Origin of the sequence: Embleya sp. NBC_00888, from assembly GCF_045207655.1 — a bacterium.
In the GTDB taxonomy this organism is placed as follows: Bacteria; Actinomycetota; Actinomycetes; order Streptomycetales; family Streptomycetaceae; genus Embleya.
Genome location: NZ_CP108784.1, coordinates 7875052 through 7932722 on the forward strand (window position 1 = coordinate 7875052; position 57671 = coordinate 7932722).

Below are 57671 nucleotides of genomic sequence, written 5' to 3' on the forward strand. Positions count from 1 at the left end.
GAACTTCGGGACCGGCGCGCTCTGGGTCACCCAAGGCACCGCGAGGACCAACAACCCCAACGGAATCCACATCACCGACTGCAAGTTCGAGACGTCCGCGATGAAGGGCGGGCCGCACCTCAAGGTCGACGCATCCTGCCGACACGTATTCGCCGGCAACATCTACGCGTACGCGGGCAACTTCGCCACCGGATACGGCACTCCCCAAAACATCATCGACTGGGCTCCGTCCGCGAGCGCGCTGGAGAACACCCTCATCGCGTGCGGCACGACGGCGACCGTCAACTCCGGTGTGATCCTGTACTCGGCCAAGGGCCAGACCGGCGTCCTGCGCAACGTCAACGGCATGTACGGCATCAAGCCCGTCGGCACACACATCTACTACGAGCAGAGCTCCACCGGCGACTTCCGCGTCGAGAACTCGTACGGCAACACCGGCGGACAGGCAAGCGGCGCCATCCCCACCCGCAACCAGCCGAACCCGCCGCTGCGCCTGGTCGCGGGCCCGGTCACCGACGCGTCGTTCCAATACCCGCCGCTCGACGGCACGATGGCCGTCGACACCACCGACACGCGCCTGTACGTACGCGTCGGTGGCGCCTGGCTGTGGACCGCATTGCGGGCGTGAGCCCGGCGGTTCGCCCCGGCTCGGGGCGGGGGGCGACGGTTTCGCAGACGGGCAACCGCACCCATGGCGATCGGGCGCCGCCTGCGTCGCGCGCAGACCCCGCCCCGCGACCGCCCGTCGCTGCGCCGGGTTCGGGCTCGATGCCGAACTCGTCGGGCTGCTGCACCTGGCCGGGCGTCGGCGGTGCCCTCACGGCCGCTCGCCGGTGCCGCTGTGCCCAGGCGCCGATGTCCTGGCAGCCGATGACGTGTCCGGGTGTCGGCTCCTCGAGGGTTCCGCCGCGTTCGAGGTGCAGCCGTACCTCGTCGGCGGCCCTCGCGGAGTGGTCGTCCGGTGGGCCTGTCATTTCCTGTGAGCGTGGTCCCTGCAACCGTGTCGACCAGCTCAGATGATACGGAACTCAGTACCGTATTTGATGGCACCTGAGTACCTCATGGGAGTCTCACGAGCCACTGCTGTCCCGCTTGAGCGCGGTCTCCACCTTCTGGACGACCTGCCACAACGGCGTACCGGTGCGAGCGATCAGGACGACAGCGTCCTCCGGTTCGTGGAAGGTGCGGCGGACCATGTCCAGGGCCGGGTCGACGGACGCGGCGGCGTCGCCGGTGGCACCGGCGCGGAGCCAGGTGCGCAGACCGTAGTTGTGGGCGGCGACGACGGCCGCGGCGACGGTGTAGGCACGGACGCCACCGTCGGGGAGATGGGAGAACCTGCGTTCGAGGTAGGCGGCCAGCGTGCGTTCGTACTGCCAGACGACCGAGATCTCGTACGTCTTGAGCGCCGGCACGCGCCGGGTGAGGGCGTAGCGGCGGGCCGAGAACGCGGGGTTCTCGGCGTACATGCGCATGACGACGCGGGCGGCGCCGCAGGCCGTGGTGACCGGATCCTGGTCGGAGTGGGCGGCCTGGAGGTAGGCGACCATCTCGGCCAAGGCGTGTTCGTGGTCGGGGAAGACCACGTCCTCCTTGGTCGGGAAGTACCGAAAGAAGGACCGGCGCCCGACTCCCGCGAGCCGCACGATGTCGTCGATCGTGGTGTTCTCGTATCCGCGCTCCGTGAACAGCTCGAACGCCGCCGATACGAGCAGGTCACGCATGGGGGGCTTGTCGTCCGTACCCGGTTCCTCCGTCTTGTTCATCACCCTATTACACCGCAGTCTTTGGCTTCTGGCACTCAGTGTGCATAATCTCGGGTACTTAGTACCCTTCTAGAGGAGTGCCGTATGTCATCGGACTTCGATCTGTTCCGTCTCTCGGAGGAGCACGACATGCTCCGGGACGCGGTGCGTTCGTTGGCGGAGGCGAAGATCGCCCCGTGGGCGGCCGAGGTCGACGAGCTGAGTCGGTTCCCGGTCGAGGCCCGTGAGGTGCTGGAGGCCAACGACCTGCACGCCGTGCACGTCCCGGAGGCCTACGAGGGCTCGGGTGCGGACGCGCTGTCCACGGTGATCGTCATCGAGGAAGTCGCCCGAGTGTGCGCCTCGTCCTCCCTGATCCCCGCGGTCAACAAACTCGGTTCCCTGCCGGTGCAGCTGTCGGGGTCCGAAGAACTCAAGGCCAAGTATCTGGGGGCACTGGCGCGCGGCGAGGGCATGTTCTCGTACTGCCTGACCGAACCCGAAGCAGGCTCCGACGCGGCGGGGATGAAGACCCGCGCGGTGCGCGACGGCGACGCCTATGTCTTGAACGGTGTGAAGCGGTGGATCACCAACGCGGGGATCTCGCAGTACTACACCGTCATGGCCGTCACCGATCCCGGGCAGCGCTCGCGCGGCATCTCGGCGTTCGTGGTCGACAAGGACGACGAGGGGGTCTCGTTCGGGGCGCCGGAGAAGAAGCTGGGTATCAAGGGCTCCCCGACGCGTGAGGTGTACTTCGACAACGTCCGTATCCCCGCGGAGCGGATGATCGGCGAGCCGGGCACGGGGTTCGCTACCGCGATGAGGACCCTGGACCACACGCGCATCACCATCGCAGCCCAGGCGCTCGGCATCGCGCAGGGCGCCCTGGACTACGCCAAGGGCTACGTGAGAGAACGCAAGCAGTTCGGCAAGGCCATCGCCGAGTTCCAGGGCATCCAGTTCATGCTCGCCGACATGGCCATGAAACTCGAAGCCGCACGCCAACTCACCTACGCCGCCGCCGCCAGATCCGAACGAGACGACAACGACCTGAGGTTCTTCGGCGCCGCCGCCAAGTGCTACGCCTCCGACGCCGCCATGGAGATCACCACCGATGCCGTCCAACTCCTCGGCGGCTATGGCTACACCCGCGACTATCCCCTGGAACGCATGATGCGCGACGCCAAGATCACCCAGATCTACGAAGGCACCAACCAGGTCCAGCGCATCGTCATGGCCCGCAACCTTCCGTAGGGGCGAAGTCCCGACCCGTGCACTCCCGATTTCCGAACTTGTGATACCTGAGCGGAAGGAACCCACCCAGATGAGCATGAGCACCCGCACGGACCGCAGCAAGGCGCAAGACAGGGAAGGGACGACGGAGCGCGTCGGCGTCGTCGGGTGCGGGCTCATGGGCTCGGGCATCGCCGAGATCTGCGCCCGGGCCGGCCTGGACACGGTGGTGCAGGAGATCGACGAGGCCGCGGTCGCCGCCGGCCGCGGCCGTATCGAGACCTCTCTCGAACGGGCTGTTGCCCGCGGGAAGATCGGCCCGGACGAACGGGCGGCCGCGCTCGGCCGGATCCGTTTCACCACCGCGCTGGAGGACTTCGCCGACCGCGATCTGGTGATCGAGGCGGCCACCGAGGACGAGGCGGTGAAGCTGGAGATCTTCGCCACCCTCGACAAGTTCGTGACGAGCCCGCACGCCGTCCTGGCGTCCAACACCTCCGCGATCCCGATCATGAAGCTGGGCGCGGCCACCAGCCGCCCCGGCCAGGTGATGGGCGTGCACTTCTTCAACCCCGTGCCCGTTCTGGACCTGGTGGAATTGGTCCCGACCCTGGTCACCAGTGACGACACCTGGAACCGGGTGCGCTACTTCGTCCGCGACACGCTCGGTCGGCACGCGATCGTGTCCCAGGACCGCGCGGGCTTCGTCGTCAACGCGCTGCTCATCCCGTACATCCTGTCCGCGATCCGGATGTACGAGTCGGGGTTCGCGGAGGCCGACGACATCGACGCGGGACTGGTGCGCGGCTGCGCCCACCCCATGGGGCCGCTGGCGCTCGCCGACCACATCGGCCTGGACACGACGCTGGCCATCGCCGAGTCGCTGTACCAGGAGTTCAAGGAACCGCACTTCATCCCGCCGCCCCTGCTCTCCCGCATGGTCCAGGCCCGCCACCTGGGCCGTAAGTCCGGCCGCGGCTTCTACCACTACCGCAGCACCGAGACCGGGACGGCAGCCTGACCTGTTCGCGACCCGGCGGGCCGTCGTTCGGCCAGGCGGACGATGGCCCACCGGCCGGTGCGGACCAGGCGGGCGGCGGTTTTGAAGAGGCGGATGCGGAGCTTCCCGATCTCCCGTCGCCTCGCTTCGCCGGTCGGGGTGAGCATCCGCGTCCACGCGACCAACTCATCGGCAAGGGCGACGAGTTCGCACCACACCCGGTTCGGTGCGAGGCGGCGCGGGCCCGTTCACGCGCCGCGGCGCGGGCCGCCCGGATCGCGTCCACGGTCTTCGGCCACACCGCGGCAAGGGCCGTGACCAGACCCGATACCGTCGGGTCGGACGGTGCCGTGCCGTTGTCCGGCTGCGGGCGTCGCTCTCGTCCTCGGGTTCGCGAGCGGGCCGCAAGGGCCCGGGCTCCCCGGGCATCCGGTCCGGTATAGACCGTTTGCAACCATTTAAGAAATGGTTCATACTGGACCAAGGATCTGAACCGTATATATCGATCCTCTGGTTCCCGATCGACCTGGTGCGTGGATCGTAATGGCACAGGACCTCGGGGCGTCGGCGGGATCGCACTCGGGACCTGTCGGAAGCCGATCGAATGGCATACCGAAAACCTGAAAACGGTCCCGAATCCTACGCAGCGTTCCGTAGGGGTCACGGTCTGGAGGTTCCTCCCATGAACACTCGTCTTGCCGCCCGTCCGGCACCCGCTCCGCGCGACGGGCGTCGTGTCGTGATCCCGCTCGCTGCGGGCTTGAGTTCCGTGCCGTATGCCCGTCGGCGCGCCGTGGAGGTGGCGCGGAATTGGGGCATGACCGACGACGATGTCGAGGCCGTTCGCATCGTGGTTTCCGAGCTCGTCGGGAACGCGGTCCGGCACGCGTGCGAGTGCGGCGGCCGCGGTCGAGGTGAACGGTCCGGTGGGAGCTCGCCGGCCATCCGTGTCTCCATGTGGACCGTCGACGGGCTTTTGATCGTGCAGGTCGGCGACGACAGCCCGAAGCCGCCCGTCGTGGGCCTCGGAGCACAGGACGATGAGCACGGGCGGGGGCTCTTCCTGGTCGCCGCGGAGGCCGAACAAGTCGGCTACCACCGCACCCCGGGGGGCGGCAAGGTCGTGTGGGCGGCGCGCGCGGTGTGTATGGGTGCGGTCGCGGCGAGCTGCTCGTGACGGGCGTGTCCCGGGCCCTCGGCGCTGTCGCGGCGAGGGCCCGGGACACGCCCGTCAACGTCCTGTGAACCGCGGCTGCGTCTTGTTCAGGAACGCGTCCACCGCTTCTCGGTGGTCCGCGGACTTGCCGACACGGAGCTGAAGGGCGCTCTCCTTACCGAGCGCCCTCGCAATCGGTAGCGTGGCCGAGCACGCCAGCGCCTCCTTGATCGCGGCGAACGCCACGGTCGGCCCCGCGGCCAGGCGTCGTGCGAGGTCGTTTGCCGCCGTTGCGATGTCTTCGGCCGGCACCATCCGGTTGGCAAGTCCCAGCTCCAACGCCCGCGACGCCGAAATCGTCTCGGGCAGCATCAACAACTCGGTCGCCCGAGCGTGCCCCACAAGCCTGGGCAGGGTCCATGACGCTCCCGAGTCGGCGGCGAGCCCGATGCCGGCGAACGCCAGGTTCAACGTCGCGGTCTCGGCGAGGATGCGGAAGTCGCAAGCGAACGCGAGTGCCGCGCCGGCGCCTGCCGCCACACCGTTGACGGCCGCGATCACCGGCTTGCGCATCGTGGTCAGGGCCATGACCAGGGGGTTGTAGTGCTCGGCGACGGTGGCGAAGGCCGCTTGGGCGCTGCGTGCCAGCTGTTCGCGGTGTTGCCGGAGGTCTTGGCCCACACAGAAGGCACGCCCCGCGCCGGTCAGCACCACCGCCCGCACGTCCGCATCGCCGGCAGCCCGGGTCAGGGCATTGCGCAATGCCACCTTCGTCGCGTTGTCCAAGGCGTTGAGGGCGGCTGGTCGATCAATGGTCACCGTGGCTATGGCGTCCACGCACTCGTATCGGACGAACTCGGTCATGGCCGTACTCCTGGGTCGCGATGGCGCTTGGCGAGCCAACTCGGTCGTTTCGAAGGGCGCGGCGCTGCCGCGCGGGGTGGATGGTCAGGTCGCCTGGATCCGCAGCCCGCCTTCGTCCTGGGCGTCGCGCAACTGGGTGCGGATGGTCATGCGGGTCCGGTCCGCACGGAACAGGTCGTGGGACAACTCGAAGACGCGACCTTGGTGATCCGCCGCCACACGGACGACGGAGATCAGTGGCGCGCCGGGCTCGACCTCCAGCACCCGGGCTTCGTCCGCGGTGGCGGCGACGACCTCGATTTCCTCGGTGACGTCGGCGGGTGTGGTGCCGTAGTGCTCGGCGATGAGCTCGTACACGGATCCGCCGAGGGCGCATTCGAGGAGGCCGGGGAAGTGTTCGGCGACGAGTTGTGCGTGCTCGAGGCTGATCGGCCGGCCATCGGCGAGTCGAAGTCGCACCAGGTCGAACACGAGGTCGCCGGACGACAGGCGGAGTCGACGGGCGGTGTCCTTGTCCGCGGCGCGCATCGCGGTGGACAGGACGTTGGTGCCGGCTTCGAACCCTTGCCGGCGCAGGTAGGCCGGTACGCCGACGGCCGCGGAAAGGTCGCGCTCGGCTTTGCCGTGGCTGACGAACGTGCCGCCGCCGCGTCCGGGCACACGGCGCACGACGCCGCTTTGCTGAAGGGCGTCGAGTGCGTGCCGCAGGGTGGATCGGCTGACGCCGTACTGCTGGGCGAGGTCGCGTTCGCCGCCGAGTTTGTCTCCGGGTCGGAGCCGGCCGCTGCGGATCTGCTCGAGGATGAGGCGGCGTACGTCCTCGGCGGTGCCGGACGTCGGGGCTGGGGCTTCGTCATGTTCGATGGACACAACTATGGTTTACACCATTTCTGGATTCGGTTGCCTCCGGTACCCCCAACGGCTGCGCGGTCGCCGGCGGAACCGGAGGCGGAGCGTCAGGCCGCCCGCTCCGTGGATTCCTCGAGCACCACGCGGCCGATCAGCGCGAACCGATGGGGCGCCCGGACCTTCGTGTAGAGCGCGAGGACGACACCGAACACGGCGACGCCGAGCACCAGGTAGGGGATCATCCGAAAGATCGTGGTCTGTGACGCGGCGCCGCCCGCCGTGTCGAGGTTTTGGAAGAGCAGGATCACCACGTAGATCATCGCGATGCCGCCCAACAACGGCGCCGCGAACGTGCGGAGCGGGTGGGCGGTCTCGGGGTGCTTGCGCCGCACGTGGAAGTAGCCGATGACGGCCGCGGAGCTGAGGATCTGGACGATGAGGATGGCCATCGTGCCCAGGACGGACAGGACGACGAAGAGGTCGAGGTAGGGGTCTTTGCCGGCCAGCGCGAAGCTCAGGACCAGCGTCGTGGCGATCCCGCACTGGACGTTGCTGGCGACGTGGGGCGAGCCGTGTTTCGGGTGTGTGGCGCCGAGGGTGCGTCGGGTGCCGGGTACGACGTCTTCTCGGCCGATGGCGTAGAGGTATCTGGAAGCGCAGTTGTGGAACGCCATGCCGCAGGCGAACGAGCCGGTGACGAGCAGGATTTGGAAGAGGGTGACGGCCCAGTCGCCGAGCAGGACGCGCGTCGGTCCGAAGAGCAGTTCGGCGGGGGTGTCGCCGCCGGCTATGCGCACCGACTGGTCGAGTCCGTTGGCGGCTACGACCATCCAGGAGACGAAGACGTAGAAGAGACCGACGCCGACGACCACCAGCATGGTGGCGATGGGGACGATGCGCTTGGGGTCACGGGACTCCTCGCCGTACATCGCGGTCGATTCGAAGCCGACCCATGACCAGAAGGCCATGAACAGGCCGAGGCCGACGCTTGCGCCGGCGACTCCCGAGGCGGCGTCGAAGGCGTTCAGGGGGTTGATCGCCTGCGGCGCGAAGCCGTCCGGGCCGCCTCCGTCCACGAGTATCGCCACGGCGAGCGCGGTGAGGATGAGTACCTCCGAGACCAGGGCGAGGCCGAGGACTTTGCTGGTCAGGTTGATGTCGAAGTGCGACAGCACGGCGTTGAGCGCGAGCATCAGCAACGCGTAGAGGAGCCAGGGCAGGGAAACGCCGAAGAGGTCGGCCACGGTCTGCTTCGCGAAGTAGGCGAACAGGCCGGTCAGCGACGCCTCGAACACGATGTAGGCGACCGTGGCGAGCAGTCCGGCGCACATGCCCGCGACTTGGCCCAGTCCGTGCGAGACGAAGCCGTAGAACGCGCCTGCCGCGGTGATGTGCCGCGCCATGGCCACGTAGCCCACGGCGAAGACGGTGAGCACGACGGTGGCCACGAGGTAGCCGGCGGGAGCGCCGGTGCCGTTGCCGAAGCCCACGGCCACCGGCACGTTGCCGACCATCGCGCTGATGGGTGCCGCGGTGGCCACGGCCATGAACACCACGGCCACGAGACCGATCGAGTTGGGCCGCAGCCGCTGCACGTGTTCCTGCGGGTCAGGCTCGGGCGTGGGAGACGTCGTTCTCGAACCAATATCGGTCATTGCATCGACCTTTCAGAGGCTACGGTCGGCATTGTGGTCGCCTGTGACGGAGGCTTCTCGGCAAATGTCGCGTTTTGCGAAGATTCATCAGGGGGATATCGGCGATGGTGTCATCGCTGCACGAGGCCAGGCAAGACCTTCGCGGCATACGGTTGAGTTGTTGGGAGTGTTGACAACCGTTAAGCCAATCGGTACACATACGGTATGAACCGAAACGACGGCCTGGACGTGGTCCGCCGGTCGAGGAAGGAGTGATGATGCGTGACTACGGCTTCGTCTCCTACGCCTCGAGAGACGACTTCTTCGATCGCTCCCGTGCCGCATGGAACCCCGGCAAGACGCAGTTCTGGCTGGACCAGGGCGTCGACCTCGTCATCGACCGCCGGGACGGGTATCACCTCTGGGACGCCGACGGCCGAAGGTTGATCGACGCCCACCTCAACGGCGGCACCTACAGCCTCGGCCACCGACACCCCGAACTGGTCGCGGCCATGAACGAGGCGATGACCCACTACGACGTGGGCAACCACCACTTCGCGTCGGTCGCCCGCACCGCACTGGCGGAACGCCTGCTCGCCACCTGCGACGGCAGCATGGGCAAGGTCATCTTCGCCGCCGGCGGCGGTGAGGCGATAGACATCGCGCTCAAGACCGCCCGGCACGCCACCAAGCGCCGCAAGATCGTGTCCATCCGGAACGCGTTCCACGGCCACACCGGACTCGCCGTCAACGCCGGCAATCCGCGGTTCTCACGGTTGTTCCTGGTCGACGAGCCGTCCCAATTCCCCCAGGTCGACTTCAACGACCTGTCCGCGATGGAGTCGGCACTGCGGGGCGGCGACGTCGCCGCGGTCCTCTTGGAGACGGTGCCGGCGACCTACGGCTTCGTGATGCCCGAACCCGGATACCTCGCCGGGGTCAAGGACCTGTGCGAACGGTACGGGACCGTCTACATCGCCGACGAAGTGCAGACCGGCCTCATGCGCACGGGCGAGATGTGGGGCATCTACAAGGCCGGAGTCGTGCCGGACATCCTGGTCACGAGCAAGGGCACCGCGGGAGGCCTCTACCCCCTGGGCGCGGTCATCGTCGCCGACAAGGTCGCGGGCTGGCTGGACGAGGACGGCTTCGGCCACATCTCGACCTTCGGCGGGGCCGAACTCGGCTGCATCGTCGCCATGAAGGTCCTGGAGATCTGCGGGCGCCCCCAGACCAAGGCGACCGTCGCCTCGATCGCGGCCCGGCTCAGCCGCGGCCTGGCCGACATCCGGTCCGATCACCCGGACTTCTTCGTCGGCATCCGGCAGAACGGCTTGGTGATCGGCCTGGAATTCGACCACCCCGTGGGTGCCCAACTCGTCATGCGGGCGCTGTACGAGAACGGCGTCTGGGCCATCTTCTCCACACTCGACACCCGTGTCCTCCAGTTCAAGCCGGGATTGCTCATGTCTCCTGAACTCGTCGATGACCTGCTCGAACGTCTCCACACGGCCGTCGGCCAAGCCCGCAACGCCGCACGTGTGACGTCCGGGCGGGCCGCGTGAGCGCCCAGCGGGCCCAGGCCCGCACGACCGATTGGGGCCCCGATCCGGCGGCACACGCGCGAACCCTGCTGGAACGCGCGCGTTGGGCAGCCGACGAGTTCGCCTCGTTCGACCGCGCCCAGGTCGACCGCATCGTTCGAGCCGCCGCGCAAGCCGGGCACGACAACGCCGCCCGCTACGCGGAGTGGGCGGTGCGGGAAACCGGGTTCGGCGTGGTCGCGGACAAGACCACCAAGAACCAGGCGTGCTCGCTGGGTCTCCTGGCCCGTTACGGAGACGAGGACCATGTCAGCGCCCGCTACGACGCGGACGCCAAGATCCTGGAAATCCCCCGTCCCGCCGGCGTCGTCGTCGCACTGACACCGTCGACCAACCCGGTCTCGACCGTCTACTTCAAGGTCATGCTCGCCCTGATGACACGGAACGCCATCGTCATCAGCCCGCACCCCGCGGCCAAGGCCGCCAGCGCGGACGCCGCCCGCACGCTCCATGCGGCGGCCGTGGCGGCCGGGGCACCCGCCGACGTCGTCCAGGTCGTCGACGAACCGACCATCCCTGTGGTGGATGCCCTCATCACCGACCCCGGTTGCAGTGTCGTGCTGGCGACCGGGGGAACCCCCATGGTGCGCGCCGCCTACGGCTCCGGGAACCCCGCCCTCGGCGTCGGGCCCGGCAATGTGCCCGTGCTCGTCGACGCCACGGCGGACCTCGTCGCGGCCGCCGAACGCATCGTGGCCAGCAAGGCGTTCGACAACTCCGTGCTGTGCACCAACGAATCGGTGCTGCTGGCCGAAGACTCCATAGCAGCGGACCTGTTGCGCGCACTCGACAAGGCCGGCGCGCATGTGTGCGACCCGGTCGAGCGCGACCGCCTCAGGGCCTGGCTCTACCCCGAGGGCCGCCTCCGCACCGCCGCCATCGGCCGGGACGCCGCCTGGATCGCCGAGCAGGCCGGATTCCGCATCCGCCCGGGCAAGCGTGTGCTCGTCGCGCCGTTCGAGCGCCCCTTCGAAGAACCCCTCACACAGGAAAAGCTCTGCCCCGTCCTGGGATTCCACCCGGTGTCCGACGCGGCCCACGGCATCCGGCTGGCCCGGCTGCTGCTGCGCTGGGGCGGACGCGGACACTCCGCCGCCATCCACAGCGGCGATCGCGCCGCCATCATGGCCTTCGGAGCGAGCGTGGAAGCCATGCGCATCAGCGTCAACGTCGGTGCCAGCCTGGGCAGCTCGGGATTCGAGACCAACCTCGCACCCACGATGACCATCGGCACCGGGTTCGTGGGCCGCAGCTCGCTCGGCGAGAACCTCGAACCCCGCCACCTCGTGCAGTACACCCGCGTGGCGTACAACCGTGATGCCGGCGTCGCGTTCGACGACTTCGCAGGCCTCCAGCCGTGGACCGCCCGGCCCACGTCGCCCGCGGCCCGCCCGGCCCCCCACGACACGGCCCGGCCGGCCGGTGCATCCCAGACTCCCGACGGCCGGGCGGGCCGTCAGGAACTCGACCTGCTGCGCGAAGAGATCCGCCGGCTCGTCCGCGCCGAGCTGCAAAGCGTGCTGGGAGCACACCATGGCTGAACTGCGCTCGTTCATCTTCATCGATCAACTCCAGCCACAGACCATGTGCTACCTCGGCACATTCGTGCGAGGCAGCCTGCCCCGCACCAACATGTCCGCGCAGATCATCGAAGTGGCGCCAGGTCTGGACATCGAGCCGCTCACCGACGTGGCGCTGAAATACGCCGATGTTCAGGCCGGCATCCTGGTCGTCGAGCGGCAGTTCGGCTACCTCGAAATCCACTCACGGTCCACGGACGCGGTGCGCTCGGCCGCCGACGCCATCCTGGACGCACTGGGCGCGGATCCCTCCGCCGTGCCCACGCCGACCATCCTGGCCGACAAGACGATCACGAGTATCGATCCCAGGCACGCGTTCCTGATCAACCGGAACAAGTCCGGCTCGATGGTCCTGCCGGGCGAGTCACTCTTCACCCTCGAGGTCACCCCGGCGTCATACGCGATCCTCGCCACCAACCAAGCCGAGAAAGCCGCCGACATCAAAGTCGTCGACTACCGCATGATGGGCGCCACCGGGCGCGTCTACCTCAGCGGCACCGAATCCGACGTCCGCATGGCCGCGGAGGCCGCGCGCGAAGCCGTGCGAGCCAGGACATGAACAGCACGCCGCTGGCCATCGGCTTGCCGACCGTCGGGACCTCGTGGGACCAACTGCGCGGCCTCGTCGCCGAGGCGGTCCGCGAAGCGGTCGCCGAATTGACCTCCGCCACACCGGATCACGGGAGTTCACCGCCTTCTCCCGCAGCCGCACCGACCACCGTCGAGCCGGACAACCGCCCTGTGGTGCTCCGGGACGACGCGGACCTCGCGCGTTTCGTACGACTGCTGCTCGATCTCACCGCAACACCCGAGGGTCGGGCAGCCCTCGACGACCGCAGGATCCGGTTCCGACTTGACAACGGTGACCCTGCGCGCACCGGCAGTGCCGAGCCTGCACAGGCACAGCGCGTTCATCGGATCGAGCGTGGCGCCGTCGGCGAGGCCGTGGTCACCGCGGCGGCTGCCGCCGGACAACACATCGTCGCCGGTCCCCGCGCCGTCATCACCCCCTTGGGGCGGGACACGGCCCGCCGACTCGGCATCCGCATCGACCGGGAGGAGGCCTGATGCGCATCGGCACCGTCACCGGATCCGTCTGGTCGACCCGACGCGTCACCGGCGTCCCGTCGGGCGCGTTCCTGACTGTGGTATTCGACGCGTCGCCGGAGGTGATCGTCGCGTTCGACGTCCTGGGAACCGGCGTCGGCGAACGCGTACTCGTGGCCCAAGGCATGAGCGCCGCCCGCCGGTTCCCCGACAACGCCCCGATCGACGCCTTGATCATCGGCTCCGTCGACGAGACCTCCACAACCCACCGCAACTCCTGAACACGAAAGTTGGGACCCTCATGTCCGACGCCATCGGAATGATCGAAACCCGCGGCTACGTCGCGGCGTTCGCCGCCGCAGACGCCATGGTCAAGGCCGCGAACGTGACCATCATCAGTCGCGAGGAGGTCGGCGACGGCCTGGTCGCGGTCGTCATCAACGGCGACGTCGGAGCGGTCAAGGCCGCCGCCGACGCCGGTGCGGACACCGCCGCCCAGGTCGGCGAACTCGTCTCCGTCCACGTCATCCCCCGCCCCCACCCCGAAGTGAACCGACACTTCAATGGTGGCGGAACCACCAACGGCTGAGCGCCATGACAACGACCTCCGACGAGCCGACGGCGGGCGCCGCACGGCGGCGCCCCCGCCCCGCGGCGCAGGACCGCAGCGCGGCGCAGGACCGCCCCGCAGCGCAGTCTGCCGCTCCGCCGACCGAACTCCGCGTATACCTGACCTTGCGCAGCCTTCAGCGGCAGTTCGCCGCGTACTTGGGGACCCCCACTCGAGCCCGCGGCTATCCGCCCCTGGAAGGCGACCACGCCCTGATCATCGAAGTGGCCCCCGGACTCGCCATCGAGCGTGTCATCGACCTGGCGCTCAAGGCGGTGCCCGCCGCGGAACCCGGGCTGCTCTTCGTGGAACGCCAGTTCGGCATACTCGAACTCCACACCAAGAACACCGATGAGCTGGAGCGCGCCGGCGCCGCCATCCAGGCCGGGATCCACCGCAGCCCGGCCGACCAACTCAAGCCCCGCGTGTTGTACACCGACGTGATCGAGGACGTCACCGACCAGCACGCGGTCATCTTGAACCGCACCCGTCAGGCATCCATGATCCTGCCGGGGCAGACGCTGCTGGTGATGGAGATGACCCCCGCGCTGTACGCGGCCCTGGCGGCGAACGAGGCGGAACGCGCGGCGCCGAAGAATACCCTGGTCGACGTACAAATGATCGGCGCCGCCGGACGCGTCTACATCAGCGGCACCCTGGAAGGGGTCACCACCGCACGCCACGCGATCGACGCGGCACTGGCGGCCATCGAGGGACGTGACCACTGAACCGACGGTCCAGTTCCCCGACTCCACCGACCCTCCGGCTGCCCGCGCCCTCAGGAGAAGGCATGTCCCCCGAAAGACCCGGGTTCGACCGCGACGACACACCCGGTGCCGTCCCCGATGAACCGTACGACTCCCTGGCACGCCGCATCCTGCCCGCATACGGCATCGACCGCGACACCCCACTCGAACTGCTGAACCTCTCGGAGAACGCGACCTATCGCGTCCACGTCGGGCAGGGCGCGGCCCCGCACATCCTGCGGGTCCACCGCCCCGACTACCACACGGCCGCCGAGATCCGGTCCGAACTGGCCTGGGTCGCCGCACTCCGCAACGACACCGAGATCGCCACCCCGGAGCCGATTCCGGCTCTGGACGGCCGCCTCGTTGTCAGCGTCGATCCGCTCACCGCGGGGGGAGAGCGGCGCCATGCCGTCCTCTTTCACCTCATCCCCGGTGACGCTCCGGACGAGAACGTGCCCACTCCGCAGTTCGAACGGCTGGGAGAAATCACCGCACGCCTGCACCGGCACGCCGAAACGTGGACGCCCCCCGCCGGGTTCACGCGGATGCGGTGGGACCTGGCCGCGATGCTCGGTACGCATGCGCCCTGGGGTCGGTGGCAGGACGGGCCCGGCGCCACCGGCGAGGTCCGCCGGGTGCTCGCGGACACGGAAGCGATCATCCGACAACGGTTGCGGCGATACGGAACCCGCCCGAGCCGATTCGGGTTGATCCACGCCGACCTCCGGCTGGCCAACCTTCTCGTGCACGGCGACCGGACCGCCGTGATCGATTTCGACGACTGCGGTTCCGGCTGGTTCCTGTACGACCTGGCCGCCGCACTCACCTTCCTCGAAGACACCCCGCAAGTCCCCGACCTCATCGAAGGTTGGCTCACCGGCTACCGGCGGGTCCGCGCACTCACCACCGAAGACGAGAACGAGATCCCCACCTTCATCATGCTACGACGCCTGATGGTCGTCGCCTGGCTGGGCTCGCACCCCGATACCGACCTCGCGCGGGCCAAGGGCGCGGCGTTCACCCGGGCGAGCGCCGAACTGGCGGACGGATACCTCGGTACACAGAACCGATGGTGGCGCGCCCGCCGGACGACAGCCATCGACCTCCCCACCGCGGATTGATCGTGCCCACGGCGCCAATGCCCGGGCTCGACTCTCATCCGGGCGTCACCGCCGCCCTCTCCTCCGCGTCGACTGATCGCAGTCGACGCGGCAGTCGGCCTACGTAGCCGACCGACAGTGTGAAGCACGCACTGTCGCCGGCCGATACGTCAGTCGGGGGAAACAGACGTCACGGACGTCGTGCCATCGCAGAGCAGTGAGCCGGCCGGATCCGGAAGGATCGCGCCGGGAGTCAAAGAGCTGCTTCCGTGCAGCCATCGACGACAAGACCATCCGACCGGCCCCACCCGAAACACCCCAGGAGCATTCATGACACCCCCATCCATGGACGGCCGCCGTGTCGTGGTCACCGGCGGCTCGAAGGGCATCGGCAAAGGAATTGCCGCCGTCTTCGCCCGATCCGGAGCCCACGTGGTCATCACCGGCCGCAACGCCGCCGACCTCCACGCGACCGCGACGGAACTCACCGCTACGTGCGGGAAAGTCACCGGCATCGCGGCGGACATCGGCGACCCGACGGCAATCTCGCGTCTCGCCGACGACGCGGTCGAGGCGCTGGGCGGCGTCGACGTCGTCTGCTGCAATGCGGGCATCTTCCCCAACGCTCGGCTGACCGACCTCACCGCCGAGCGCATCGACGAAGTCTTCGACGTCAACCTGCGTGGCACCATGCTCACCGTGACGGCCTTCCTGCCCGCCTTGCGACGCAGCTCGCACGGTCGCGTCGTGGTCACCTCCTCCATTACCGGACCCGTCACCGGCTACCCCGGCTGGAGCCACTACGCGGCCAGCAAAGCCGGACAAATGGGCTTTGTGCGGGCCGCGGCCCTGGAGTTGGCCCCCCACGGCATCACGATCAACGCTTTGCTCCCCGGTAACGTCCTCACCGAGGGCGTGGTGGACCTCGGTTCCGAGTACATCCGCGACATGGCCCGGTCCATTCCGATGGGCAGGCTCGCGACGAGCGAGGAGATCGGCCACGCGGCGCTGTTCCTGGCCTCCGAACACGCCGGGTTCATCACCGGCCAGGGGCTGGTCGTCGACGGCGGCCAAGTGCTCGCCGAGTCGCTGGAAGCGATCACCACCGCCGGCGTCTGACGAACACGACCAACGCCCCGCCCGACACCGGCCCGCCCCCGGTCGCCGCCCGTGCACGCCCGCCCGGCCCCATGCCGCCCAACCGCGCCACTCGCCTCCGACCGGCCGGACGCGGCACGTCGGGCGGGTTTCGAGCGGGGCATGGCGGCGGTGGCCCGAGACCCGTACGGGCCCGGGACCTCGCCCGCGTGGCCCGGTTACGAGGGCTGCCGCGACACGCACGGCCGTGGGCGAGGTGATGGTGCGCTACGAGATTTCGAAGGGACTCCTGCTGGTCACGTCGTGCGGATGGTTCCGCTCTGACGCGTAAATGGACGCAGGTCAGGGTGAGTGCGGGCAGGTCTGGGTGCCCGGTGCCCGGTGGCCGTGCCGTCGCCGGGCCCGGTGCTGCCGGTCAGGCTGCGTTCTCCCTCGGGTTGAGGGTGACGGTACAGCCGAGTTGGTCGAGTTGGTTGATCGCGCGGCGGATGGCGCGCGTGGCTGGTCGAACGTCGGGTCGAGGTAGTGGTCATGGAGACCGCGTCCGATCGGGGCATCCAGATCTCCCTGCCGCAGACGCCCGCACCCGACCGGGACCTCGTCAGCCAATACACATCGAAGGCGGCGGCCATCGACGCCCGGTCGTGCCGGGCCGGCTCGTGACCACGCGGGCGCACTCTCCGGCCCAACCCCCGCTTCCCTACGAGGCCACGTCAGCACCGACGTTGCCGAAGGCCGCAATGCCCAAGGTCGTGCGGGGTCGGTGCGCGTCCGGAGCATGCGACGCCGCCACGACAACGCCAGGCCCGCCCCTGACGCAGGGCACCCGGCGACTGCGTCTCGAGACGCCGAACACCCGTCGCCGCCGTTTGTTCGGACGATTGCCGTCGTGATCGGGACTGGCTCTCGGGCGCTGATCCGGCCGGAACGTCGGTGATGTGCCCACCACTTGGCAACGTAGCACTGCGAAACGCCGGGCGGGTCGAGGTGGTCTTCGCATGGTGGGGCGCAGCGTGTCGAGCACGCTGCGCGCGTTGTCATCCGGACTGCGGTCAAGCGGTGTCCCGGCCGATCGCCCGCACGATACGGACGATCCCGCGGGGGACATGGACCAGGCCGGTGGCGACCGTGACAGCGCCGCCGGCGATCAGCAACGTCAGGTACCAGTCGTACCCGCGTGTCAACATCCAGCCGGTGAAGAAGAGCACGCCCAGGGTCATCACAACCTGCGGCCAGGTCACAGGATGGGCCTGTGCAGCGGAATTGGTGGGGTTCGTGGTGCTCGGCACGGGCGACAGGGTGGCCACCGTGATCCTCCTGCGAACGATATGGGCCGTTCGGCATGCCGTGGACGGCTGGAAATGTGTGCTCTGGGTCGAGACGTTCGACCCCTTGCCTGTTCCATCCGGAATCGGCCCTCCGGCCAGGGAACAACCCCGGCGGTTCGCGTGGCACGCGTCGTGGGGTGGAGCCACCGTATTCCGGGGCGGCGCACCTTCGACGAGGAGCCGCTGTCCAAGAGCCGGGTGCATTCACACTCGGCCGGCGAGACCCGGCGCATGCAAGTGCGTGGGTCAGTGGATTTGACAGCCGCCCGCGGTCGGTTCGGTGAACTGCCGCACGCAGCGTCGACTTCCGGGCACATGCGACGTTCCGGCTCGACCTCCGGGAAGCGACGGCATCTCATCGGCTTGGTGCCGTCCGGAGGGCCCTCGAGGAACCTCCAGGATTGCGTATTTGTTCACCTTCTCGCGGTAGTTGCGGGTCTGCCGGTGTCGCGTGCTCTGCGGCGTGGGCGACGACCGGTGAACCCATCAATCGTTACCTTGCAGCCCTCGGTCCATTGACCAGCACAGACAGGAGATTGGACAGCAAATCGGACACCTGTGCGGCGGAAATGCGACGTGTTGCGCAGTAGCGTCGCGGTCACGCCTGTTCGTGGCCCGATGAGGAGACAAGTGAACGAGCTGCCGCCGCAGAGGCCGATGTCGCCTTCGCCCAAGGACTGCGAAGATCCATTCGCCTTCGGCGCCGCCCTGAAAAGATTGCGCGCCCGCTCCGGAATCTCCCTGCGCAAGCTGCAACAGGCGTGTGCGGAGGTACACCCGGTGAGCCATTCCACGATCGAGCACTGGGGTAAGGGCGGAGTCGTGTCGGCAGCCAATGAGCCGGCGTTCCTGCTCGTACTGCGAACGCTCGGGGTGACCGAGCAGATCGACCTGGACGCGTGGCTCAAGGCAGCCCGCAATCTGCGGTCGTGGCGTCAGCGGCCGACCATCGCCGAGCCTTACCGCGGCCTGAAGAGCTACAACGCCGCATACGCAGAGGTTTTCCACGGGCGGGCCCCGCTGGTCGAGCGCGTACTGGGCGAACTGGACGAGCTGCGGGCGCAGGGCGGTGCGCTTCTGCTGACCGGTGCCTCCGGGACGGGTAAATCCTCGCTGCTCAACGCGGGCGTCGTCCCTGCCCTGGGCGCTGGTCGGTTGGAAGGCAGCGCCGGCTGGCCGGTACTGAGCGTGAATTCCGAGAGCAGCGAGCCGGACCCCCTGAACGACCTGGGCAATGCCGTGGCCTCCCATGTGAAGGCAGACCCTGCGGAGGTCATCGGCAAGCTGCTCGGCGGACCGGACGCTGTCGAGGCCCTCATGAAGCGGGTCGTCGCAGCGGAGCGTGCCACGTTACCGGCCGCGGAGTCGTCCCCGAACACGGAGACCCGAATAGTGGTGATCGTGGACCAGTTCGAACGCGCCATGGTCAGCGCCGAGGACGGCCCCGGGAGCAACGAGACGTTCGAGACGTTCATCGCGGTACTCCGCGCGATGACGTCGGTTCCCGCGGGCGTCGTGGTCATCTTGAGTGTGCGCCTTGACTTCCTCGATGCCTTGATGCAGCGCGACTCGGTGCGGGCCCTGACGCGAAGGAGGCCGCCCGTCTTCGTCGAGCCGATGGATAAAGCGGACTTGGCTCGAGTTGTCGAACAGCCCGCCCGTGCCTTCAAGGTCGACCCGGAGCCCGGTTTCGTGGAATTGGTGCTGGGGGACATCTCCGCGCGCGGGGGCCGGTTCGCGCATCAGGCGGGCATCCTTCCTCTGCTGTCCCACGCGCTGCAGATGACCTGGCAGCGAGGCGGGGGCAAGAAGATGACCATGGCGAACTATCTCGAATCAGGCGGCGTCGAGGGCGCCTTGCGCTCCACCGCCGAGAAGATATACGCGGACCTGTCCGCCAGTGAGCAGGCCATTGCGCGGCGGATGTTCTTCAGTCTCGTGCACGTACAGCCCTCCGGTACAGCCACCCGCCGACGGATATCGCAGGACGAGCTGTTCGACGAAGTCGACTGCGGCGAGGCGGAACTGGACGCGGTCTTGGACCGGTTCGTCGAGCGGCGACTGCTCATCATCGACGAGGTCACCGTCGAGATCACGCACGAGGCGCTGATGGTCGCCTGGCCCGAGTTGCGCATGTGGCTCGACGCCGACCGGGGTGCCCGCCTGGTGGCACAACAGGTCACGGCCGATGCCCGCGCCTGGGACCAGGCGAAGCGGCCCGGTTCCGACCTCTATTCCGCAACCCGGCTACAGGCCGCGCGGGCCTGGCGTACCAACTACCCGGCGGACACCAACGAATTGTCCCGCGCGTTCATCGACGCATCGGTCAAACGGTCACAGCGCAGAACCCAACAGGTGTGGGCGACACTCATGGTGCTGATCCTCTTGGCAGCGGGGGCAGGCACGCTGTCGGGAATCGTGTTGTACCAGGCAAGAGACCTCAAACAGCAGCGAAGCGACCTCAAACAACAGCGTGACGACGCCCAATCGCGAACCCTGGCAAGCCAGGCGAGCATCCTGCGCGGCAAGGACGTGAGCCTCGCCCGTCAACTGGCGCTGACCGCGTTCCGCATCTCGCCCACCACCGAGGCACGCTCGGCGCTGATCGAGGCGACCGCGCTGCGGCCGGCCGTGCGAATGCTCGCGCCCGGCAACGGCGGCATCATGTACGCCGTGGGGATTCACCCCGGTGGGGTAATTGCCGCCGCGGCCGCAGAGAACACCGTCCGGCTCTGGGACGTCTCCATCCCCGGCCATCCGAAACCACGGGCCGACCTACCCGGCGCCACCTGCGGCAAGATCTACGCGTTGGCGTTCTCCCCCAGCGGGAACCTACTCGTCGTTTCCTGCGGTGACGGCAGCATCCACCTGTGGGACACCCACGACCCGATGGCCCCGACCGCGCTGCCCCCGATGACCGGCCTCGGGGCAAAGGTCTACTCGGTAACCTTCAACGCCGACGGCACCATGATGGCCGCCGCCATCGCGGAAGCGAAGGTGAACGACGTCACCGCGGGAAGCGCTCGCCTGTGGGCCGTCACGGGTACATCGACACGGCCGCTGGGTGAGGCGACACGTGTCAACGACAAGTCGCCCGCGAAGTCCGTGGCCTTCCGCCCGGGCGACCGGCAACTCGCCGTGGGCAGTGACGACGGCACCGTACAGATCTGGGACATCGGTGATCCCAGCCGCCCGACCGCACCGGTCATGGCGGCCGGAGCGACAAAGGCCATCGGCCAACTCGCCTTCAGCCCCGATGGCACGCTGCTCGCCGCCGGCGGTGCCGACAACCTGGTCCACCTCTGGTCGACGACCGACCCCCGCAACCCGACCCCGTCCGGCCCGCCGATCGGGGGCTCATCCACCTACATCAACGCGGTCGCCTTCTCCCCCGACGGCACCACCCTGGCGATCGCCGGCTCCGACAGCAACAACGGCATCCGACTGGTCAACCTCGACAGCCGCCGAGTCACGGCCACGATGCCACACCCCTCACCCGTCACGTCCGTGAAGTTCAGCCCCGACGGCGACAGCGTGATCTCCGGCGCGAACGACGGAGCAGCCCGCATCTGGCCCATAAGCTCCCCAACGCTCGAGGGCATGGACTACACCGTCAGCGCCGCCCGCTTCAGCCCCGACGGCAACACCCTCGCCCTCGGCAGCGCCGACCTGCAACTCCTCGATGTGGCCGACCCCCAGCACCCCCGACCGCGCGGCCCGGCCGTCTCCAACCCGGACGCGTTCTCCGGCACCCTTGCCTTCGCTCCCAACAACCGCCTCCTCGCCGAAGGCCACGGCAAATCCGGCTCCGTACAACTCTGGAACATCAGCGACCCCGCCCGTATGACGGCGCTCGGACAGCCGCTGAAGGCCCACTCCTTGCAGGTCGAGACGCTGGCCTTCAGCCCCGACAGCACCGTGCTGGCCACCGGCAGCCGCGACGGCGCCGTGCACCTGTGGGACGTCCACGCACCCCAGACGCCCGTGGCACTCTCCACGCCCGGCACGTTCGGAGGCGCAGTCAGCGAAGTCGGGTTCGGTCCGGACGGCAGGACCCTGGTCGCCGCCGGCGCCGACAAGACCGTCCGACTCTGGGACATCGGCAACCCGAAGGCCCCGCGCCTGCTCGGCGCGCCACTCGCCCCTGCCAACCACTACGTCTATGCGGCCGTATTCAGCCCGGACGGCACGCTGCTTGCCGTCGGCCTCGCCGACGGCACCGTCCGGCTCTACGACATCACCGACCCGACCCATCCGAAGCCCTTCGGCAACTCGTTGACCGGCCCGGAAGGCTACGTCTTCTCCGTCGCCTTCACCACCGACGGCACCGCCCTGGCCGCGACTGCCGGGGACGGGAGCGTTTGGATGTGGAACCTCCATGGCCACGACGCGCCCACCCTCTACGCGACCCTCCGGATGGGAACCGGGGCCATGTACCCGATCAACTACCAGCCACACAAGCGGCTTCTGGTCGCCGGCGGCGACCAGAAGAAGGGCTGGATCTGGACCACCGACACCGACACCGCCATTGCCCTGGTCTGCGCCACCACCGGTGACTTGCTCACACCCAAGGAATGGGCCAAGTACCTCCCACCCGACCGCGCCTACGACCCGCCATGCCGGTGAACCCGGACGTCCCCGGCTGTCCGATCCCCTGTCCAACCCGGCCATCAAGCCTGGCGGTTGTGGCTGCGGCCCACTCATGGTTGTCATGTCAGGCTCAAACAGCGGCCTCGGCACCACACGGCCTCAAGGGCCGAACCGGAAGGAATTCAGTCGATCATGAAGCGAGGAACACGCCTTCGCCCCGGAGGCCGCAAGACGGCCGCCTGCTTTACGGCGTTGGCAACGACGATCTTCGGTCTGGTGGGACTCACGCCGTCTGCGAGCGCCGCCCCCTACTGCGGCCCGAGCAAGTTCGTCGAAAAGGTCGAAGTCGTTTCGTGGGGCGACAAGCAGTTCCAGGTCGTGCTCACGCCCACACCCCAGGCCCGACTGCACGCCTTTGCAGCACGGAACCCCCGCGATGCCGTGGTCGAGCAGTGGCACGCGATCCAGCGCTGTGTGCCCCACCTGTCCGGAGGGTTAGCCGATACCCTTTGGGATCAGCTGGAATGCCACCAGTTGAACTCGTGGATCCTGCTTCCGCGCGAGGGCAGCAAGTGGGCGACCGGCAACGCCTACGAGCTGGAGAGCTGGCGACCGGTGCTCCCTCGTGCAGTACCGGGGGCCGCTCTCGTGGTCACCGAATGCCTGAACCACATGGGCGTCGACCCGGCGGGACCGTTCGGTACACCCTTCCGCCCCGACGAAGGCCAGGTCGACCTGTACCAAGCGAAGAAGAACTTCGCCTGAGATCAGCCCGAGCCGGCGGATTCCCGAACGTCACGGTGCCCGCGGGTGGCACGTACAGCACCTCGTCACCCCTCGGCCCGGCGGCCCGGCGCCAGTCAGCGCTTGCCACCGGGCCGAGAGGTGAGCGGCATTGCCGAATCAGGTTCATTTCCTCGCACAGGTCGCCACCCGCGTGGGCCCATCGGCTTGGTCGAGCTCGCCCGGTAGAGCGGTCAGTTCCGCGATCCGGCGGTGGGTGGCCTGCGCTTCCGCGGTGATCTGCTGCTCGCGGGTGTCCAGCCGCGCCGGCAGTGCTCCGAGGGTGTGTTCGGCGCCGCTCACGCGTCCCGCCAGGCCGGGGTGGTGCGCCGGCCGGCGCACCACCCCCGCGGTCACCGCCCAATACACCCGCGAGGCCGAACCCCCGGGCAGGTGCACGTAGTTGCCTACCAGGCGGAGATACATCATCAAGATCCCGTAGGCGCGTTCCACTACCCGGTGCTTGGCCTGGGGGACGAAGCCTGTCTCGGTCGGGTTGCGCTCGACGATGTCGACGTCGATGCCCACCGGCGCGCCGTGTTCGACGACGGCCTTCGTGAAGCCCTGGTCGACCAGCGCTTTCGCCACCCGGTCGGTGTCGGCGGCAACCTCGTCGAGCAGGGCAACCCGACGGCGTTCTCGTGCGCGGATGCGGCGACCACCACGACCACGATCACCGGACCGAGCACGTCAACAGCCAGGCCGCGCTTGTGACCGCGCCACTGGGCGAAGTAGTAGTACACCGCTCCGCGCGGGGCAGGTCATGCGGCAGCAGGTCGCACCGCTCGCGGAACGAGCGGCCCAAGAACGCTTCCGTCGACGACGGATGACGGCGGCTGGATGTGGCCGCCGGACGGGAACGGCGTGGGAGGGGGAGGGCCGCCGCGACGCGGACAGGTCGGTGTTTCGGTCGCTTCCTCTCCTCGTCCGGGGTGCGCCCTTGCAATGCTCCCTGCCGCCATGGTCGGTCGGGAAGGCGGCGACCGACTCCCGCAGCGTTGCCCGCAGTGGGTCGTCGTTCGGCTCGAATGCCGCCAGGGGGTGGCCTGGCAGATGGCTTCGCACCGCTCTGCGGGAGTTCTCCACTGTCGATCGCCCGGTCCGACAAAACCGAAGAATAGCCTGAATGGAACAGTTCTACGATAATCTCTGCTTCAGCAGGGGCTCGACCAGCGCATGCCACTTGGGGGAATCGTGCCTGAAGAGCAGCGATTTGCGATCTGCATCGGAATCGAACATTTCTCTCCTGCTTCACCCGACACCGACGGTCTCAGTCGTCTCGCCGACGACTGGGACTCGCAGCCGTGGTCGACACTTCCCCACGCCAGGCAGATGACCGAGGATCTGGCGTCGGTGGTCGAATCCTGCGGGTACACGTGCCGGTCGGTGACCGGCCGCAGCACGACGGCGCAGGAGATAGGGGAGCCGGTTCTCGACTCGATCGCCGGCGGTACCGCTTCCGATCTACGGGTCGTCCACGTCTTCAGCCATGGTTTCCGGGCCGATCGAACCGGAAAGCTGTACGTCGTCGGCAGCGATGGCAGTCATCACGGTCTCTCCGACGTGGAGTCGTGGCTTACCGCCGTTGAGGATTTCGAGAACAGCCCGACGACGTTGTTTCTTCTCGACATCTGTCATTCGGGCACCGCCGCTCGCTACCCCTGGCAGTTGCCGCCTTCGGAAGCTGTAGGCCGTGCCTGGGTGATCGCTGCGTCGGCCCCCCAAGAATCGGCGGTGAGTGGCCGCTTCACACTGGCCGTCACGCAGACGCTCCAAGCATTGCGCGACGGTGAATTGGACGTCCATCGCACCTACAAATATGTTCCCCTGGCCACGATCGCCCAGGAGATAAGTCGCCGTGTCGTCACCAGCTTCGTCGACGTGGAGGGCACTCCACAGACGGTCACCGCCTCGGCCGTCGACCTGACGGCCGACACCGGCTCCCCGCCGTTCTTCGCCAACCCGGACTACGGCCAGTCGGAGTGGGACAGCCTGAAGTTGGGGCTCGATCCCGGACTCGTGGAGTTTCTCGACGACATAGACCCGGACAATCTGTTGGATCCCGCGCACTTCATCGACCGGGCGGCCGGCCGGGGCCCCTTGCACCACCGGATCAGGTCAGGCTGCTTCACGGGAAGACGGTCCCAACTCGCGACGCTCAGCGCCTGGTGCAGCGGCGAGTCCGGCGACGGGAGCATCTGCGTCGTCACCGGGAGTCCCGGATCCGGCAAATCCGCTCTTCTCGGGATACTCGTTTGTGCCGCGCATCCTCAACTGCGCCAAGGGTCGAAGCCCGTATGGGAACGAGTTTTCGGCGTCGACGTCCGACTGGATGCGCTGAGTGCGGTCCATGCCCGGCAACGGCCGATGCCGCAGGTTGTGCACTCTCTCTGTGAGCAACTGGGCCTGCCTTCGGCGATATCGACACCCGCGCGCCTGTGCAGGGCTGTAGCACTACTGCAGCGACGGCCCGCGATCATCGTCGACGCGCTCGATGAGGCAGTCAACCCGGTCGAGCTCATGAACGAACTCCTCCTTCCCTTGGCACGGGTCGTTCGCCCCGACGGCAGCGCGGCATGCCGCGTTGCCGTCGGCATGCGCCCGTGGGCGGATCTGTTGCCTTTACGCAAGTCAGCGGAGTCCGAGGGGATCCTCGTCGATCTGGACGCAGTTCCGGCACACGTGCTGCGAGCCGATCTCACCAAGTACATCGAGCGGCTGACCGAGAGCTGTCTGCCCTACCGCGACGCGGCGTTCGGCGCCCTACGACGCGCCTTCGCCGAGACCGTGGCGAAGGCTCTGACCGAAGCGAAACCGGCGGCCGAGGACCGGTGGGGTGAATTCCTGGTTGCGGGCCTTTACACGCATCACGCCATCGACCGGATGGCGAGAATGCACAACGCGGTCGAGGCCGTGGAGGTGGGTGCGCGGGTACCGCGGACCCTGCCCGGAGTCTTGGAACTGGACCTGCGCAGTCAGCGAAGCCCCCTCCCGCTGCGAGCCCTCGTGGCTGCACTTGCGTTCGGCAGGGGGAACGGGATGCCTCTGGAAACCGTCCGGCGGTTCGTCACGGCTGTGGCCCCGGACTTCGTGAGGGAGCATCGCCTCACCACGGCCGATGTGCAAGAGGCGCTGAAAACCGTGCGGTTCTACCTGCGGACGGCTCCCGATACCGACGCGAGTACGCTCTACCGGCTCTTCCATCAAGGATTGACCGATCATCTTCGTGCCCATCCGAAAGCGGATACGGAGGATGTCGAGCCCGACCTTCCTCAACGGATCCTGAATCGTTTGCTGGCCCCACTGCCGCAGAATCCCGACGGCAGCCGCACCGGGTGGCGTGCCGCGCGACCCTACACACTGCGCCACGCGATTCAACATGCCGCCGAGGCGGGGCGTGCCGACGAACTTCTCACGGACGTCGAGTTCTTGCTCCACGCCGACCCGATTCTTCTCTTCCCGGAACTGGACCACGCGCGCAGTCCGGAGGCTCGCCTCTCCGCCATCGTCTACCGCAGTTCGGCCACCTTGCATTCGATGAGTACCGTGCGACAGCGACAGCAGATACTCGCCGTCGACGCGGCGCGTTGTCATGTCACCGACTTCTCACGGCGCATCTCCGCCGTTCCGGTGGAGCCGAGCCAACTGTGGAAACCACTGGTGGCGCGTGCCGGCGACACCGATACCGAGACCGTCGAGCTGGGCACCGCCAACACCGGTGACGCCTATGCCGTGGACATCACGACCGTCGGCGGGCGCCCGACGGTCGTGTCGGGACACGGTGACGGGAGCGTACGAACCTGGGATCTGTTCACCGGCAGATCCCTGGGCCCTGCGTTGCGTGCACACACGGATGGGGTGCGGAGCATCGTCTGCGCCGAACTCGACGGTCGTCCCGTCGCTGTCTCCGGCGGAGCAGACAACTTGGCTCACATATGGGACCTCGAATCACGACGGCAGATCGGTCGGCCGTTCACGGGCCACACCGACTGGATTCGTAGCATGGCGGTCTCCAGCCTGGAGGGCAGAACCGTGGTTGTCACGGGGAGCGCCGACAACTCCGCTCAGGTCTGGTTCCTGGACACACAAGAACAGCTGGGGCGCCCGCTCAGGGGCCACACCGACTGGATTCGCAGTGTCGCGTGCACACTTCTGCACGGCAGACCCACGGCGGTGACCGTGAGTGCGGACGGGACGGCGCGCCTCTGGGACCTCCAGTCCCAACAACCCGTCGGTGAAGCCATGCGCGGGCATGCCGGGGCTGTTCGAGCCGTGACCTGCAGCGTGGTGCAGGGCAGATCGGTCGTGGTCACCGGAGGCGCCGACGGGACTCTGCGCGTTTGGGATCCGGAAACACGAGAGCCGGTCGGTGAACCGCTCAGTGGTCACCCCGGCGGTGTGTGGTGCCTGACCGCCACCATTCACGACGGGGTTCCTCTGGTAGTGGCGGGCAGCACAGACGGCTCGGTGCGGACCTGGGATCTCGACCACCGCACGCTGCTGCGCCCGCCGATGGCGCCACACCAAGGGTGGGTCTCGGACGTGGCGGTCTTGCGGACGGCGGATCGGTGCTACGTCGTGTCCTCAAGCGGCGACGGGTCGATTCAAGCCGGCGATGTCGACTCGGGAGAGGCGGTGTCCCCGCAGATGACTCTGCACAGCGCGACCGTCAATGCCCTGTTCCCGGCATGTGACGCGAGGGGCCACACCACCGTTCTGGGAACCAGCGACGGACTCCTGCGCACGATCGACGTGATCACCGGTGATTGTTTGCAAGTGAGCAAGAGGTTTGCGGTTGCCGCCCCATTCATGACCAAGACCTGGGTCGGGGGTGAAGAAATGATGGTTTCGGCCGACGAGAAGGGCGTGATCGCCCTGTGGGACCTGGAACGGGACAGGCCTGCGGCTCTTGCTCCGGTGCCTCGGCGAGCGGGGTTGATCGCGATGACGACGAACGCCCACGGGTTGCTTGTCACGGGTACCCGGGAGGGCGTGATCGATTTCTGGGACCTCGAACGGGGGAGGCCTGCGGCTCTTGCTCCGGTGCCTCGGCGAGCGGGGTTGATCGCGATGACGACGAACGCCCACGGGTTGCTTGTCACGGGTACCCGGGAGGGCGTGATCGATTTCTGGAATCTCGAACGGGGGAGGCCTGCGGCTCTTGCCCCGGTGCCTCGGCAGGCACGGCTGGTTGCGATGACGACGAACGCCCACGGGTTGCTCGTCACGGCGAGTATGAGCCCGCGTTCGGGGACATCCACCGTCATCCGTGCGTGGGACTTCTTCAGGGCGGAGTCAGTCGAGACAATGGTCGTGCCCGGCATCGTAAGGGCTTTGTCGATCACGGAATGCAACCGGATCACGATCAGCACCGGGTGGGAGATTCTGATCTTCCAACCCAGTTGAGGCGATCTCCCGGCCTCATGAGGAGGGCAATGAGATGGCGGATGTCCTCGGGATTCACGGGGTCGGCAACCTCCAGGTCGGCCTCCAGCCGGAACGTGCGGCGGCGGCGATCGCCCGAAGGTGGGCCGACTCGATGTCGGTGCACGGTCTACCGGCCACCGAGCATGTAGAGGTCGCCTATTATTCGCATCTCTTGATCACCGAGCACTTCCATGGTTCTGCCGACATACTCTTGGAAAGCCCGGAGGTCACCAGACTACTGGCTCCCTGGGTGGCCGCAATGGGATATCGCGAAGAAGTGACCTCGGGACGCGCAACTCAACCGGTGCGGCAGATGTGCTCCTGGCTTGCCGTGAAATACCGTCTCGATCATGCACTGGTGCGTCGATTCGTCGCCATCTACCTCAAAGAGGTCCACGAATACTTCCACAACGAGCGATGCGTCCACCAGCGAATTTCGGCAAGGGATCTCGTGGGCGCGGCGATTCGTCGATGTGCACCACGTGTGGTCATCGCGCACTCGCTCGGTTCCGCAATAGGCTACGAGGCGTTGTGGAGTAACCCGGATCTGCACGTCGATACCCTGATCACCCTCGGATCCCCACTCGGTATGCCGCATGTGGTTTTCGACCGCCTCGAACCACCGCCACAGGATGGAAAGGGAGCCAAGCCTCCCAACGTGGCGACCTGGCTCAACGTCGCAGACGTCGGCGATCTCGTCGCCATCCCGACTCATCTGTCCAAGCATTTCAAGGGGCTCTCGGTCGACATCGAGACGTCGATAGGCATGTTCGATTTCCATCGGGTGTCCTCCTATCTTCGCTCGCCTTTGGTCGGTGAGGTATTGACCAACGGACTGACCGGAAGATGGCAATGAGTGTTCGTCGTACGGTCGATTCACCAACGAAAGAGGCGGCGCATGTCGAACATCGCGGTAGTCGGAGTGGGGTCGGTGGGGGCGGCTTTTGCTGCTGCGTTGGAAAGTGATGGCCGGCATCGAGTCCTTCTCTGTGGACGAAAGGATTTGAACGGCTCCGTCGTGGTCGAGACGGAGAACGGGTCACGTCGCCGCCTGGAGGGCCCATATTTCCCATCCCCCGACAGTTTCACTGACCGGGTGGATTGGGTCGTCCTCGCGGTCAAAACCTACCAGGTAGGCGGCACTGCCTCTTGGCTCAAGGTCCTCTGTGAGTCGCCGACGAAGGTTGTCGTACTTCAGAACGGAATCGAACACAAGATCCATGTGGAGCCTCTTGTCAATGGGGCCCCTGTTCTCCCAGGGATCATCTGGAGTCCGGCCGAACGTATCGATTCCACCCACGTGCGCGTGCGTCAGCGTCTCAGGATCAGCGTTCCTCAAGGCGTGATCGGCGACGAGTTCGTCGACCTCTTTCGGGATGCGGACGCCCAAGTCTCCACGGCCGATGATTTTCACAGTGCCGCTTGGCGGAAGCTGTGCATCAATGCGGTCGCCGGAATCATGGCGGTCATGGGGGCTCGAGCCGGAATATTCGAGAGCGCGGCAATGTGCGATCTTGCCCTCAGGCTGGCAGAGGAATGCGCGGAGGTAGGTCGTGCGGATGGGGCGAAAATTTCACAGATGTTTCCACAGCAGGTGGTTTCCGAGTTGCGCGGGATGCCACCGGATATGGGCACGTCCATCCTTTTCGACCGCATGTCGGGCCAGCCCTTGGAATGGGATGCTCGCAATGCCGTGGTTCAGCGTCTCGGGCGCTCGTACGGCATCCCGACGCCGGTCAGCGATGTAATTGCCCCGATGTTGGAAGGGATCTCCACCATTGGAGTCTGTGCACTCGGTGTCCCAGGACCCGCCTGACCGTGGCCGTGGCCGCTGCGTCTCGAGATTCTTTGAGAAGCCGTCTCATTTGGATAGGTCGGTGGTCTGGTGCGGTGACGCTTGTGGAGCGGTCGGTGCCGGACGCGTTGTGGGAGTTGTTCGAGCGGGCGGTGCCGTCGAGGCCGACACGTCCGCAGGGTGGCGGGCGTCGGCGGTACGGGGATCGTGAGGTGTTGGCGGGGATCGTGTTCGTGGCGACGTCCGGTTGTACGTGGCGGCAGTTGCCGCCGGTGTTCGGCGCCTCCCGGCAGACGATCCACCGTCGGTTCACGGAGTGGAGTCGCGCCCGCGTGTGGGCGAGACCGCATCGGGTCCTTCTCGACGAGCTCGGCGCCCGGGGCGAGCTGGACTGGTCGCGTTGTGCGGTGGATTCGGTGAACATGCGGGCCCTGGAAAAGGGGAGTTGACGGGTCCGAATCCTGTGGATCGGGGCAAGTACGGGTCGAAGATCCACCTGCTCACCGATCGGGCGGGCCTGCCCTTGTCGATAGGGATCTCCGGCGCGAACACGCACGATCCGCGCCTACCTGCCTGCGCAAACGCCGCATCAAGGCGGTCATCCCAGAGAAGGCCGACCAGGCCGCCAAGGAAGCCCGGGGCGTCGGGCCCCGGGCCGAACAGACGCTCCGCGACCGCCCGCGGCCCCGGACCGACGAGTTCGAGCGTCCGGCCGTTGCGCACACCGGTGGCCGCCGGATCGTCCTTCGCGGCGGAGCTCGTCGACGAGCAGGCGATGCCCTCGGGCCGGGCTTGGCCGGTCGGTTGGAGGCTTGGAGGTAGGCGACGGCGAGCGTCGTGTATGAGCGCACGAGCCGGAAGGCGCTCGATCTGCGGGCGTCGCCATTCTCCTAGTGAATCCCGTCCGGGACCCGGTTGGGTGGATCGAGGGGTGCCCAAGGCGGGGCTGGGACGGGACGGGGGCGGGGTGGGTGTCCGGGCTCGGCGTCGCTACCGGGTCGTCGCAGGGCTCCGGGATTCGAATTCGTACCAGTTCGGGAGCTTTGCATGAATGACGGTGTCGTGGCCGACGGCGGTTCGACTGTGACGTGTCCGGCGCCGGGTCGGGTACGGGTCACGGTGGAGGGCCCGTTGGACAAGACGTCCGCGTCTCGGTTTCGTGAGTTGGTGGTCGAGGCGTTGTCGACACACGGGCCGTCGGTGCTGGAGCTCGATCTGGCGGCGGCCCCGGATATCGACTCGACGGGGCTCGGAGTGCTGCGGGGCGCGTACCGGCGCGGCGAGTCCGTGTCGTGCAAGGTGCTCATCGTCGACGAGTCGCCAACGGTCCGGAGGGCGCGCCGGATCCTCAAGTTCCCGTCGGCCAACGACGTGGACGAGACGAATCCGGCACCCGCGCCGGAATGGCCCGCGGACGACGACCGGCACACCGTCCGGGGAGCTTTGCTCCGCACCGCCTTGACTCTCGCCCAGGAAGACATGGCGTCGATTTTCACCAGCCTCGAACACGGGTCGGAACCTGTCCCAACGCTGGACTTGGCCGTCCATCGGCTCTTGGACGTGGCCGGTGCCCTCTCCACGGGCGAGGCGGCCTGGGCGGGTTCGGAACTGCCGGAAACCGTGAACTGGGCGGCGTATCTGGCACGGGCACAGGTAGTAGTGAGCAACGGCAAGGAATTCCACGTGAGGCTCGGCTATGTGACCGGGATGGCCGGATACACCCAGCGCGTGCGAATGAGGAAAAGACATGTGCATCCTCGGCGCCTGCTTCGGGCCATGGAATTGGAAACCGCCTTCGGTTCTCTCTCCTCGCCGCGCTTGATGTTCCTCTGTCGGCGGGCGCGGCGCATCGACCCTTCGCGCACCCCCGACACGACCGCCGCGGCCTACACAAGGGTCCTGGCCGAATGGGTCTACTGGTTGCGGTCCGGCTCACCGGCGCCCGACGCCCTGATCACCCGCCTCGATCGGATGAGGAGCGAGCATCGGTTCCGGGCCTGCGACGGTGAGTTCACCGCCGAACTCGCCATGATGTCGGCGCTGGCGCGCGATGATGACGCCGCCCTCGAAACGGCCACCCGACAGGCCCTGGCCTGGCACCGCGGCACGACCACCACCCAGGTGTACCCCGTCCCAGGGAGCCTGATCGCCTTCCGGCCACTTGCGCTCGTGAACCTGGCGTCCGCTACCGGGCGATGGCCCTTGACGGTGCGATCCTGGTACCTGCCACCCCGGCTCGTCGGACTCTGGACTCAGAAGGCACAAGCCGGTCGGGCCCCGCTGCGGGCGGTGCCGATGACGGTGCCGCTGCGGGACGCCGCGTTCCGCGAGGTGTCGACCGGACACGGCATCGACACGACCTCCCGACCGCTGGAACCGGAAGCGCTCGCGCAGCCGGACGAACCCGGCATGCGTTCGCCGGCCGCGCTGCTGCGCGCGCACCGCGAGGTGGTCGCCTTCCGCGGCCGCGAGGAACTCCTGGGCCGGCTGGGGGCGTGGTGCGAGTCCGGGCGGGGATTCGACACGCTCCTGGTGCACGGGCCGGGCGGGCAGGGCAAGACCCGCTTGGCCCGCGAACTGGCCAACCGTCTGCCCGCCCGCCGGTGGGAGACGCTTTGGCTGCGCGATTCGGCGCCGGGCACGGACGTGTCCGTGTTGGCGACCGCGGCGGTGCCGCTGTTGATCGTCGTGGACTACGCCGAGAATCGCGCGGATCTTCTCACCCGGGTGATCGAGGCGGTGAAGCGGGCGGGCGGCGGAGAGCACCCGATTCGGCTGCTGCTGCTCGCACGGACCGCGGGTGACTGGCTCTCGCAGGTGGCCACCCGGTCCCCTGTGGCAGCCGAGCACCCGGGCATCGCGGAGATCATCGAACTGCCCGCGCTCGAACCCGAACCCGACGACCGGGACGGCGCCTATCGGGCCGCCCGCACCGCGCTGGCCCGGCATCTTCCCTCCGTCCCGACCCGCCGCGGTCATCCGGCGCCGGACTGGGCGCGACTCGACGCGGATCTGCGCGTCCCCCCGCTGGACGCACCGGTGTTCGGCGGGGCCCTCGCCCTGCACACCACGGCGCTGGTCGACCTCCTCGACGCCGCGTACCCGAGCACCGCCCCGCAGGACACGGCCGACAAGCGCACCGTGGAGGACCGGCTCCTGACCCACGAACGCTCCTACTGGAGCGATGCCGCCACCGACGCCGGATTGACACCGCTGCTCGGCGACCGGGTCCTGGAGGACGCCCTGGTGGCGGCGTTCCTCACCGGAGCGGACACCCACGACGAAGCCGACAACCTCCTTGCCCGTGTGCCCGCCCTCGCCCAGGAGACCGAGGAGCGGCGTGGCCGGGTACGAGCCTGGATCGCCAATGTGTACCCGCCATCCGAACCCGGCCGCCCCTGGGACAGCCTGCAACCCGACCGCGTCGCCGAACGCCTCGTCGGCACCCGTCTGAACACCGACCCGACCCTCGCCGACCACCTCGTCACCGACGCCACCCCCGGTCAGATCCTCCGCACCCTGACCGTCTACTCCCGCGCCGCCGCCCAAACAGCTTTCGCCGGCTCCCTCGATCGACCCCTGGCCGCGCTGGTCGTCACCCACCACCACACCCTCGCCGTCCCCGCGATCCACATCGCCACCCGCGTCGAGCACCCCACACCCCTGGTCCTGGCCCTCGAGCACATCACGCAAGACCCCGACGCACCCCTGTACTACCTGGAGAACCTCGACAGGCACCTCCCGGACGTCAGCCAGGCACTCGCCGAATGGGCCATGAACCTGACCGCCCGACTCGTGGACCTCCATCGCGCCGGCGGCACAGGCAAGAACGCCAACCACTCGACGCGCTCCCTCGCCGCTGCGCTGCACGGCCTTGCGGGCCGGCTCCGCGAGCTGGGCCGCCGGGAGGAGGGCTTGGCCGCGAGGGAGGAATCCACCCGCGTCCACCGCGACCTTGCCAAGGCCCGCCCCGACAGATTCCTGCCCAACCTCTTCGAGTCCTTGTACTACCTGTCCGTTGACCTCGGCGAGCTCGACCGCCGGGAGGAGGCCCTGACCTCCATCGAGGAAGCGGTCGCGATCTGCCGCGACCTCGCCCGGGCGAACCCCGGCGCATACCTGCCCAGTCTCGCCGGTGCCTTGAACAACGTGTCCGTGCTGCTTGGCGAGCTGGGCCGCCGGGAGGAGGGTTTGGCCGCGGTGGAGGAATCCGTCCGCGTCTACCGCGGCCTTGCCGAGGCCCAGCCCGACACATTCCTGTTCGACTTCGGTGGTGCTTTGACGAGCCTGTACGTGCTGCTTGGCGAGCTGGGCCGCCGGGAGGAGGGCTTGGCCGCGGTGGAGGAAGCGCTTCGCGTCTACCGCGGCCTTGCCGAGGCCCACCCCGACAGATTCCTGCCCATCCTCGCGTTGGCCTTGACGCACCTGTCCGTGGACTTCCGCGAGCTGGGCCGCCGGGAGGAGGGTTTGGCCGCGGTGGAGGAATCCGTCCGCGTCTACCGCGGCCTTGCCGAGGCCCACCCCGACAGATTCCTGCCCGACCTCGGTGGTGCCTTGACGAGCCTGTACTTGCGGCTCGGTGAGCTGGGCCGCCGGGAGGAGGCCCAGTCCGCCATCGGGGAATCCGCCCGCGCCTACCGTGACTTCGCCCGGGCGAACCCCGGCGCATACCTGTCCAGTCTCGCCGGTGCCTTGAGGAACCTGTCCCTGCAGCTCGGCGAACTGGGCCGCCGGGAGGAAGGCTTGGCCGTCGAGGAAGCCATCCGCGTCTTCAGCGACCTCATCCGGGCGAACCCCGGCGCATACCTGCCCAGTCTCGCCGGTGCCTTGAGCAACCTCTCCATGGACCTTGGCGAGCCGGGCCGCCGGGAGGAGGGCTTGGTCGCCATCGAGGAAGCGGCCGCGATCCGCCACGATCTCGCCCGGGAGAACCCCGACGCATTCCTGCTCGACCTCACCATGACACTGAACAACCTGTCCGTCGAGCTCGCGGCGAACTCGGCGAGCTCGGCCGCCGGGAGGAGGCCCGGTCCGCCATCGAGGAAGCCACCCGCATATACCGCGACCTCACCGAGGGCCGCTGACCGTGGCCAGGGAAAGAAGCTCTGAGATGGCGAACCGTCTGCCGGGCGAGAGCCCTTACGTCGACGAGGAGTTGGCGTCAGCATCGGAGTCCGGCCGGGGACTCGGCGACGACCGGGCGCGAAGCCTGCCTGCCGGTCGAACGCCCTGGCAGGACGAGACAGCGGTCGAGGAACGATTCGTGCTCGAAGGCAGCCGGGACGGCGGATTCGGTGTGACCCGCGTCGCTCCGGACGGCACCCTCGGACAAAGGGAGTGGCCGCTGTACCTGGACCATGGGCTATCGACGGTGATGTCCGTCGTGGCCTGGGCACTGACCGAGACGCCGGTCGGGGATCCGGTCGCCGCAGGTGCCCTGGGCGTGTACCGGTGACTGCGCGCGTAACTCGACGACCCCACCCGACTGTTCCTCTGGGGGTATCTCCCCGGGTTGGCGCGGGCGATAGCCGACGACCCGGCGTCATCGCCGTATCGGGGCACGCTGTTGCCCTACCCGACGCCGTTGCCACGTGGTATCGAACCATCCGTGGTCTCGGACAACGGCTTGCTCGTTGCCGTCGTGCCCGCCCGCCGAGGCGGCGGGAGGTACGTCGGCGTCCGGGCGCGGTGGGTTTCCGCTCGGGCGTTGCGGCGTGGGGGATGGGCTGTCGTCGGGCGGTTCTAGGGTCGGTCCTGGTGATGGCCGTCCGCGCTCGATTGCTGCTCATCCGCTGTTCGTCGGCGATTCCGCAGTATCCGGGACCGGCGGTGTCAGCGCCGGCAGCTTCGGTCCAGACCGAAACCGCGGGACATCCCAGGCGCACTGCGCCGACGATGAAGCCGGGTGCTCGGCTCCGTCGCCTCGCTCCGGGAACGGAGGGTTGGGCGTGGGCTCGATCGTGGCCGGAGACGAAGTGGTCGGTGGTCGGGCGCTTTTCGTGCATCGTCAAGAGGGGAGCATCTTTCATGATCCGGAAGATCGTCACGCTGGTGGGGGCCGCGGCTGCCGCTGTCGCGCTGGTTTCCCAGCTGGCCTCCGCCGCCCAGGGTGCGAACTGGTTCGACGTATACGGAGGTGGTGGAAACGCGTGGGGCCATGTCGTGATCAACGGCACCGCCGTCAGCGCGCAGAACATCCGTGTCAAGGACACCGAGTGCAACAGCCAATGGACGTCCCTGCAGATACGCGTGGAGGGCAGCGTCAGGACTTTCACCACGGCCGGGTACACGTGCGGCGACACCATCGGTCCGTTCAACGGACCGCTCGGGACCCTGTCGAGCCAAAGCGCCGCGGTGTCGGTGCGCATGTGCGCACAATCGGGTAGCTGCGCCGAATGGCGGTACTTGAACTGAACCCGTGGCCGACAGGGCCGGAACGCGTCGTGCGCGCGTCGCGGGAGCATCCACGCGGGCGCGCACGATGTTGCATAGCGCGGCTCCTCGGACGCTCCGGCGGCCGAGACCGACGGGGGATGGGCACTCCGGCTCGCTCGGACGGATAGGCGCCCCGCGTCGCCCCGCGCGGTGACATCACCCTGCGGCACTCGATGGATCGGCCCGCAGGCCGGACCCGCGGCGGCGGGTGCGGCCCGCGGATCCGGTCCGGGTCAGTCGGGGCCGTCGAGGACCGCGATGCCGGTCGGCGTCACCGTGTGTCGGACGTTGTTGCGTATGCGTTCGCTGGCGATGAGCCCCACGTCCCGCAGTACGGTCGCGTGCTCGCTTGCCGAGGCGGCCGAGAGCCCCAGCCATTCGGCCAGGTCGGAGGTGCCGCACGGCCCGCGCTCGGCGACCGTTTCCAAGACCATGGCCCGGGTACGGCCCATCAGCGCCGCGACCCGACGGGCCGAGTCCCGGCCCCGGGTCCAGGCTGCCCACGACGTTGCCGTCACGGACACCGCCGTCGGGATGTAGAGCACGTTGGGCGCGCCCGGAACGAGTGGATCGGTGTCTCCGTGGGCGTGTGGCCAGCCGAAGACCGTCGGGGCGAGGATCAGGCCCTGCCCGTGCAAGGGGAAATCGCCGTGCACGTGTCGGGTCGGAACTTCCAGAACCGGCGGCTTCCACCGGATGCTCGGGTGCAGGTTCTCCAGGACGGCGCCGATCCCGCCGTCCCGGAACGCCCGCAGGTACCCGTGATGCACGGCTCGTTGGTGTGCGTGGATATGCGACCAGTGCGGAGCCACGGCCACGGTGTGGACCGCTCGGATGGCATTCTCCAGATCCGCGAGCGCCGCACGGTCGGCGCGTGCCAATCCGCGGGCCCATACCGGGACGCGAATCCGCTCGGCCGCGCGGTGGACCTCGTCGCGTAACTTGCCGGGCGAGGACTTGAGGGTGTCCAGTGCCTCGTCGATCGAGTCGACCGGCGGTCCTCCCAGGGTCCACAGCTCGATCGCCCACCGTGCCTGGCGGCCCAGGAGCGTGGCCAACTGCCTTGCCTGAGGCGTCATGAGCGCATGTGTGGCCTGCCGCCACCCGGCGAAGAGTACCGGTCCGTCGCGCGGCCGGTACATCAACGACAACGCCGCACATGTTTCGACCAACGGCCCCGAGGTCTCGGCCAACCGCGTGCGGGCGAGATCCTGCTCGGTGAAGTGGATGCGCAGCACGGCCGTCCCCGTTCCGTCGGTCACCCCATGGTGCCCGCAAATCACCTTGCCCGGGTGCACATTGCCTCCGCACGCTCCCGGCACGACCGAGCCCGAGACGGGCCGGTCGTGATGACGCGCCTGGGCTGCGAGAGCTTCGGCATCCAAGGCGAGGGCGGCGGGGGCTGGACGGCGGTCGAACCGGCCCGCCGGGCGCCGGAGCGGGTCGTCGGCGCGCACGTGAACGGGCACGTCACCTTCCCCTCCGACGACCCGGCGGACTTCACCGACCTCACGGCGGACGAGCAGGAGCGGCTCGGCCGGCTCCAGAACTTCCGCGACGACAAGATGGGCTCCAACGCCATCCAGTCCACGCGCCCGCAGACCCTCGCCCACGGCCTGCACGACTCGCCCGTCGGCCAACTGGCCTGGATCGTCGAGAAGTTCAAGGAGGGGACCGACACCGCGCGACCTGCCGGAGGACGCGGTCGACAAGGACCACCTGCTGACGAACGTGAGCCTGTACTGGTTCACCGGCACGGCCGGCTCGTCGGCGAACCTGTACTACGAAATGGGGCACGACCCCTCGGCGTGGGTACCGAAAACCAAGACGACGGTCCCGCTGGGCGTCGCCCTGGTCAAGAGCACCGACATCACCATCCGCCGCTACGCCGAGCGGGACGCCCCGGTTGTGCACTGGACCGAGTTGGAGCGCGGCGGCAACTGCCTGCCGCTGGAGCAGTCGGTGGCGTTCGCCGCGTACGTGAAGACGTTCTTCGCGGCGGTGGCCGGGAGGTAGTCGGGGCCGATGAGACTCCTCACGATGTTTGCGGGTCAAGCAGCGGCAGGGATCTCGGTTGGGAATGCGATCTGTTCGTCGAATGGTCCGTGTTGCTGGAGACAGTGGTGGAGCTGTCCGAGCATGCGGTTGCAGAGTTTGCGTTGGGCGGCGGCGTGCCAGTCGCCGTGATCTGTGCGCCGCCGGTGGTGGGCCCTTGGCACCGGGTGACGTGTGCAGGGCCGGGAATGCCCAGAGGTAGCCGGCGTGGTTGAGGCGGTCGTTCTTGATCCAACGTCGGGTGATACCGGACTTCGTGCCGGACGCACGGATGACGGGTGAAGCACCGGCGTAGGACTCGAGCCCGCGGGCGTCGGTAAGCGGGCCCTGTCGTCCCCGATCTCGGCGAGCCCCCGGGCCCGGAGCCGGGTTCCGAGCCCGGGAAACTCAGGATGACTTCGGCATCCGGGTGTCGGGGGAACGCCTCCGCCACCGCCTCGGCCAGGTCGTCGGCGGCCGTGCAGGCCGCGTGGAGTTGCACGAGCACGGCGGGCAAGTGCTTGCCGAAAGCCTCTTCGACCAGCGGCGGCTGATGTGCCCACTCGGCGCGGAAGACGGCGCGCAACCGTTCGGCTTGGGTCGCGATCCGACGCTGTCGGCCCGCGCGTTCGAGTGCGGCCCGGATCTGCGCGCGGGTCGGACGAGCGGCTCTCGCGGGGGTGGGCGCGACGCGTAGGAGAACGCGGGCTTGGGGTCGGACCAGGCCGTTCCTCCAATCGGTGAAAGCCTCGACCGATCGGCGAAAGCCTCGACCGCGGCCGGGTAGTCCTCGCGCAACAGGGAGCGCGGAGTTGGTCGGCGATCTGCCGGCGGTTCCAGGTGGCGTCCTGTTGAGCGAGGGCGAGCACGTGCGCTTTCGACCGCGGCAGGGACTTCCCCTCCCGCGGCGTGTCCACCCGCTGACCGCGCCGGACGCGAACACCACCGCCCCGCCGCCCTACAGCCCGCAGCTGAAGGGCGGCATCGAGAACCTCGACCACTGTGTCGAGCGGATGCCGTTCGGCGCGCCGACCCACCACGACGGACGCACCGAAGGCGTCGATACTCGGACCGAGCGCGGCATGAGGCAGATGCACGGACGAGCCGGATTCCGCCTCCTTCGTCACCGCATCCTTCTCCCATGACCATCCCGGAGGAGAGCTACCGCCGGATGTGGGACGGAGTCGAAACGGACACGCCCCGAGGCTCGTGTTTCACGCCGGATGTGTGCTGCCGGCCGTCGCGGTGGCGGGGTCCGGTCGTGACGGCTTGCGGGCGGCCCGTGCGGTGGCGAGGCCGGCGAGGAGGCCCAGGGGGAGCGCCGAGATCCATACCAGGGCGGGTGTGGCGATGCGGCCGAGGGCGAGTCCGGAGGTGGGGCCGATCGCGGTGCCGATGTCCTGCGTGGTGGACAGGGCCGCCTGGTAGGTGGCGCTGCGTCCCGGTGGGGCGTGGCGGGTGATGAAGGCCGAGGTGGCGGGGCCGGAGATCATCATGCCGAAGGAGGTGACGAGGACGGCTATGACGAGGGCGGGGTAGCCGAGTCCGGCGGCGGCGAATCCCGCGAGGCCGGCGCCTTGGAGCGCGGCGCCGAGGAAGAGCAGGCGACCGGTGTCGTGTCGGCGGGTCCAGCGGGTGACGGGGAGCTGGAACACGATGATGGCGAGGGCGTCGATGGCGAACAGGGCCGCGTAGGCGGTGGTGCCCAGGGGGAGGAGTCCGTGCAGGAGTACCAGGCCGTCGGCTTCCCACCAGGTGAAGGTGATGCTGAGCAGGCTGCCGCCGAGGATGAGCAGTGCCAGTCTGCGGTCGCGCAGGATCCGGGTGACTGCGCCGTACACCTGCGCGGCGTTCTCCCCGGTGTCCTGCTCGGCCGTCTCCGGGTTGCTGACGCGGTCGGGGGGAACGGCGACGAGCACCGTCAGGGCGGCGCCGACGAGCAGGACGCCTGTTGCGGCGAATACGCTCGACAGCGAGAAGGTGACGGCTGCGGCTCCGAGGATCGGGCCGATCACGCCGCCGACGCTTGCCACCACGCGGGTCAGGCCGAACGCGTGGGCGAGGTCCTCGTCGGCGTGCAGGTCGCCGATGAGCGCTGCGATCGTGGGGTGAAACGCCGACTCGAAGAGCCCCGCGGCGAGGAACAGACCGAGGGCGGGTATCGGGTGGTGTACCAGGAAGAGGCTGCCGTAGCCGAGGGCCATCCCGGTGGTGGACAACAGCAGCATGCGGCGGTGGCCGATGCGGTCGGCCAGGGCGCCGCCCGCCAGGCCGCCGGTGAACTCGCCGGCGGCCTGGACGAGGAACAGCGCGCCGGCCGCCGCTCCGCTCAGCCCGCCGACACGATGCGCCCACAGGATGACGAAGGGCAGCATGACGCCGTTGGCCAGGGCGCCGAGCAGCCGGACGACCAGTAGTCCTCGGAAGGCCGCCGTGACCTGTCGCTTCGTCGGTCCGCCCAGCGATTCGGGCGCCTTTGGGGTCACGTCGGGTTCCGCGATGCGACGGCGGGGCGGCGGTCGGCGGTCCAGTAGCCCTTGGCGAAGACGTGGTCGGGCCCAACGCCCGCGCCGTGCACGAGTTCGCGGAGCGCCCGCGCCGCGTGGGCCTCGGTGAGGAGGTAGACCTGTTCGAAGCGGCCGGCCCGGAACTCCTTTGCGACCGCGGCGAGAAGCGCCTGCGGGTCGCCGGCCGGGACGCCGTCGCGCTCGAGCCAGCGCACCCGGCCCGCCGCGATCGGGACCCGGTCGGCGGGAGACTCGGTCTCGACGACGACGGTGGCCTCCTGACCGGCCGGCAGCGCCTCGGTCAGGGCCGCGATCGCCGGCAGGGAGGCTTCGTCGCCGACGAACAGATGGCCGTCGGCGGGCCGGAGTTGCAGCTTTCCCTTGGGGCCGACGAACTCCACGGGGGAACCCGGTTCGGCGCTCGCCGCCCAGGTGCTGCCCGGCCCGCCGCCGGGGTGCAGGACCGCGTCGATGTCCCACTCGCCGACCTGCGGGCGGGCGTGCCGAATGGTGTAGTGCCGCTTGACCCGGCTTCCGCGGGCGTCGGCGAGCAGCACCTCGATGTCCTGGGCCGGCAGGGGAGTGAGGCCGGTGAGAGTCGGGCCGCCCAGGGTGAGTCTGACCGTGCGGGGGGTGAGGTGGCGCCGGGCCAGCACCGTACAGCGGTGGGTTGTCTTCATGGGTTTCCCTATGGTGTCCGGGGACGGCGGGGCATGCCTGTGGCGACCCGCCTCAATTCCGAGGCAACGTGCCTCGATATGAGGTTAGCATCATTCCGAGGCACCGTGTCTTGATAAGCTGGTCGCATGTCACGCACAGCCCACGGACGGGCCACACCCGGACGCCCCCGCAGCGAATCGGCGCGGATCGCCGTTCTGCACGCCGTCGACGACATGCTCGTCGAACAGGGGTACGCGGCGATGACCATGAAGGGCATCGCCGAACGGGCCGGAGTCGGGCGCCAGACCGTCTACCGGTGGTGGTCCACCAAGGCCGAGATCCTGCTGGAGGCGAGCACGTCCGACGCCGCCCACGAATTGGCCGTCGAGCCGCAGGCCCGTCCCGCCGACGACCTCCTCGCCTTCCTCGAAGCGCTGACCACCTTCCTCACCACCTCGCCGGCCGGCCTCGCCTACCGGGCACTGCTGGGCGAAGCGCAGCACGACACCGCGGTACGCGATCTCGTCCGCGCCGCCGACCTCGTCGGCACCGCCACCTCGGCGGTGCTCGCCCGCGTACGTCCGCACGCCGCCGCCATGCCCACTCCGCCGCTGGCCGCCGCCCAACTCGCCGGCCCCGTCGTCGCCGTCATCCTGGAGACCGGGAACCCCCTGACACCGGCCCAACTCGCCGACCACACCGGACTCCTCCTCGGCGCCTGGACAGCGGGCCCCGCGCTGACCCGCCCGGCGCAGCCCGAGCCCGACCCGATTCCTTCCTGAGCCGCCCGGCGCAGCCCGAGCCCGACCCGATTCCTTCGACCACGCGGCTGTTCGTCGTCGTTCGGGTCCCGACAGGCGAGGCGCCTCACCCCGGGACGCTCATGTGAAAACCGCGCCCGGCCGGAAGTGCTCCTCGACGAGCCGGGCGGATGAGGGCGCGTGATCGTGCCCCGCGTGGGTGTGTGTTTGGGTCGTGGCGTTCGGCGCCGTCCCGGTCTCCCACAGCGCGGCCAGGTGCGTCAGTGCGGTGGTGTCTGCGGCGTCGACGGCTTCGCGGGCGATGCGTTCGGCGCCTTCCCGGTCCCCGGTCTTTTCCCGCAGCTGGGCCAGAGGACGTGATCCCTGGCTGTCCTCGCGACGATGCCCCGGGTGGCGGGGTGGGCGACGCGAGCACGGCTCGGGCTTCCCATGTACGCGCCGCCATCCGTTGCCGGGTGACGGGCCCGAGTGGTCGGCCGCCGTCGGAGTGGCAGGATTCCCAGTCGGCCGATGTTGCCTTGCGCGGCGGGGTTCGTGTGGAACCGGGTGAGTCATGTGACCCGGCGCCGACGGTCGGCGGGAGTGCATCACCCGTCCCTGTCCGTGGTGTCTTTCACGTTGAGATTCTTGTCGAACCTGACCCAGCGGAAGTAGTGGCTCTCGAGCCACTGGTTGGGCACGCCGATGCGGAGGGTGCGGTTGTCGGTGAAATGCAGGTCGAGCGCCTTCAGCTCCCAGACCGAGTTGTATCGCTCGTCCACGACCTTGGCGCGATCGAGGCCGGCGGTGGTGTATAGCCCGAGGCGGAAGTACGCATCGGTGGAACCGTCGTAGGGAACCTCCCTCACCACGATCGCGGACACCCGTCCATCGGGGGAGATCGCCAGGGCTTCATCCCAGTAGCCGAAGCCCGCCCGAGGGATCGGAAGATAGGAGAGGGCTACGGCAGTCGGCGCTCCGACGATGCAGATGAAGGCCAGCACGGCGCACGAGAAGCGCCGGAGCAACCGGTGGCGAAAGGAGAGAACGCCCTCGAGAACCGCCGGCGTCACAGCGAGAGCGGCTCCACAGGGCGGCGTTACGAACCTATCCCACAGCGTCCGCTCGAAGATCGTGAGGTTCCAGGGGTCCCAGTCCGCCAGCACGACGCCGACGGCGAACAACACGACCACGCCGACCATGACAGACCTGCGAACCACGACTACGACGGCGTGCCACCCCGCCTCCTCCCGTGCGCCCACGCCCTCCGGATCCTCGCGCACCCCTGACCTTCCCCATCCTGCCCGTCGTTGCTCCGCAGCCGTGGGTACACCGCGGGCGATCGGCGCAGCCGACAAGAGGAGCCCTGCGACCGGATGCATGCTCGCAGGGCGGAACAAGCCGCCACCAGGAGAAACACGACCTGCGCGCATCTTCCGCCCCGGTCCGGTCGGGCCGGCGCGATTCGTATCCGGTCGCGGCGGTACCTTGTGGCGTGGCTCAAGGTCCGCTGTCCACGGGTGGGACGATAAACCCAGCCTTCGGAACCACATCCGACTCAACGTCGCGCTGATCAACACGTTCCCGGCGCGATTCCTCGAGACCGCATACCAGCTCCGGTCGAAGCTCAAATACTTCGACCTGCTCCACCGCGCGGACGAGGACGAGTCGCCGGAAGAAATCGGGAACGAGGTGCGCCGCCGTGTCGGGGAGTTACCGTCCGCCGGCGGGCACCACCGGCGGCCTCGCCGGGTGATTCGACTGCCGCGGAGCGCACGATGACCACGCCGCGCCCGAACTGGCCGGCAGGAACTCCTGCCTCACCGTACTGACGTTCGTTCTCGACGGCGAGACCCCGATCCTGGCCGCGGGTCGACGCCACGCGGGCAACGCCATGGCCGTGACGCATCAGCAGTTCGAATCGCGCGTCGCCGCCCCGAGGTTGTTGCGCCTGCTCGCCGGCTACGGCATCACGGCGACATTCTTCGTCCCGGGCCCGAGGGCCGAACGCCGGCGGAACACGGTGACCACCATCGCCGAGGCCGGCCACGAGATCGGACACCACTCCCACAGCCACCGGCCGCCGACCGAACTGACCGACGTCGAGGACCGCGCCGAATTCGAACGCGGCCTGCGGGCACTGGACGCACGGGGCATCGAACCGGTCGGATACCGGGCGCCCATGTGGTCCGCGACGTGGCGAATACCAGGCCTGGTCCGCGAATACGGCCTCCGCTACGACTCCGGCCTCATGGACGACGATGTCCCCTACATCATCGACACACCCCTGGGGAACATCGCCGAGATCCCCCGCACTGGTCCCTGGACGACTGGGAACGGTACGCGTACCTGCCCCACCCCCAGATCGGCTACAACGTCGAGGGGCCGGACAAGGCGCTCGCAACGTGGCGCGCCGAACTCGACGCGACGCGACGCCACCACAGCCTGTTCGTCCTGACCAACCACGGCTTCCCGTCCGGCCGCGCGGGACGTGCCGAGGGACCGCGGGGCCTGATCGAACACGCGCTGGGAATTGGCGACGTCGCGGTGGAAGGCGCCGGTGAACACGCATCCGGTGAGGTCGGTGTCGGTCAGGCCCAGGTGCGCGGCGTCGACCCCGCGCAGGGATGCGATTCGCACACCCGGGTCGCAGGTCGGCCCGGACTCGCCAACGACGCCCCCGCCGAAGTCGAAGGGCGCGGGGTGGGCAGCGACGGCCATCGGCTGCGTGACCACCATGTTGGAGAGGACCACGGTGGCGTACCGAAGTCGCAGGGTCGCCGTTGCCTCCCACTGTGTGCGTACACACCGCACGGACGTTGCCGCGGCCTCGACCGTCATCGGTGCCCCGAACACGGCGGCCGACAGTTCCAAAAGCCCCCGACACGCGAGAGGGCCCAGCCGCCCGGCGGTGGCGAACGTCGTCCCGATGAACAGGGCGTCGGCGTCGAATGTCGCGCCAGGGAAACGGGCCATCGTCGCGAACGTCGCGCCACTGAAACAGGCTTTGCCTGCGAACATCGCGCCGTCGAACCGGGCGGCGCCTGCAAACGTCGCGTCGATGAACCAGGCGCCGGCGGAGAATGTTGCGCCGTTGAACCCTGCCTCGGCGGTGAACATCGCGCTTCCGAACCCTGCTGTGAGTGGCCGTTGGTTGTGGGGTGGTGTGGAGTGTGTGGGCTGGGGTTTCGTAGTTGTGTCGGGATGGTTGTTCCGGGCACGGGGCTGGCGGGGTGGGTTTCGGGTGTGGGGTGGGGTGTTCGGGTATGGCCCGATGGCCCGGCGGGGTTGTGAGCTGGGGTTTTCTCGCTTCCGTTGGGTTTCGCGGGTGTTGTGGGATGTGTTGAGATTTTGTGCGGTTCGGATGGGAACGCCGAAGGGGCGGTGGTTGCCCGTCCTGTCGTCCGGGGCCGGGGGGATGGGCTCGGGGCGGGGTTTTCAGGGTCGGGTGTGGTGGCGGATCCAGGACCGCAAGAGGTCGTCTGGCCCGGGAGCGCGGCGGCCGGACCTGAGTGTGTGGGCGGTGTGTTCGAGGAACGCGCCCGCGGCCGGGTGCCGGTCGGGCCGGGGTGTCGCCGGAAGGCGCGTACGAGCGAGGACGCGGGCGAGGGTGACCGTTTCGGGATGGATGATCACGGGCCGGGCGGTGAGTTCCCAGGAACTGCCTTGTGTGGTTGTGTGGTCGGGGTTGAAGGCGGCCAGGCGGCGCCCTCGCGCCTGCCATCGGCCGGTGAGATACAGCCGGTGGTCGTACCAGCGCGTGACGATCGCCTGTGCCCACGTGTAGGCGGTGTTCGCGTTCGGCCGGCGCAGGAGCCGCCGGTGGCTTTTGTACACGTCGGCGAGTTCGGGCAGGCCCCGGGTGTCCAGGAGCCGGGGTCGGGGCCCGCCGGTACTCCAACACGCATGCCGCGGGCACCACACCCGATGGGCAGGCAGGTACGCGCGGGCGCGTGCGGTGGCGCCTGCGGTGTGTCGCAGGGTGCACCACGGGCACGCCCACGAGGGTTGTTCGTACGGGTCGAGGCGGTACCACGCGGCGATGCCCGTCCCGGTAGCCCCGACGACGACGTCCGGTGTTCGGGCCGGGTGCCCGTCCCGGGGCCGTGTGAGGTGGGGGAGCACCCGCTTCAGGTGGTGGTGGGGGACTCGGGTGAACGCGGCGAGGCGCTGTTGCGCTGCCGGGTCGAGGTGGATCTCGGTCGTGTCGGTGTCGTCGGCGCCTCGCGTGACAGCCCTGTTCTCGTATAGCTACGGCGAGCGGACATGTGGCGCTAAGTAACTACTTGGGGCTGCGGTCGCGCTGCTGGAGGGCGGCGAAGTCGGCATGTGCCGTCTCGACGGCCTCCGGGTACGCCTGGGCCTTCTCGTGCTCGGCCAGTGCCCGGTGGATGCTGGAGAGGCTTGGGTTCCGCCCCTTGCGCTTGCCGGTGGGGATGAGCAGGTCGGGTTGGATGTCCTCGACGGTCTCGCCGTTCGCGCGGCGGCGGAGCACGGTGTGCAGCATGTCGTCCGTGATAACCGGGGGCCGGCCGCCGTGGTTGCCCTTGCGGGCGGCGGCGTCGAGCCCTTCGAGGGCGGACTCCCGGATGTTCTCCCGCTCCGTCTCCGCCATTGCCGCGAAGAACCCGAACAGCAGGCGTCCCGGCCCGCTGGGGTCGTACAACCCCTGGAGGGGACCGGCGAGCATCTCCAGGACCAGGCCGTGCGCGGTGAGGTGGTCGGCGAGCGCGGTCAGTTCCGCGGCATCGCGGCCTAGCCTCTTCATCTCGTTCACTGTGAAGATCACCCGGCAGTGCGGGGCGTGGGCCTTGATCTCCCTCGCGGCGGCGAGCGCGGCCTCGAACTGTGGGCGGACCCGCACCCGGGTGCTGATCTTCTCGGCGAAGATCTTGTCCCGCGGGATGCCGTGTCCGGCGAGCGCGTCGAGCTGCGACTGGAGTTCCTGGGTGAGGCTGGAGCACCTCGCGTACCCGATGCGGATGTCCGCGCTCGGGGTGTCCGGGTCGACGGGCGCGGGCGCCGGGGTGCCGGGCCGCCATGGTCGGCCGGGGCCGCGGTCGGCGGGGAGTGGGCACGCGCAGAAGTTTCGCGAGCCGGGGCACCTTGGTGAAACGGCCGGTGTGGTAGGCCCGGTGACCGCGCCGGAGCGCGAGCGGCAGGGTGAACCTGACGATGCGTCAACAGCGCGGGCACGGGTGGCGCTCGACGTCGTCCGCTTCGGACACGAGTGCAGCCTGATGGTCTGTCATGATCCTGGAAGCTGTCACAAACCATTCCCAAAACCGGCCCGGTTCGCCTTGTGAGTGACAACGAGTTGTGACAGTGAATCGGCGATCCGGACCGCTCGCGCCGCCCGTTCTTGATCTTGCTCCCGGAAAGGGTCGTTCGTGAGAACAGGATTGCGGAGTGGCCACCGGCCGCCGACCCCTTGCGCTGATCAGATCGGATTCCTGTACGGATCCGGTTGACGAATGTGAAGGTGGGCTTGCTCTCGTTCGCTTCCGCCCGGCCGGCCTCTGCGCACGTGGCCGGCCGGGCGGTCACGGGTCTGTGATGTCGAGGGTGACCTTCGACATCGGACAGCCCACGCAGGTCAGCACGTAGCCGTCGGACTTCTGTTGTGGGGTCAGGCAGTTCGGTTCGTTCTGTGTGACGTCTCCGCTGTTCAGCTTCACCATGCAGTCGCCGCAGTTGCCGACCGTGCAGGAGTGCGGCATTGCCAACCCTGCGGCGAGTCCCGCCTCCAGGAGCGTCTGGCCGGGTTCGACCGTCACCGTGCCGAGGGGGCGTCCGTCCTTCTCGACGCGCATCTCCTGCGGCACGGTCGTCGTGTTCCCGGTGCCCGCCCCGCTGGTGTAGCGCTCCTGATGCGCCTTCTCGTCCAGTACCCCGAGGTCGGCCAGGACGTCCTGGACGGCGTCCATGAGCGGGTCGGGTCCGCAGACGTAATAGTGCGTGTCCGGGGTGGGGGACCGCTGGGTGAGCCAGTGCCGTACGCCGTCGGCGTCGAGCCGCCCCGCCTGGCGGGTCAGGACGTGGGTGACCGACAGCCGGTCGGGCAAGTCTGCCGCCAGCCGGTCCAGTTCGTCGCCGAAGATGGTCTCCTCGGTGGTGCGGCTGCTGTAGAGCAGCGCGATCTTGTCGCGTCCGTGGCGGTCGGCGAGCCGTGTGCGGATCATGCTCATCATGGGCGTCACGCCGCTGCCCGCGGCGATGAGCACGGTGTCGTCCGGGGGCTGGAGCTGAGCGTGGAAGGAGCCCGAGGGGCCGCGCACCGCGAGGCGGTCGCCCACACGCAGACCTCGGTGTACGTGGGTGGAGAACCGGCCGTCCTCGACGTGCTTGACGGTGACCTCCAGTCGGGATGCCCCAGGTGCCGACGAGGCCGAGTAGGCCCGCCGCACCGGGCGGCCGTCGATGTCGGCGACGAGCGTGAAGTACTGGCCGGGCCGGAAGTCGAAGGGTTGCGGGTGCCGGCCGGCGTCTTCGAGCACGAGCGTGACCGCGCTCGGGGTCTCCCTGCGCACCTCGGCGACGCGCACCTGGCGCAGCGAGGGCTCGCCTGTGCCGACATCGGTGGGACGCCGGCGCCGGATGCCACGGTGGGCGCCCGCGCCGGGCTGGATGTCGCCGTATCCCTCTTTCCGCAGTCCGGAGCGGTAGGCGCGATCTATCCCCCAGCGCAGTAGCCGGTTCATTCCCGGGATCGCGCCGACGGCCTTGAGGAGGAACGCCGGTGGTCCGCCGTCGGCGCCGGCCGCGTTGGCGGCGAGGTGTTCTGCTCCCAGTGCCATCAGGTCCGGCATCGTGGCACGGTCCGGGTGTGCGCCGGGGTTCCACAGCCGTGAGCGCACCAGGGCGTCGTTGCCGTTCACTTCCGCGTGCTCGACGTCGATGAGCAGCGCCAGGTGCGGGGACATCCCGCGCAGCGCCATCGTCTCCACCAGCGCGGGGTCGTCGGTGATCGCAGCGCGGCCACGGACGTGGAGCACGCCCCTGCGCCCCGGGACGAGCGCGGCCAGTGAGAGGTGGCCGTCCTGCAGCAGGTTGTGCAGGGTGTCGGCTCGCTTGTTGCCCTTGCGGTCCGCGATGACGAGGGTGCGGTCGTCCAGGATCCGAGCGACGGTCTGCTGGTCTCCGCGCGGGCTGGTGTCGCTGCCTCCGGCGGCGTCCCAGGAGGACAGCGCCAGGAAGGGTGCCGCGGCCAGGAAGTCGGCGATGCCCGGCCCGGCCAGGGGGCCGTCGCCCTCGATGCGGTGGGTCGGCACCGACGGGGTGGTCGGCGGGTTCCACAGGCCCGAGCGCAGGACGGCCTGTGCGCAGTGCACCCACGCCTGCGTGATGTCGACGGATGTCTGCGCGCCCTTGCGCCCGGCCGCCGTGCCGTTGACGCGCAGGATCTCCCCGACGCCCGGCAGGAGGAAGAACAGCGAGACCGGACCGTGCGGGTCACTGGTCCCGGGCAGGGAGAATGAGATGCGGGTGGTCGAGAGGGCTCGTGCGAACCCCGGCGCCCCGCCGACGAACGTCGTCCTGCTGGTGCCGTCACTGTCCCGGTAGCCGACAGCCGCGATCGGGCTGTGGGCCAGGACGGTCCGGCAGCCTTCGTCGAGCGCGCTGAGCTCCTTCAGCATGATCATCGGTGCGGGGCGGCCGACGATCGTCTCGATGTCGGTCACCGTCTCCAGCCGCCGCGGGGTGGCGTGCCGGCGTTGGGGGGTCATGAGGATTCCTCTCGTTCTTCACGCACAGGCGTCGTGCCCGCGGTGTCAGCCGGGCGCGGAGCGGCCCAGGCGCCAGTAGCCGAAGAAGGAGATGTCCTGCTTGGGCACGCCGCGGTCGTTGATCAGGTGCCGCCGTACTCCGGTGGCCGGCTGGGATTCACCCGCGGCCCACACGTAGCAGCGGCCGGGCGGCAAGGCGGCCTCGCGCACCGCGCCCAGCACCAGGGCGCCGGGCCGCAGGTCTTCGCCATCGCGGCTGAACCAGTGGATGCGGGACCCGTCGGGCACCGCGACCGGCCGGATGTCCGCCGCTGCCGCCACCTCCAGGAAGACCTCGCAGGGCAGCGAGGCAGGCGTCCCGTCCAGGATCGACAAGATGGCCGGCAGGGCCGTCTCGTCGCCGACCAGCACCTGCCCCTGCGCATGCTCGGGCAGCCGGTACATGGTGCCCATGTCGAAGATGCCGGCCGGATCGCCCGGCTCGACGCGGCGCACCCAGTTCGACAGGGGCGCGTCCCCGTGCAGGGCGAACTCGATGTCGATCTCGCCATCCGCGGGCCGTGCGCGGCGGACGGTCAGATTGCGCACCCAGGGGCGAGCCGACTTCGCCACCAGCAGGAGCTGGGCGATCCACGCCTCGTTCGACACGGTCGGCATCCGCAGCGCGCTCTGCCCCTCACGCGCGAAGAACAGGCGGACCGTCTGGTCGTTGCCCGCGACGATGAGATCCCGCAGGGCAGGGCCGCCGAGGGTCACGCACGCGAAACCCGGCGTGAGGAACTCCCGGCGGCGAACCTCCAGCGTGATCATGCGACGCGACACGGGCAGGGAAACCTTCGGGATCACCGGGCGCCTACCCGGTCGGGACAGGCAGTATTTTTGCAGCTCATGGCACTATTGTGAGCAATAGTTCAGCTCTTTGACTACTCGCATTTCACGCCCCGGGGAGTCCCGCCGATGCCACCCGCCGACCGCCGCCTCAGCCCACGTCGCAAGCCCCGCCAGGTGCGCGCCGAACTCACCCGCGAGCGCGTCCTCACCGCCGCTGCTCACGTTTTCGCCGAGCACGGCTACGCTGCCGGCACGACCAACCGCATCGCCGAACACGCCCGGATCTCCATCGGGTCCCTGTACCAGTACTTCCCGAACAAGGACGCCATCCTGGCCGAACTGCTGGTGCGCCACATCGACCGCGGCACCTGGCCCCAGGCCGACCAGATCGACCTGTCCGCCGGAAGCCTGGAAACGATGGTGCGGGCCCTGGTCCGCGACGCGATCGACAATCATCGTGACGACCCTCAACTGCTCCGCATCATGATCGAAGAGGCGTCCTTCTCCCAGGACCTGCTCGACACGATCGAGCGACACGGACGCAGCCGCGTCGCACAGATCAGCGAAATTCTCGCCCGGCACCCGGACGTCCGCGTGCGGGACCTCGGCACCGCTGCCGAACTGATCGCCTTCACCGTGGAGACGAACACCCACAGGCTCATGGCCGACCCGCAGACCATCCCCATCGAGTCGTTCGAGAGCGAACTGGTGGACATGATCACGCGTTACCTGCGCGGCGATCAGTAGCGCGCAAGGGACGGCCTCAACCGCAGCCTCACGCTCTCCCTCATCGCACCGGCTCCCCTGCCCGCCCCGCTCACCAGCGCACAGCCGGTACACAACAGTGGAGACGCCGGGGCACGTCCACCCATTGACCGTCGATCATCCAAGCCCGCCCCAGACCGGCCACATCACCGTCACCCGCGGCTCATCGAGTTGCGAGGTGTCCATCGGGGAGTATCAGGAATTAAAGTCCTTGATAGTCCCCAGGATCCCTGCCCGGTTCCTTACGACTTTCGGGCTCGGCTTCCGGTTGGGGCCGGGTCCGGTCGGTGTCGGGGTGTGGCGTTGTCGGCTCTTGTGGTGGGTTGTGGCGGGGCGGGGGTGAGGGCCGCAGGAGGGCGTTCAGGCTGCTTGTCGGGGGGTCCGGTGGGTGCCGGAGTGGGCTTGCGATGGCTGTGGAGGGTCGGTTCGATGTGCTTGGAGTCGGTGCCGGTTCGGCCCGTTGGGTGCGGTGATGGGGCCGTGGAGCGGACGGGGCGGTGGGTCTCGCGTTGTCGTCCGACGGGTCTCTCATCGGGGTGTCCATGGGGTGAGTGGGCGCGAAGCCGGGATCCGTCTTTGTCCGTGGGGGAGTTGGTGATCTCGTCGCGGTCGGGTGAGTGGGACGACGCCCTGGGATCGGCCGGGCACACGGTGAGAATGCCCTGCCCGGCGGGACGCGGGACGCACCAGGTTCCATACTCCCCCCGGCGGCCCCGGCGCGGGTTCGGGAGTGCCCTGTCGGCGTCTCGCCCGGTCGAAGCCGACGAGACGATCGTGGCCGTGCTCGGGACTCGAAGCCCCGCTCGAGCTGCTCCCGGTCCTCGACGGCGGCGAGTTCGCCCTGGACGAGCGCCGGCGACGAATCGGCCTGGGTCGAGTTCGAGAGCGCGAAGTTCGTGCGCTGATGTACACGCCGCCCGCGCCCGCCCGGACCCTGCGCGGAGTGAGCCGGCCCGAACGGAACATGCTGCGGGCCGTCGGTGGACAACTCCACGAGTTGCACACGGGCACACTCACGCTCCTCGGCGACGTCTTGGACCGATCGCTGGTACCGGCCCGAGTTCTCCGCTCCGCCCCCAGGGACGTTCCCGCCGGGGGCGGAGCGGGGCGGCTCGCGGGGCCGTGTCCTCGTCGGTGACCCCGGCCCGCCCGGACGCCGCCGCGGAGCCCACCGCGCCGCCGATGCCCCGCAGTTGGTCCCGTATCGCCACGTCCCCCACTCCCTCGCCGAACCACCCCGCGAACCCCTTCATGATCACCTTGATCGCACCCACCCCACCGACCGGCCCCGGCGGCTCTCCGCTCGCCCCCGGGCCGTGGCTCTGTCTGCAAGAACGGACAGCGGATGTTTGCCAGTTCGGGAGGCAGCGGGCACGGCGGGCGAATCGAAATGTTCACGGGTTTCGGCAGCATCACCGGCACTGCGAAGCCGCTGAAGGGGGTGCTCGTGGCCGAGGTCGCCGAGTGACCAACGTCGCCTGCCATGACAAGGACCACGCCCCCGCGCCCAATCGATGTCGAGGTGCTCTTCCCGGAACTTGCCGCCTATCGGGGCACGACCACGCGGCTCCACCCGCGTCCGGGCAGCCTGCGGATATCGGCCGGCTCAGTGGGTGGTCCGATGCTGTGGCCGGCGGACGCGCCGTGGCCGGTGTGCGGTGAGGCGCCGGCCGCGGGCGCGGCCGGCGCCCGGTCGACATCCACCGCTACCGGCGGGTACTGGCCACCGCGTGGGCCCACAGCCGGGTCCCCGACCCGGAGGAACGGGAACTGCTGAAGGAACTGCACCGAGAGCACCGGATCCCCGAGGTATCGGAGACGGATCCGCTGCCGATGATCGGCCTGGCTCAGCTGTACCGGCGGGATGTCCCCGACCTCCCGACCGGGCCGGGCGGCTGCGACCTGCTCCAGGTTTTCTGGTGCCCCTTGAAGGTCCACGGCCCGGGCCGGTACGACCTGGCGCTGCACCTGCGCCGGCGGCGGTCGTCGGAGGTCGGCGAGGTGCCGACATTGCAGCCGCGGCCTCCAGTCGTCGAATCGGACGGGTTCGTTCCCGGGCCCTGCGTCCTGCACCTGGAGCAGGTGGTCACCTACCCGTTCGCCGACCCCGACTTCCTGCCCGAGGACCTGTGCGCCCGGATCGAAGGCTGGGACGCAGCCCAGGAGAAGGCCGAGCAATCGACGGACGGGAGCGCCGCCGAGCCGACCGGCTACCGGTACGACTTGTCCATCCCGCCCGGCCGGCGCGTCGGCGGCTTCGCCTCCTGGCACGCCACCGACCCATACCCCATGGATTGCCGGACCTGCGGGACACCGATGCGTCTCCTGCCGACCATCGACAGTTCGGAGTGGGACGGCGGCAGCTGGAAGCCGCTGGAAGACCGCCTGCCCGCCCACCGGTGCGCGCCACGCCCACCGAAGTCACCGCGGGCCGATTCGGCGAACTCAACGTCTTCGCCTGCCCCACCGCTCCCGACCATCCGCACCGCTGGAGCATCCAGTAGCTCGGGGATGGCGGCCCCGTGCCCGGTTCGGCGCTCCGCCTATCGGCGAGCACGGGTGCCGTCGCTTCTCATGAACATCGAACACGACGCGCCGCCGACGCCTTCCAAAGTCCTGTACAGGTGCTGTCGCCTCTCGTGAACAAAGCCAGGGTCGCCTCCAAGTCGCTTCCATGTGCCTTCCAGGACCACCCGGCGAGTGTTTTCCCCACAAGGCGACGACGGCCGGTCCCACCGGCCCGACACTCGGGAGAACACCATGAAGCTCAGGACCCTCACCACCATCCTGGCCGCCCTCGGTGGCGCCTTCATCATCTACGTCGGCCTGGCCTACCTGTTCGCCCCGCAGGCGACCGCGTCCGGCTTCGGCCTGCCCACTTGGCCCGAGCACGAGGGCACCGGGTTCCTCGCCGTCAAGGGCGTCCGTGACATCGGCACCGGGCTGGTCATGCTCGCCCTCCTGCTGACCGGACACCGGCGGGCACTCGGCTGGACGATGCTCGCCATGACCTTCATCCCGGCCGGTGACATGACGGTCGTGCTGAGCAACGACGGCTCCGCCGCCACGGCCTTCGGCGTCCACGGCCTGACCGCCTGCCTGGTGGCACTCACCGCCGGCCTGCTGCTGCGCGAACGCCTGGCCGAGGCAACCGCCCCCGCGCCCACCTCGACCACCCCGCGCGTGAGCGTCCCGGCCACACGTTGACCCCTCGGGCCATGCCGGTACCGGTGCCCTGCGTCGCCGGCGGGGTGTGGCGCCGCTCCCTTGCGGTCGGTTGCCCCTCACTCGGCGGGGTGCTCCACGATGTGGCGGGTGAGCGCGTCCAGGTGCGCGTCGACCCGGGCCGGGTTGCCACCCAGCGCCGGGCCCGGCACGTACGCGGCCGGCCGGGCCGCCGACAGCGCGAGTTCGTACGGCACGCGGACCGCGTCGCGCTCGGGCCGGACCTCGCGCGACAGCCGGCGGGCGGCCGCCTGGGCGTGCCCCGCGTACTGTGCGAAATCCCGCGGGTTCGTCTGAGTGTCCATCCCTCCGATCGGCCGTGTCGTCCCATGCCAGACGCGCGATCACACCGCCTGCGTGGACGCTCGCCGGGACTTCCTCGTCGCCGCAAGGCTCGCCCTGGCGTAACACGATCGCCCGATATCGAGGCCCGTCGGTCTGCTCCACCCAACCATCGCCGGTCGCGGGCGGCTCAGACGAGGTCGGCGGAGCTGTTGTCGTCCCAGCCGTCCTCGATCTGCATGTAGCCGTGCAGGGAGCGGGAGTGGCGTGCCCAGCCGCCCTGGTCGGCGATCGCGACGGCGTCGCGGCCCTTGCGGCGGGCCATGGAGGCGTGTCCGACGCGCAGCGAGTGTCCGGTCCAGGCGACCGCCACCCCGGCCCGGGCGCTCACCCGCTTGACGGCGCGGGTGATGGAGTCGGGGGTCATGCCACCGGTGACGTGGCCCCACTGGTCGATGCCGACGAACGCCGGGGCGTCGGGCGCGGACCACTCGGGTGCGGCGTCGGCGGCCAGGCGTTTGCGGTAGTTCTCCCAGGCCCGCACCGGGCACACCTCCGCGTCGCGTTGGCGCACGATCCGGGCGTCGCACACCGCGTACTTCGTCTTGCCGGTGAGGATGGTCACGACCAGGTCGCGCGGGTGGAGAGCGACGTCGCGGGCGAGGAGTCCGGCGGGGTCCTGGGCGCGGGAGGCGTAGTGCAGTCCGGTGAGGATCGGCGCGCGGTCGCGGTGCCCGGCGAGGGTATCGGGGCAGGCCCGCACCACGGTGTACAGGTCCCCGGCGGCCACGGCCTTGGCCTGGCCGCGTCCGCGCCGTTCGCCCTCCTGCAGGAGCCGCACGGTCAGTCCGTCCATGGCCCGGCGGGCCTCGGCCTGGTCGTCGCGGGCGACGTGGACGCCGCGCTCGCGCAGTCCGACCACGACCGCGGCGAGGATCGTCGACGCGGAACTCGGCGCGTAGCCGGCGCCGTCCGTGCGGCCCTCGCGCAGCAGCCACGCGACGAACGCGACGAGCGAACCGCGGCCGCCCTCGTCGACGGGCAGGTGCTGCGTCGCGGTGAACCGCTGCCACGTTCGCCACGCCTTGGCGTAGGTGTCCTTCGTGTTCTCCGGGACGATCGCCTCGGCGACCGCGTCGGCCAGGCGGCGGGCGACGCCGTGCCGCTCGGCCCAGCGCGTCACCAACTCGTCGCGGCCGCCGTCCGGAGCGCCTTCGAGGACGTGCGTTACGGGCGGGTCTCTCTTACGTGGTGACGCGCCCGGTTTGTCGCGTCGGATAAGGGGAGCTTATCCGACGCGATGCCAACCGTGTTGGCATCTCCGACGGCGATTCGGCGCAAACTCCTCGTCGATGACCGCACCTTCCTCTTCGGGCGCCCGGTGTGTCCTACCGTGGGACCACGACCACGGCCAGACGCGTACCGCCGTCCGCCGCCCTGGGCACACCGGGCCCCGCCGCCGGGCGGGCCCTGGCCACACGTACCCGAGCCGACGTCCGCATGTACTGCGCAGTGCGCGGCGACGGACGATGAACCGAGTGTCCGACGACCCCCGACGAAAGCGTCTCCGACACCTGGCGGCCGCGGGTTGGCGTGCTCGAGGCCATCCAGCCGCCGGCGTGCACGATGTCGCGCCGAGCAGAGCGAGAGCGCACCACCGGTTCGGGAGTCGGGTCGCTTCGAACGCGGCGGCGCGTGATGGCGGGGGACGAGCCATCCACCGTGTCGTCGTCGTGGCCTACCACGACCAGGCACCCGCCTCTTGCCTCCTGCCTGCTGTGGGCGCGTCGGTGAGGAGTTGGGGATTGACGATGGGTGCGACGACGCATCCGAGTTCCGATGATCGTGAGCGACTCGCCGTGCAGCGCACGTCGGGACGTGGATCTGGTCACTCGGCCAACCGAGTTCCGTTGCGGTCGGGGTTTTGTCGGGCAAGCCCGTACCACCAGGTGCGGCCAGGGCGGGGGCGTGCCATGTAGGTGAAGGTCGCAAGGGCGCAGCAGCTCGCGAAGAACGTCAGCAGGACGATCCACCATTCGGGCTGCAGCATGGTGAGGGTGTAGAAGGCGGGCAGGGCGACGACGGTGGGAGCGAGGAAGACGAGGGTTCCCCGTTCGTGGTGGGCGGGCTGGGGCCCGTTCCACCATCGGGGGAGTCCGGGGTCGCGCGGGCGTGGGGCGACGAGGCGCAGGTGAGAGGTCAGACCGGCTTTCATGAGTTCTCGTCGGAGTGTGGAGTGGAATGACCTGGGCGCGGCGCGGAGGATTCCT

Annotated in this window: 47 protein-coding genes and 4 pseudogenes (2 of these 51 only partly in view); 31 read left to right on the top strand and 20 right to left on the bottom strand. The window is 69.0% G+C overall.

The genetic code is table 11. The features are described 5' to 3' along the window. Positions 1–628: the end of a glycosyl hydrolase family 28-related protein gene (locus tag OG948_RS33355; protein ID WP_406300047.1), read on the top strand. Its footprint begins 773 nt before the window's first position; 628 of the gene's 1401 nt are visible here — the last part of the coding sequence; its start codon lies off the left edge, out of view; the stop codon is at positions 626–628. Positions 629–1070: 442 nt separating this feature from the next. Here OG948_RS33355 and OG948_RS33360 read toward each other — a convergent pair whose 3' ends face one another. After that, the gene (locus OG948_RS33360; RefSeq protein WP_406300048.1) at positions 1071–1766 is read right to left on the bottom strand and encodes a TetR family transcriptional regulator; all 696 of its coding nucleotides are present in this window, start codon (positions 1764–1766) and stop codon (positions 1071–1073) included. 84 nt (positions 1767–1850) lie between these two features. On the opposite strand from OG948_RS33360, the gene OG948_RS33365 reads away from it, so the two are divergent. Together OG948_RS33365 and OG948_RS33370 are read left to right on the top strand one after the other, a co-directional pair. Further along, positions 1851–3002 carry an acyl-CoA dehydrogenase family protein gene (locus OG948_RS33365; protein ID WP_406300049.1) on the top strand — a complete coding sequence of 384 codons (1152 nt, stop codon included), beginning with the start codon at positions 1851–1853 and terminating at the stop codon, positions 3000–3002. Positions 3003–3078: 76 nt separating this feature from the next. Beyond that, complete coding sequence (locus tag OG948_RS33370; RefSeq protein ID WP_406300390.1) at positions 3079–4002, top strand: 3-hydroxybutyryl-CoA dehydrogenase; 924 nt, start codon at positions 3079–3081, stop codon at positions 4000–4002. Here the strand turns inward: OG948_RS33370 and OG948_RS33375 are convergent. Further along, positions 3969–4208 (bottom strand): annotated as a pseudogene (locus OG948_RS33375) (transposase); the annotation flags it as partial. The gene OG948_RS33370 and the pseudogene OG948_RS33375 overlap by 34 nt on opposite strands. Positions 4209–4663: 455 nt before the next feature. On the opposite strand from OG948_RS33375, the gene OG948_RS33380 reads away from it, so the two are divergent. Beyond that, the gene (locus OG948_RS33380; protein WP_406300050.1) at positions 4664–5158 is read left to right on the top strand and encodes an ATP-binding protein; all 495 of its coding nucleotides are present in this window, start codon (positions 4664–4666) and stop codon (positions 5156–5158) included. A gap of 54 nt (positions 5159–5212) precedes the next feature. Here OG948_RS33380 and OG948_RS33385 read toward each other — a convergent pair whose 3' ends face one another. The 3 genes from OG948_RS33385 to OG948_RS33395 all read right to left on the bottom strand — a co-directional run bounded on the left by OG948_RS33385 (position 5213) and on the right by OG948_RS33395 (position 8505). Further along, positions 5213–6001, bottom strand: a complete 789-nt coding sequence (locus OG948_RS33385; RefSeq protein ID WP_406300051.1) for an enoyl-CoA hydratase-related protein — start codon at positions 5999–6001, stop codon at positions 5213–5215. A gap of 84 nt (positions 6002–6085) precedes the next feature. Next, positions 6086–6871, bottom strand: a complete 786-nt coding sequence (locus tag OG948_RS33390; RefSeq protein WP_406300052.1) for a GntR family transcriptional regulator — start codon at positions 6869–6871, stop codon at positions 6086–6088. An 86-nt stretch (positions 6872–6957) separates the two neighbouring features. Continuing rightward, a complete protein-coding gene (locus OG948_RS33395) occupies positions 6958–8505 on the bottom strand; it encodes an APC family permease (protein WP_406300053.1) in 1548 nt (515 codons plus the stop codon). 254 nt (positions 8506–8759) lie between these two features. Between OG948_RS33395 and OG948_RS33400 the strand changes: the two genes are divergently transcribed. From OG948_RS33400 to OG948_RS33445, 10 genes are all read left to right on the top strand, one after another. After that, positions 8760–10049: an aspartate aminotransferase family protein gene (locus tag OG948_RS33400; protein WP_406300054.1), complete on the top strand. Its 1290-nt coding sequence runs from the start codon at positions 8760–8762 to the stop codon at positions 10047–10049. After that, positions 10046–11629, top strand: coding sequence for an aldehyde dehydrogenase family protein (locus tag OG948_RS33405; RefSeq protein ID WP_406300055.1), 1584 nt, complete (start codon positions 10046–10048; stop codon positions 11627–11629). Before OG948_RS33400 ends, OG948_RS33405 begins: the two co-directional genes overlap by 4 nt. Continuing rightward, complete coding sequence (locus OG948_RS33410; RefSeq protein WP_406300056.1) at positions 11622–12227, top strand: BMC domain-containing protein; 606 nt, start codon at positions 11622–11624, stop codon at positions 12225–12227. The genes OG948_RS33405 and OG948_RS33410 overlap by 8 nt, the downstream gene beginning before the upstream one ends. Further along, entirely contained in the window at positions 12224–12736 is a 513-nt protein-coding gene (locus tag OG948_RS33415) for a hypothetical protein (protein WP_406300057.1), read from the top strand. Before OG948_RS33410 ends, OG948_RS33415 begins: the two co-directional genes overlap by 4 nt. Further along, complete coding sequence (locus OG948_RS33420; protein ID WP_406300058.1) at positions 12736–12996, top strand: EutN/CcmL family microcompartment protein; 261 nt, start codon at positions 12736–12738, stop codon at positions 12994–12996. Before OG948_RS33415 ends, OG948_RS33420 begins: the two co-directional genes overlap by 1 nt. Before the next feature lie 20 nt (positions 12997–13016). Beyond that, complete coding sequence (locus OG948_RS33425) at positions 13017–13304, top strand: BMC domain-containing protein (RefSeq protein WP_020555964.1); 288 nt, start codon at positions 13017–13019, stop codon at positions 13302–13304. A 5-nt stretch (positions 13305–13309) separates the two neighbouring features. Further along, positions 13310–14053, top strand: a complete 744-nt coding sequence (locus tag OG948_RS33430) for a microcompartment protein (RefSeq protein WP_406300059.1) — start codon at positions 13310–13312, stop codon at positions 14051–14053. A 62-nt stretch (positions 14054–14115) separates the two neighbouring features. Further along, the gene (locus OG948_RS33435; RefSeq protein ID WP_406300060.1) at positions 14116–15195 is read left to right on the top strand and encodes a phosphotransferase enzyme family protein; all 1080 of its coding nucleotides are present in this window, start codon (positions 14116–14118) and stop codon (positions 15193–15195) included. Between the two features lie 309 nt (positions 15196–15504). Continuing rightward, positions 15505–16293, top strand: a complete 789-nt coding sequence (gene fabG, locus OG948_RS33440; RefSeq protein ID WP_406300061.1) for a 3-oxoacyl-ACP reductase FabG — start codon at positions 15505–15507, stop codon at positions 16291–16293. A gap of 510 nt (positions 16294–16803) precedes the next feature. Beyond that, positions 16804–16935, top strand: coding sequence for a hypothetical protein (locus OG948_RS33445; RefSeq protein WP_406300062.1), 132 nt, complete (start codon positions 16804–16806; stop codon positions 16933–16935). Between the two features lie 389 nt (positions 16936–17324). On the opposite strand, the gene OG948_RS33450 is transcribed toward OG948_RS33445, so the two are convergent. Continuing rightward, positions 17325–17579: a hypothetical protein gene (locus tag OG948_RS33450; RefSeq protein ID WP_406300063.1), complete on the bottom strand. Its 255-nt coding sequence runs from the start codon at positions 17577–17579 to the stop codon at positions 17325–17327. 651 nt (positions 17580–18230) lie between these two features. Between OG948_RS33450 and OG948_RS33455 the strand changes: the two genes are divergently transcribed. Together OG948_RS33455 and OG948_RS33460 are read left to right on the top strand one after the other, a co-directional pair. Beyond that, complete coding sequence (locus OG948_RS33455; RefSeq protein WP_406300064.1) at positions 18231–22226, top strand: NACHT and WD repeat domain-containing protein; 3996 nt, start codon at positions 18231–18233, stop codon at positions 22224–22226. A 156-nt stretch (positions 22227–22382) separates the two neighbouring features. Continuing rightward, positions 22383–22955 carry a hypothetical protein gene (locus tag OG948_RS33460; RefSeq protein WP_406300065.1) on the top strand — a complete coding sequence of 191 codons (573 nt, stop codon included), beginning with the start codon at positions 22383–22385 and terminating at the stop codon, positions 22953–22955. A 144-nt stretch (positions 22956–23099) separates the two neighbouring features. On the opposite strand, the gene OG948_RS33465 is transcribed toward OG948_RS33460, so the two are convergent. Then, on the bottom strand, positions 23100–23561 hold the full coding sequence (locus OG948_RS33465; RefSeq protein WP_406300066.1) for a hypothetical protein: 462 nt from the start codon (positions 23559–23561) through the stop codon (positions 23100–23102). A gap of 606 nt (positions 23562–24167) precedes the next feature. On the opposite strand from OG948_RS33465, the gene OG948_RS33470 reads away from it, so the two are divergent. The 7 genes and pseudogenes from OG948_RS33470 to OG948_RS33500 all read left to right on the top strand — a co-directional run bounded on the left by OG948_RS33470 (position 24168) and on the right by OG948_RS33500 (position 36609). After that, entirely contained in the window at positions 24168–28379 is a 4212-nt protein-coding gene (locus tag OG948_RS33470) for a hypothetical protein (protein WP_406300067.1), read from the top strand. Positions 28380–28413: 34 nt separating this feature from the next. Next, positions 28414–29256, top strand: a complete 843-nt coding sequence (locus OG948_RS33475) for a hypothetical protein (RefSeq protein WP_406300068.1) — start codon at positions 28414–28416, stop codon at positions 29254–29256. A gap of 42 nt (positions 29257–29298) precedes the next feature. Next, entirely contained in the window at positions 29299–30216 is a 918-nt protein-coding gene (locus tag OG948_RS33480; protein WP_406300069.1) for a 2-dehydropantoate 2-reductase, read from the top strand. A gap of 74 nt (positions 30217–30290) precedes the next feature. Beyond that, positions 30291–30844, top strand: a pseudogene (locus OG948_RS33485) (IS5 family transposase); the annotation flags it as partial. Positions 30845–31242: 398 nt separating this feature from the next. Further along, positions 31243–35304, top strand: a complete 4062-nt coding sequence (locus tag OG948_RS33490) for an Imm49 family immunity protein (RefSeq protein WP_406300070.1) — start codon at positions 31243–31245, stop codon at positions 35302–35304. A gap of 1 nt (position 35305) precedes the next feature. Beyond that, positions 35306–35650, top strand: coding sequence for a hypothetical protein (locus tag OG948_RS33495; RefSeq protein WP_406300071.1), 345 nt, complete (start codon positions 35306–35308; stop codon positions 35648–35650). Positions 35651–36222: 572 nt separating this feature from the next. Then, positions 36223–36609 (top strand): hypothetical protein, encoded by a 387-nt coding sequence (locus OG948_RS33500; RefSeq protein ID WP_406300072.1) that lies wholly within the window; start codon positions 36223–36225, stop codon positions 36607–36609. Between the two features lie 254 nt (positions 36610–36863). Here OG948_RS33500 and OG948_RS33505 read toward each other — a convergent pair whose 3' ends face one another. After that, complete coding sequence (locus tag OG948_RS33505) at positions 36864–37892, bottom strand: ArsR/SmtB family transcription factor (protein WP_406300073.1); 1029 nt, start codon at positions 37890–37892, stop codon at positions 36864–36866. A gap of 469 nt (positions 37893–38361) precedes the next feature. On the opposite strand from OG948_RS33505, the gene OG948_RS33510 reads away from it, so the two are divergent. Continuing rightward, positions 38362–38646, top strand: a complete 285-nt coding sequence (locus OG948_RS33510; protein WP_406300074.1) for a hypothetical protein — start codon at positions 38362–38364, stop codon at positions 38644–38646. Between the two features lie 35 nt (positions 38647–38681). Here OG948_RS33510 and OG948_RS33515 read toward each other — a convergent pair. Beyond that, a pseudogene (locus OG948_RS33515) lies at positions 38682–39533 on the bottom strand (transposase); the annotation flags it as partial. Here OG948_RS33515 and OG948_RS33520 point away from each other — a divergent pair. Further along, entirely contained in the window at positions 39516–39809 is a 294-nt protein-coding gene (locus OG948_RS33520) for a hypothetical protein (protein ID WP_406300408.1), read from the top strand. The pseudogene OG948_RS33515 and the gene OG948_RS33520 sit on opposite strands and share 18 nt — an antisense overlap. A gap of 69 nt (positions 39810–39878) precedes the next feature. On the opposite strand, the gene OG948_RS33525 is transcribed toward OG948_RS33520, so the two are convergent. Both OG948_RS33525 and OG948_RS33530 read right to left on the bottom strand, forming a co-directional pair. Then, complete coding sequence (locus OG948_RS33525; RefSeq protein ID WP_406300075.1) at positions 39879–41150, bottom strand: MFS transporter; 1272 nt, start codon at positions 41148–41150, stop codon at positions 39879–39881. Further along, entirely contained in the window at positions 41147–41851 is a 705-nt protein-coding gene (locus OG948_RS33530) for a siderophore-interacting protein (protein ID WP_406300076.1), read from the bottom strand. The genes OG948_RS33525 and OG948_RS33530 overlap by 4 nt, the downstream gene beginning before the upstream one ends. Before the next feature lie 126 nt (positions 41852–41977). Here OG948_RS33530 and OG948_RS33535 point away from each other — a divergent pair, with 126 nt between their 5' ends. Continuing rightward, positions 41978–42613 carry a TetR/AcrR family transcriptional regulator gene (locus OG948_RS33535; protein WP_406300077.1) on the top strand — a complete coding sequence of 212 codons (636 nt, stop codon included), beginning with the start codon at positions 41978–41980 and terminating at the stop codon, positions 42611–42613. Positions 42614–43179: 566 nt separating this feature from the next. On the opposite strand, the gene OG948_RS33540 is transcribed toward OG948_RS33535, so the two are convergent. Beyond that, a complete protein-coding gene (locus OG948_RS33540) occupies positions 43180–43854 on the bottom strand; it encodes a hypothetical protein (RefSeq protein WP_406300078.1) in 675 nt (224 codons plus the stop codon). Between the two features lie 611 nt (positions 43855–44465). Here OG948_RS33540 and OG948_RS33545 point away from each other — a divergent pair. Further along, a pseudogene (locus tag OG948_RS33545) lies at positions 44466–44798 on the top strand (polysaccharide deacetylase family protein); the annotation flags it as partial. A 41-nt stretch (positions 44799–44839) separates the two neighbouring features. Here OG948_RS33545 and OG948_RS33550 read toward each other — a convergent pair. The 5 genes from OG948_RS33550 to OG948_RS33570 form a co-directional block, all read right to left on the bottom strand. After that, entirely contained in the window at positions 44840–45691 is an 852-nt protein-coding gene (locus OG948_RS33550) for a pentapeptide repeat-containing protein (protein ID WP_406300409.1), read from the bottom strand. Positions 45692–46009: 318 nt separating this feature from the next. Next, a complete protein-coding gene (locus tag OG948_RS33555; RefSeq protein ID WP_406300079.1) occupies positions 46010–46696 on the bottom strand; it encodes a hypothetical protein in 687 nt (228 codons plus the stop codon). A gap of 157 nt (positions 46697–46853) precedes the next feature. Beyond that, positions 46854–47813, bottom strand: a complete 960-nt coding sequence (locus OG948_RS33560) for a recombinase family protein (RefSeq protein ID WP_406300391.1) — start codon at positions 47811–47813, stop codon at positions 46854–46856. Positions 47814–48114: 301 nt separating this feature from the next. Then, positions 48115–50298 (bottom strand): 2Fe-2S iron-sulfur cluster-binding protein, encoded by a 2184-nt coding sequence (locus tag OG948_RS33565; RefSeq protein WP_406300080.1) that lies wholly within the window; start codon positions 50296–50298, stop codon positions 48115–48117. 45 nt (positions 50299–50343) lie between these two features. Continuing rightward, positions 50344–51108 carry a siderophore-interacting protein gene (locus tag OG948_RS33570; RefSeq protein WP_406300392.1) on the bottom strand — a complete coding sequence of 255 codons (765 nt, stop codon included), beginning with the start codon at positions 51106–51108 and terminating at the stop codon, positions 50344–50346. Between the two features lie 147 nt (positions 51109–51255). On the opposite strand from OG948_RS33570, the gene OG948_RS33575 reads away from it, so the two are divergent. The 4 genes from OG948_RS33575 to OG948_RS33590 all read left to right on the top strand — a co-directional run bounded on the left by OG948_RS33575 (position 51256) and on the right by OG948_RS33590 (position 55101). Further along, complete coding sequence (locus tag OG948_RS33575) at positions 51256–51876, top strand: TetR/AcrR family transcriptional regulator (RefSeq protein ID WP_406300081.1); 621 nt, start codon at positions 51256–51258, stop codon at positions 51874–51876. 1363 nt (positions 51877–53239) lie between these two features. Beyond that, positions 53240–53362: a hypothetical protein gene (locus tag OG948_RS33580; RefSeq protein WP_406300082.1), complete on the top strand. Its 123-nt coding sequence runs from the start codon at positions 53240–53242 to the stop codon at positions 53360–53362. 365 nt (positions 53363–53727) lie between these two features. Next, positions 53728–54537: a hypothetical protein gene (locus OG948_RS33585; RefSeq protein ID WP_406300083.1), complete on the top strand. Its 810-nt coding sequence runs from the start codon at positions 53728–53730 to the stop codon at positions 54535–54537. 117 nt (positions 54538–54654) lie between these two features. Next, positions 54655–55101, top strand: a complete 447-nt coding sequence (locus OG948_RS33590) for a DUF4267 domain-containing protein (RefSeq protein WP_406300084.1) — start codon at positions 54655–54657, stop codon at positions 55099–55101. A 77-nt stretch (positions 55102–55178) separates the two neighbouring features. Here the strand turns inward: OG948_RS33590 and OG948_RS33595 are convergent, their stop codons facing one another. The 3 genes from OG948_RS33595 to OG948_RS33605 all read right to left on the bottom strand — a co-directional run. Then, positions 55179–55424, bottom strand: coding sequence for a hypothetical protein (locus OG948_RS33595; protein ID WP_406300085.1), 246 nt, complete (start codon positions 55422–55424; stop codon positions 55179–55181). 167 nt (positions 55425–55591) lie between these two features. Beyond that, a complete protein-coding gene (locus OG948_RS33600) occupies positions 55592–56584 on the bottom strand; it encodes an integrase (RefSeq protein ID WP_406300086.1) in 993 nt (330 codons plus the stop codon). Between the two features lie 705 nt (positions 56585–57289). Continuing rightward, a protein-coding gene (locus OG948_RS33605; RefSeq protein WP_406300087.1) for a hypothetical protein crosses the window boundary here: on the bottom strand, positions 57290–57671 show its 3' end. Its footprint extends 1553 nt past the window's final position; the window shows 382 of its 1935 coding nt (coding positions 1554–1935); the start codon falls outside the window, past its right edge — the gene reads right to left on this strand; its stop codon occupies positions 57290–57292.

Coding starts and splice junctions, on each gene's coding strand:
- OG948_RS33535 (WP_406300077.1), top strand. CDS start 41,978: ATGTCACGCACAGCCCACGGACGGGCCACACCCGGACGCCCCCGCAGC.
- OG948_RS33365 (WP_406300049.1), top strand. CDS start 1,851: ATGTCATCGGACTTCGATCTGTTCCGTCTCTCGGAGGAGCACGACATG.
- OG948_RS33370 (WP_406300390.1), top strand. CDS start 3,079: ATGAGCACCCGCACGGACCGCAGCAAGGCGCAAGACAGGGAAGGGACG.
- OG948_RS33580 (WP_406300082.1), top strand. CDS start 53,240: ATGTTTGCCAGTTCGGGAGGCAGCGGGCACGGCGGGCGAATCGAAATG.
- OG948_RS33400 (WP_406300054.1), top strand. CDS start 8,760: ATGATGCGTGACTACGGCTTCGTCTCCTACGCCTCGAGAGACGACTTC.
- OG948_RS33475 (WP_406300068.1), top strand. CDS start 28,414: ATGGCGGATGTCCTCGGGATTCACGGGGTCGGCAACCTCCAGGTCGGC.
- OG948_RS33595 (WP_406300085.1), bottom strand. CDS start 55,424: ATGGACACTCAGACGAACCCGCGGGATTTCGCACAGTACGCGGGGCAC.
- OG948_RS33385 (WP_406300051.1), bottom strand. CDS start 6,001: ATGACCGAGTTCGTCCGATACGAGTGCGTGGACGCCATAGCCACGGTG.
- OG948_RS33425 (WP_020555964.1), top strand. CDS start 13,017: ATGTCCGACGCCATCGGAATGATCGAAACCCGCGGCTACGTCGCGGCG.
- OG948_RS33360 (WP_406300048.1), bottom strand. CDS start 1,766: ATGAACAAGACGGAGGAACCGGGTACGGACGACAAGCCCCCCATGCGT.
- OG948_RS33585 (WP_406300083.1), top strand. CDS start 53,728: ATGATCGGCCTGGCTCAGCTGTACCGGCGGGATGTCCCCGACCTCCCG.
- OG948_RS33495 (WP_406300071.1), top strand. CDS start 35,306: ATGGCGAACCGTCTGCCGGGCGAGAGCCCTTACGTCGACGAGGAGTTG.
- OG948_RS33395 (WP_406300053.1), bottom strand. CDS start 8,505: ATGACCGATATTGGTTCGAGAACGACGTCTCCCACGCCCGAGCCTGAC.
- OG948_RS33565 (WP_406300080.1), bottom strand. CDS start 50,298: ATGACCCCCCAACGCCGGCACGCCACCCCGCGGCGGCTGGAGACGGTG.
- OG948_RS33445 (WP_406300062.1), top strand. CDS start 16,804: ATGGAGACCGCGTCCGATCGGGGCATCCAGATCTCCCTGCCGCAGACG.
- OG948_RS33480 (WP_406300069.1), top strand. CDS start 29,299: ATGTCGAACATCGCGGTAGTCGGAGTGGGGTCGGTGGGGGCGGCTTTT.
- OG948_RS33500 (WP_406300072.1), top strand. CDS start 36,223: ATGATCCGGAAGATCGTCACGCTGGTGGGGGCCGCGGCTGCCGCTGTC.
- OG948_RS33410 (WP_406300056.1), top strand. CDS start 11,622: ATGGCTGAACTGCGCTCGTTCATCTTCATCGATCAACTCCAGCCACAG.
- OG948_RS33415 (WP_406300057.1), top strand. CDS start 12,224: ATGAACAGCACGCCGCTGGCCATCGGCTTGCCGACCGTCGGGACCTCG.
- OG948_RS33460 (WP_406300065.1), top strand. CDS start 22,383: ATGAAGCGAGGAACACGCCTTCGCCCCGGAGGCCGCAAGACGGCCGCC.
- OG948_RS33550 (WP_406300409.1), bottom strand. CDS start 45,691: ATGTTCACCGCCGAGGCAGGGTTCAACGGCGCAACATTCTCCGCCGGC.
- OG948_RS33570 (WP_406300392.1), bottom strand. CDS start 51,108: ATGATCACGCTGGAGGTTCGCCGCCGGGAGTTCCTCACGCCGGGTTTC.
- OG948_RS33530 (WP_406300076.1), bottom strand. CDS start 41,851: ATGAAGACAACCCACCGCTGTACGGTGCTGGCCCGGCGCCACCTCACC.
- OG948_RS33575 (WP_406300081.1), top strand. CDS start 51,256: ATGCCACCCGCCGACCGCCGCCTCAGCCCACGTCGCAAGCCCCGCCAG.
- OG948_RS33420 (WP_406300058.1), top strand. CDS start 12,736: ATGCGCATCGGCACCGTCACCGGATCCGTCTGGTCGACCCGACGCGTC.
- fabG (WP_406300061.1), top strand. CDS start 15,505: ATGACACCCCCATCCATGGACGGCCGCCGTGTCGTGGTCACCGGCGGC.
- OG948_RS33435 (WP_406300060.1), top strand. CDS start 14,116: ATGTCCCCCGAAAGACCCGGGTTCGACCGCGACGACACACCCGGTGCC.
- OG948_RS33490 (WP_406300070.1), top strand. CDS start 31,243: ATGAATGACGGTGTCGTGGCCGACGGCGGTTCGACTGTGACGTGTCCG.
- OG948_RS33380 (WP_406300050.1), top strand. CDS start 4,664: ATGAACACTCGTCTTGCCGCCCGTCCGGCACCCGCTCCGCGCGACGGG.
- OG948_RS33590 (WP_406300084.1), top strand. CDS start 54,655: ATGAAGCTCAGGACCCTCACCACCATCCTGGCCGCCCTCGGTGGCGCC.
- OG948_RS33430 (WP_406300059.1), top strand. CDS start 13,310: ATGACAACGACCTCCGACGAGCCGACGGCGGGCGCCGCACGGCGGCGC.